The 57,671-nt window shown below is 63.8% G+C and carries 44 protein-coding genes, 1 tRNA gene and 2 pseudogenes (2 of these 47 only partly in view); 21 read left to right on the plus strand and 26 right to left on the minus strand.

From position 1 onward, the window contains the following. The 3 genes from SR858_RS20560 to SR858_RS20570 form a co-directional block, all read left to right on the plus strand. A protein-coding gene (locus tag SR858_RS20560; RefSeq protein WP_019921675.1) for an SDR family NAD(P)-dependent oxidoreductase crosses the window boundary here: on the plus strand, nucleotides 1-436 show its 3' portion. It extends 326 nt beyond the left edge of the window; the window shows 436 of its 762 coding nt (coding positions 327-762); the start codon falls outside the window, past its left edge; the stop codon is at nucleotides 434-436. 324 nt (nucleotides 437-760) lie between these two features. After that, the gene (locus SR858_RS20565; protein ID WP_019921674.1) at nucleotides 761-1,153 is read left to right on the plus strand and encodes a VanZ family protein; all 393 of its coding nucleotides are present in this window, start codon (nucleotides 761-763) and stop codon (nucleotides 1,151-1,153) included. Between the two features lie 340 nt (nucleotides 1,154-1,493). Continuing rightward, nucleotides 1,494-2,012 (plus strand): hypothetical protein, encoded by a 519-nt coding sequence (locus tag SR858_RS20570; RefSeq protein ID WP_019921672.1) that lies wholly within the window; start codon nucleotides 1,494-1,496, stop codon nucleotides 2,010-2,012. A 12-nt stretch (nucleotides 2,013-2,024) separates the two neighbouring features. Here SR858_RS20570 and SR858_RS20575 read toward each other — a convergent pair whose 3' ends face one another. After that, complete coding sequence (locus SR858_RS20575; protein ID WP_026637255.1) at nucleotides 2,025-2,936, minus strand: TraB/GumN family protein; 912 nt, start codon at nucleotides 2,934-2,936, stop codon at nucleotides 2,025-2,027. A gap of 269 nt (nucleotides 2,937-3,205) precedes the next feature. On the opposite strand from SR858_RS20575, the gene SR858_RS20580 reads away from it, so the two are divergent. Together SR858_RS20580 and SR858_RS20585 are read left to right on the plus strand one after the other, a co-directional pair. Then, nucleotides 3,206-4,216 (plus strand): LLM class flavin-dependent oxidoreductase, encoded by a 1,011-nt coding sequence (locus SR858_RS20580; protein WP_040377775.1) that lies wholly within the window; start codon nucleotides 3,206-3,208, stop codon nucleotides 4,214-4,216. A gap of 111 nt (nucleotides 4,217-4,327) precedes the next feature. After that, a complete protein-coding gene (locus tag SR858_RS20585) occupies nucleotides 4,328-5,476 on the plus strand; it encodes an MFS transporter (protein WP_019921669.1) in 1,149 nt (382 codons plus the stop codon). Between the two features lie 100 nt (nucleotides 5,477-5,576). Here the strand turns inward: SR858_RS20585 and SR858_RS20590 are convergent, their stop codons facing one another. Next, nucleotides 5,577-7,391 (minus strand): family 43 glycosylhydrolase, encoded by a 1,815-nt coding sequence (locus SR858_RS20590; RefSeq protein ID WP_019921668.1) that lies wholly within the window; start codon nucleotides 7,389-7,391, stop codon nucleotides 5,577-5,579. Between the two features lie 152 nt (nucleotides 7,392-7,543). Beyond that, on the minus strand, nucleotides 7,544-9,175 hold the full coding sequence (locus SR858_RS20595) for a M28 family peptidase (protein ID WP_019921667.1): 1,632 nt from the start codon (nucleotides 9,173-9,175) through the stop codon (nucleotides 7,544-7,546). Nucleotides 9,176-9,334: 159 nt separating this feature from the next. Here SR858_RS20595 and gluQRS point away from each other — a divergent pair, with 159 nt between their 5' ends. Both gluQRS and SR858_RS20605 read left to right on the plus strand, forming a co-directional pair. Next, entirely contained in the window at nucleotides 9,335-10,324 is a 990-nt protein-coding gene (gene gluQRS / locus SR858_RS20600; protein ID WP_019921666.1) for a tRNA glutamyl-Q(34) synthetase GluQRS, read from the plus strand. Between the two features lie 20 nt (nucleotides 10,325-10,344). Further along, entirely contained in the window at nucleotides 10,345-11,859 is a 1,515-nt protein-coding gene (locus SR858_RS20605) for a CYTH and CHAD domain-containing protein (RefSeq protein WP_019921665.1), read from the plus strand. A gap of 147 nt (nucleotides 11,860-12,006) precedes the next feature. Here the strand turns inward: SR858_RS20605 and SR858_RS20610 are convergent, their stop codons facing one another. The 3 genes from SR858_RS20610 to SR858_RS20620 form a co-directional block, all read right to left on the minus strand. Continuing rightward, nucleotides 12,007-12,393, minus strand: coding sequence for a hypothetical protein (locus SR858_RS20610; RefSeq protein WP_051120303.1), 387 nt, complete (start codon nucleotides 12,391-12,393; stop codon nucleotides 12,007-12,009). Nucleotides 12,394-12,453: 60 nt separating this feature from the next. Beyond that, the gene (locus tag SR858_RS20615) at nucleotides 12,454-13,053 is read right to left on the minus strand and encodes a LysE family translocator (RefSeq protein WP_019921663.1); all 600 of its coding nucleotides are present in this window, start codon (nucleotides 13,051-13,053) and stop codon (nucleotides 12,454-12,456) included. A gap of 116 nt (nucleotides 13,054-13,169) precedes the next feature. Then, the gene (locus tag SR858_RS20620) at nucleotides 13,170-14,120 is read right to left on the minus strand and encodes a LysR substrate-binding domain-containing protein (protein ID WP_019921662.1); all 951 of its coding nucleotides are present in this window, start codon (nucleotides 14,118-14,120) and stop codon (nucleotides 13,170-13,172) included. Between the two features lie 217 nt (nucleotides 14,121-14,337). Here SR858_RS20620 and SR858_RS20625 point away from each other — a divergent pair, with 217 nt between their 5' ends. The 3 genes from SR858_RS20625 (at nucleotide 14,338) to SR858_RS20635 (ending at nucleotide 17,216) form a co-directional block, all read left to right on the plus strand. Further along, on the plus strand, nucleotides 14,338-15,075 hold the full coding sequence (locus SR858_RS20625) for an HAD family hydrolase (RefSeq protein ID WP_019921661.1): 738 nt from the start codon (nucleotides 14,338-14,340) through the stop codon (nucleotides 15,073-15,075). Between the two features lie 103 nt (nucleotides 15,076-15,178). Beyond that, nucleotides 15,179-15,736 (plus strand): DinB family protein, encoded by a 558-nt coding sequence (locus tag SR858_RS20630; protein ID WP_040377744.1) that lies wholly within the window; start codon nucleotides 15,179-15,181, stop codon nucleotides 15,734-15,736. Between the two features lie 94 nt (nucleotides 15,737-15,830). After that, the gene (locus SR858_RS20635) at nucleotides 15,831-17,216 is read left to right on the plus strand and encodes a DUF3422 family protein (RefSeq protein WP_019921659.1); all 1,386 of its coding nucleotides are present in this window, start codon (nucleotides 15,831-15,833) and stop codon (nucleotides 17,214-17,216) included. A 5-nt stretch (nucleotides 17,217-17,221) separates the two neighbouring features. Here SR858_RS20635 and SR858_RS20640 read toward each other — a convergent pair whose 3' ends face one another. After that, nucleotides 17,222-18,073 (minus strand): alpha/beta hydrolase, encoded by an 852-nt coding sequence (locus SR858_RS20640; RefSeq protein WP_019921658.1) that lies wholly within the window; start codon nucleotides 18,071-18,073, stop codon nucleotides 17,222-17,224. A gap of 156 nt (nucleotides 18,074-18,229) precedes the next feature. Here SR858_RS20640 and SR858_RS20645 point away from each other — a divergent pair, with 156 nt between their 5' ends. Continuing rightward, nucleotides 18,230-18,985: an alpha/beta fold hydrolase gene (locus SR858_RS20645; protein ID WP_154819923.1), complete on the plus strand. Its 756-nt coding sequence runs from the start codon at nucleotides 18,230-18,232 to the stop codon at nucleotides 18,983-18,985. A gap of 219 nt (nucleotides 18,986-19,204) precedes the next feature. Here the strand turns inward: SR858_RS20645 and SR858_RS20650 are convergent. From SR858_RS20650 to SR858_RS20670, 5 genes and pseudogenes are all read right to left on the minus strand, one after another. Continuing rightward, nucleotides 19,205-19,511: pseudogene (locus SR858_RS20650) on the minus strand (methyl-accepting chemotaxis protein); the annotation flags it as partial. Between the two features lie 51 nt (nucleotides 19,512-19,562). Further along, a complete protein-coding gene (locus tag SR858_RS20655) occupies nucleotides 19,563-21,911 on the minus strand; it encodes a glycoside hydrolase family 95 protein (protein WP_019921655.1) in 2,349 nt (782 codons plus the stop codon). A gap of 15 nt (nucleotides 21,912-21,926) precedes the next feature. Beyond that, nucleotides 21,927-24,803, minus strand: coding sequence for a glycoside hydrolase family 31 protein (locus SR858_RS20660; protein ID WP_019921654.1), 2,877 nt, complete (start codon nucleotides 24,801-24,803; stop codon nucleotides 21,927-21,929). Between the two features lie 36 nt (nucleotides 24,804-24,839). Next, complete coding sequence (locus tag SR858_RS20665) at nucleotides 24,840-26,486, minus strand: DUF5597 domain-containing protein (RefSeq protein WP_019921653.1); 1,647 nt, start codon at nucleotides 26,484-26,486, stop codon at nucleotides 24,840-24,842. 12 nt (nucleotides 26,487-26,498) lie between these two features. Continuing rightward, nucleotides 26,499-29,477: a TonB-dependent receptor gene (locus SR858_RS20670; protein WP_019921652.1), complete on the minus strand. Its 2,979-nt coding sequence runs from the start codon at nucleotides 29,475-29,477 to the stop codon at nucleotides 26,499-26,501. A gap of 24 nt (nucleotides 29,478-29,501) precedes the next feature. Here SR858_RS20670 and SR858_RS20675 point away from each other — a divergent pair, with 24 nt between their 5' ends. Next, the gene (locus SR858_RS20675; protein WP_154819922.1) at nucleotides 29,502-29,894 is read left to right on the plus strand and encodes a hypothetical protein; all 393 of its coding nucleotides are present in this window, start codon (nucleotides 29,502-29,504) and stop codon (nucleotides 29,892-29,894) included. Nucleotide 29,895: 1 nt separating this feature from the next. On the opposite strand, the gene SR858_RS20680 is transcribed toward SR858_RS20675, so the two are convergent. The 9 genes and pseudogenes from SR858_RS20680 to SR858_RS20720 form a co-directional block, all read right to left on the minus strand. Further along, nucleotides 29,896-31,038, minus strand: coding sequence for a sugar ABC transporter permease (locus tag SR858_RS20680; protein WP_019921650.1), 1,143 nt, complete (start codon nucleotides 31,036-31,038; stop codon nucleotides 29,896-29,898). 20 nt (nucleotides 31,039-31,058) lie between these two features. Continuing rightward, nucleotides 31,059-32,579, minus strand: a complete 1,521-nt coding sequence (gene xylG, locus SR858_RS20685) for a D-xylose ABC transporter ATP-binding protein (RefSeq protein ID WP_026637253.1) — start codon at nucleotides 32,577-32,579, stop codon at nucleotides 31,059-31,061. An 82-nt stretch (nucleotides 32,580-32,661) separates the two neighbouring features. Further along, on the minus strand, nucleotides 32,662-33,666 hold the full coding sequence (gene xylF / locus SR858_RS20690; RefSeq protein ID WP_019921648.1) for a D-xylose ABC transporter substrate-binding protein: 1,005 nt from the start codon (nucleotides 33,664-33,666) through the stop codon (nucleotides 32,662-32,664). 57 nt (nucleotides 33,667-33,723) lie between these two features. Continuing rightward, nucleotides 33,724-35,514, minus strand: coding sequence for an IlvD/Edd family dehydratase (locus SR858_RS20695; protein WP_026637252.1), 1,791 nt, complete (start codon nucleotides 35,512-35,514; stop codon nucleotides 33,724-33,726). 49 nt (nucleotides 35,515-35,563) lie between these two features. Further along, nucleotides 35,564-36,388, minus strand: a complete 825-nt coding sequence (locus tag SR858_RS20700) for an SDR family NAD(P)-dependent oxidoreductase (RefSeq protein ID WP_456077560.1) — start codon at nucleotides 36,386-36,388, stop codon at nucleotides 35,564-35,566. Beyond that, a pseudogene (locus tag SR858_RS20705) lies at nucleotides 36,386-37,540 on the minus strand (fumarylacetoacetate hydrolase family protein); the annotation flags it as partial. The pseudogene SR858_RS20705 and the gene SR858_RS20700, both read right to left, overlap by 3 nt. A gap of 77 nt (nucleotides 37,541-37,617) precedes the next feature. Next, nucleotides 37,618-38,832 (minus strand): XylR family transcriptional regulator, encoded by a 1,215-nt coding sequence (locus SR858_RS20710; protein ID WP_019921645.1) that lies wholly within the window; start codon nucleotides 38,830-38,832, stop codon nucleotides 37,618-37,620. Nucleotides 38,833-38,975: 143 nt separating this feature from the next. Beyond that, the gene (locus SR858_RS20715) at nucleotides 38,976-42,593 is read right to left on the minus strand and encodes a GDSL-type esterase/lipase family protein (protein ID WP_019921644.1); all 3,618 of its coding nucleotides are present in this window, start codon (nucleotides 42,591-42,593) and stop codon (nucleotides 38,976-38,978) included. Nucleotides 42,594-42,723: 130 nt separating this feature from the next. Next, complete coding sequence (locus SR858_RS20720; protein WP_019921643.1) at nucleotides 42,724-43,161, minus strand: hypothetical protein; 438 nt, start codon at nucleotides 43,159-43,161, stop codon at nucleotides 42,724-42,726. Nucleotides 43,162-43,355: 194 nt separating this feature from the next. Here SR858_RS20720 and hmpA point away from each other — a divergent pair, with 194 nt between their 5' ends. The 6 genes from hmpA to soxR all read left to right on the plus strand — a co-directional run bounded on the left by hmpA (nucleotide 43,356) and on the right by soxR (nucleotide 49,619). After that, nucleotides 43,356-44,534 carry an NO-inducible flavohemoprotein gene (gene hmpA / locus SR858_RS20725; RefSeq protein ID WP_019921642.1) on the plus strand — a complete coding sequence of 393 codons (1,179 nt, stop codon included), beginning with the start codon at nucleotides 43,356-43,358 and terminating at the stop codon, nucleotides 44,532-44,534. A 113-nt stretch (nucleotides 44,535-44,647) separates the two neighbouring features. Then, a complete protein-coding gene (locus SR858_RS20730) occupies nucleotides 44,648-46,222 on the plus strand; it encodes a GH39 family glycosyl hydrolase (protein ID WP_019921641.1) in 1,575 nt (524 codons plus the stop codon). A gap of 226 nt (nucleotides 46,223-46,448) precedes the next feature. Then, nucleotides 46,449-48,164: a methyl-accepting chemotaxis protein gene (locus SR858_RS20735; RefSeq protein WP_019921640.1), complete on the plus strand. Its 1,716-nt coding sequence runs from the start codon at nucleotides 46,449-46,451 to the stop codon at nucleotides 48,162-48,164. Between the two features lie 124 nt (nucleotides 48,165-48,288). Further along, nucleotides 48,289-48,732, plus strand: coding sequence for a YeeE/YedE family protein (locus tag SR858_RS20740; protein ID WP_019921639.1), 444 nt, complete (start codon nucleotides 48,289-48,291; stop codon nucleotides 48,730-48,732). Nucleotides 48,733-48,741: 9 nt separating this feature from the next. Further along, a complete protein-coding gene (locus SR858_RS20745) occupies nucleotides 48,742-49,158 on the plus strand; it encodes a DUF6691 family protein (RefSeq protein WP_019921638.1) in 417 nt (138 codons plus the stop codon). Further along, the gene (gene soxR, locus SR858_RS20750; protein WP_019921637.1) at nucleotides 49,155-49,619 is read left to right on the plus strand and encodes a redox-sensitive transcriptional activator SoxR; all 465 of its coding nucleotides are present in this window, start codon (nucleotides 49,155-49,157) and stop codon (nucleotides 49,617-49,619) included. Before SR858_RS20745 ends, soxR begins: the two co-directional genes overlap by 4 nt. 11 nt (nucleotides 49,620-49,630) lie before the next feature. Here the strand turns inward: soxR and SR858_RS20755 are convergent, their stop codons facing one another. Next, complete coding sequence (locus tag SR858_RS20755) at nucleotides 49,631-50,437, minus strand: oxidoreductase (RefSeq protein WP_026637251.1); 807 nt, start codon at nucleotides 50,435-50,437, stop codon at nucleotides 49,631-49,633. A 167-nt stretch (nucleotides 50,438-50,604) separates the two neighbouring features. After that, nucleotides 50,605-52,530 carry a PAS domain-containing sensor histidine kinase gene (locus SR858_RS20760; RefSeq protein ID WP_019921635.1) on the minus strand — a complete coding sequence of 642 codons (1,926 nt, stop codon included), beginning with the start codon at nucleotides 52,528-52,530 and terminating at the stop codon, nucleotides 50,605-50,607. A 413-nt stretch (nucleotides 52,531-52,943) separates the two neighbouring features. On the opposite strand from SR858_RS20760, the gene SR858_RS20765 reads away from it, so the two are divergent. Next, on the plus strand, nucleotides 52,944-54,080 hold the full coding sequence (locus SR858_RS20765; protein ID WP_019921634.1) for a PQQ-dependent sugar dehydrogenase: 1,137 nt from the start codon (nucleotides 52,944-52,946) through the stop codon (nucleotides 54,078-54,080). Between the two features lie 141 nt (nucleotides 54,081-54,221). Beyond that, nucleotides 54,222-54,509 carry a hypothetical protein gene (locus SR858_RS20770; protein WP_019921633.1) on the plus strand — a complete coding sequence of 96 codons (288 nt, stop codon included), beginning with the start codon at nucleotides 54,222-54,224 and terminating at the stop codon, nucleotides 54,507-54,509. Nucleotides 54,510-54,606: 97 nt separating this feature from the next. Here the strand turns inward: SR858_RS20770 and SR858_RS20775 are convergent, their stop codons facing one another. The 3 genes from SR858_RS20775 to SR858_RS20785 all read right to left on the minus strand — a co-directional run bounded on the left by SR858_RS20775 (nucleotide 54,607) and on the right by SR858_RS20785 (nucleotide 55,795). Next, nucleotides 54,607-54,747: a hypothetical protein gene (locus SR858_RS20775; protein ID WP_157094829.1), complete on the minus strand. Its 141-nt coding sequence runs from the start codon at nucleotides 54,745-54,747 to the stop codon at nucleotides 54,607-54,609. Between the two features lie 44 nt (nucleotides 54,748-54,791). Then, entirely contained in the window at nucleotides 54,792-55,220 is a 429-nt protein-coding gene (locus tag SR858_RS20780) for a hypothetical protein (protein WP_154819921.1), read from the minus strand. 485 nt (nucleotides 55,221-55,705) lie between these two features. Continuing rightward, nucleotides 55,706-55,795 (minus strand) — tRNA-Ser (locus tag SR858_RS20785). Between the two features lie 304 nt (nucleotides 55,796-56,099). Here SR858_RS20785 and SR858_RS20790 point away from each other — a divergent pair. Then, nucleotides 56,100-57,671, plus strand: partial view of a hybrid sensor histidine kinase/response regulator gene (locus tag SR858_RS20790; protein WP_019921631.1) — the 5' portion only. 477 nt of this gene lie beyond the right edge of the window; the window shows 1,572 of its 2,049 coding nt (coding positions 1-1,572); its start codon is at nucleotides 56,100-56,102; the stop codon falls past the right edge of the window.

A 57,671-nucleotide genomic window follows, 5' to 3' on the forward strand; every position in this document is an offset into this window, starting at 1 on the left:
CCTGAAATCGATGTTCCTGTGCGGCCAGGCCGTGGCCCGCGAGATGGTCAAACAGCAAAGCGGCGTCATCATCAATATGTCGAGCGTGAACGCCGAGCTGGCGATTCCGAACCAGGTGCCGTACGTGGTGTCGAAAGGCGCGATCAACCAGCTGACCAAGGTGATGTCGCTCAACCTGATTCCGTACGGCATCCGCGTCAACGCCATTGGCCCCGGCACTATCCTGACCGAGCTGGCCAAGCAGGCAGTCATGTCCAGCCCGGAAGCACGCCACACGATTTTGTCGCGCACGCCGATGGGCCGCTGCGGCGAGCCGGAAGAAGTCGCATCGATCGCAGCGTTCCTGGCCAGCGACGATGCCAGCTACATGACGGGGCAAACCCTGTACGTTGACGGCGGCCGGATGGCCCTCAATTACACGGTGCCGGTGAAATAAATCCGACATAAAAAGAAGTTATGCGAAAACCTGATGTCTGGTATCTAAAACATCAATTAGACACATATCTAGCGGAAGCCCATAATTGCACCTGTCTCCACTATTCTCCTCCAAGAAAATAGTTTTAAGCCCGCTTTCACCAGCGGGCTTTTTTTTTGCACGCGATTTACCTTTCTTGTGGATTGTCATAACCGCGTCATATTGACGGCCTATACTCGATTCATCTTGAGTACATGCAACCGATAGGCATGACTGAAGAAAGGTGCACCGGCAGCCCCGGTGCACCACTCCCCAATTCCTGCTGTGCGTGGTAAGGTTTGCTTTATGATCAAGCAAATTTTTCTTTCTTCCTCGCACGCACGCCTGCGTTACTGGACTGCCATCCTCCTCTTCCTGATGATACTGGTGCTGGGTTCCCTGCCCGGCGCCCGGCAGGAAATCGGCCAGGTGGCCTCCGGTGTCCTGCTGCACTCTATCGCCTACGCCGGACTGACTTTCCTGTTGTTTACCGGTAGCACTGGTACGCTGGTGCAGCGCGCCGTCAAGTCCGTGTTGACGATTGCCGCCATGGGCGCCCTGGACGAATACGTGCAGAGTTTCTTCCCGTATCGCCACGGTGCCGTCTCCGACTGGCTGGTCGATTGCAGCGCTGCCGTGCTGGCCACCCTGGTCATGTGCGTCTTGTGGTCCCGGTATCGCATCCAGTCGTCAGACTGACCTCACTGCCGGGGCCGGGGCCGCTGGCCCGCGCCACGTCGTGCCGCATTTGAGCAAGCTGCTCGACCTGGGCCACGCGTACCAGGCTGTGCAATGCGTGCGTCATCAAGTGCTTGCAACGGGGATCTTGCTGCTCCCCGCAGGTTGAAACTATTAACTCTTCGATAATGGTATCTGTCACGCGTGTCAACATATCGATGTCCTTTAAAAGTGATACCGGACAATTATTGCCTGTGGGTAGCATGTTTCAATTGATGTACATCAAGCGACGAAGCGTGGGTGTGAACGAAATATGGAAGTTCGACTCTGACCTGTTTTGATTATTTCAATGGAGGCAGATATGAACCGTGCAACATTCGGCAAACAGGGCAAATGGGCAGCAATGCTGGGGGTGCTGGTCATCGTGGGGCTGGCGGGGTGCGCTTCGGATTCAATGGACAGCAACAGCGGCTATACCTCGAGCGGCGGCAGTGGTTCGGGAACCGCTGCCACGGGCACCGGACCCGGCGGCGGTGGCGGTGTGCCGGCGGCAGGCACTGCAGGGGCCGGTACTAGCAGCTCGGGCATGAACAGCACGGCGCAGGGGGCAGGCAGCATGGGTAGCACCTCGGCACAGGCATCCTATGGCGTGGTGCAAGCAATCGATCCAATGTCGCGCGATATGAACAACACCTCCGGCATTGGCGTAAGCGGTGCGGCGGCAGCTGGCGGCACCATGAGCGCCAGCGCCGAACCACCTTATCGCATCACCGTGCGCATGGACGACGGCACCAGCCAGAGCATCGTGGTCGATACCATGCCACCATACAAGATCGGCGACCGGGTGCGCTACATGAGCGGCGTACTGAGCGCTTACTAACGCGGCAAGCGCCTAATAAAGCTGCTCGACCTGGTAGCCGCGACGCTTGAGCAATTGCGGCAGGCCGTCATCACCGATCAGGTGCAGCAAGCCCACGCCCACGAACGCTACCTGGTCCTGCTGCATGATGCGCTCGATATTGGCCGCCATTTCCGGATTGCGCCTGCCCAATAAAACGCGCTGCATGAACTCGGCGCCTATCGAATTGCCGCTGGTGGCCGTGCGCCAGGCGGCCTGGATGCCCGGAATGTCGGCAGCGTTCCACGCCTCGATCAGCGCCAGCGATTTTTTCATGGCCGTACCGCTTTCCAGGTCGGCCAGGCTTTCGACCAGGTACTGCTCCTGCTGGCGCGCGTCCAGCGTGTCGAACAAGCCCAGCTGGTACTCGGCGCTTTCCAGCTGGCGCACGGCCTTGTCCTGCTCCTGGGCGGCTGCCAGCAGTGCGTATTCCACCGCCTGGGCGCGCTTGAAGCCGCGCGCATCGAGTTCCACGCCCACCAGCAGGTTGGCGATCAGCCACGGCTTGAATTGCTGCACCGATTGCAAGGACATGCCGGCCCTGGCCAGCGCTGGCGCCAGTTTCTGCAAGGTGTCCGGCTGCAAGTGGTTTTGCACCTTGTCGCCAGCCGGGTAGCGGCCGTGCAGCGCCATGGCTTTCTGGAACGAGGCGTTTTCACGGATATCGAGCTCGATCACCAGCGCCCGGGAATGTTGCAGCGCGCGCGACGCTTCCGCATCGAGCGGATAAAAGCCGTCCTTGCCCACGTGGATGGTGCCAAACAAATAGCTGGTCTTGCCATCCAAAGTGACTTTGTATAGCTGACCGCGACGCGGCACACTCGCTTCGCTGAGGCCAGCAGCCTGCGCCGCCTGCCCCAACAGAGAAGCAACAAATGCAAACAAGACAATCATTTTGACAGGCATGCGAATTCCCGACGATGACAGCGGATGCCATCGAAATAACATTAATTGGTGGAGTTTGGAGGATTGCGGCGGCCTGCCGTCCTGTTTCCCATAGTAAATCAGGAAAACGCCGCGGAAAAACTATTTGTGACTTTAAGCGAGCTAAGCGTCTGATTTAATACACTTTAATAACAGGGAGACAAGAGTATCGTCACTTTACGCTGCTGCAATAACCACACCGAGTGCGGGGGCTAAGTTGAAACTGTCGGTTACGGCCCGATATGCCTTTCATGATCCCATTTTCCATCCTCGACCTCTCGCCGATCGCCGAAGGCAGCAACGCTTCCGCATCGTTCCGCAATACCCTCGATCTCGCCCAGCACGGCGAGCGGTGGGGGTTCCAGCGCTACTGGCTGGCCGAACACCACGGCATGCCCGGCATCGCCAGCGCTGCCACGGCCGTCTTGCTGGCCCACGTGGCGGGCGGCACGTCCACCATCCGGGTGGGCGCCGGCGGCATCATGCTGCCCAACCATTCGCCGCTGGTCATCGCCGAACAGTTCGGCACGCTTGAAGCGCTGTACCCTGGCCGGATCGACCTGGGCCTGGGCCGTGCGCCCGGCTCCGACCAGGTCACGGCACGCGCCCTGCGCCGCAACCTCGAATCCGATTCGGATGCGTTCCCGCAAGACGTGCTGGAATTGCAGGATTACATGAGCGACACGCCGCGCCAGCGCGTGCTGGCCGTGCCCGGCAAGGGCGCCAAGGTGCCGATGTGGATACTCGGATCGAGCACCTTCGGCGCGCAACTGGCCGCCCACCTGGGCTTGCCGTTTGCGTTCGCGTCGCACTTCGCGCCATCGATGATGCAGCAAGCCATTGCTCTCTACCGTAGCAACTTCCAGCCATCGGCGCAGCTCGACAAGCCTTACGTGATGCTGGGCTTTAACGTGTTTGCAGCCGATACCGACGAGGAAGCGCACTTCCGCGCGACGTCGATGCAGCAGGCATTCGTCAACCTGCGCACCGGCAACCCCGGCAAGCTGCAACCACCCCGGGCTGGCTACCTGGAATCGCTGGGCGTATCCGAGCGCACCATGCTCGACTCGGTGCTGTCGTGCACGGCCATTGGCGCGCCGGACACTGTACGCCAGCGGCTGCAGGAATTCATCGCGCGCACCGGCGCCGACGAATTGATGATCACCTCGCAGATCTTCGACCACCAGCACCGGCTGCGGTCGTATGAAATCACGGCGGAAGTCCGCCAGTCGATACAGCGTTCAGAAGCCGGATTCTCTTAACGGCCTGCCCGCCAGCACCAAACACCGGCTCACTGTAGAATTGCCGCCTTTTCAAAAGAGGAGCAATCCCCCGTGAGCCAGTCCCACGCCCAGCAAGAGCTTACTCCCGGCATGGTCTGGTTGTTTGCCGTTGCGACCGGCTTAATCGTCGCCAACCTGTATTACGCCCAAACCCTCATCGGCCCCATCAGCCGCGCCACCGGCCTTGATCCCGGCGCTGCCGGCCTGATCGTCACCCTCACCCAGCTCGGCTATTGCCTCGGCCTGCTGTTCATCGTTCCTCTCGGCGACCTGGTGGAAAACCGCCGCCTGATTTTCATCTCGCTGGTGGTCTGCGCGCTGGCCCTGGTGGCTGCCGCGGTGGCCGCCAATCCGCTGGTGTTCCTGGCCGCCGCGCTGTGCATCGGCCTCGGTTCCGTTGCCGCGCAAATCATCGTGCCGTTTGCCGCCCACCTGGCGCGCCCCGAGGAACGGGGCCAGACCGTGGGCAAGGTCGTCAGTGGCCTCCTGATGGGCATTATGCTGGCGCGCCCGGTCGCCAGCCTGGTGGCCGACGCCTTGAATTGGCACGCGATCTTCGTGCTGTCGGCGGTCGTCACCATCGCCCTCGCCTTTTTGCTGCGCGCGCGTCTGCCGCAACGCCAGCCCGAAGGTGGCATGCATTATTTCCAGCTGCTGGGATCGATGTGGCACTTGCTCAAGACCACGCCGGTGCTGCGCCGCCGCGCCGCCTACCAGGCCTGCATGTTCGGCGCCTTCAGCCTGTTCTGGACTTGCGTGTCGCTGGAATTGACGGGGCCGAATTTCGGCATCAGCCAGACCGGCGTGGCGATCTTCGCGCTGGCCGGCGTGGCGGGCGCCATCGCCTCGCCGATTGCCGGCCGCCGCGCCGACCAGGGCAAGAGCCGCTCGACCACGCTGATCGCCCTGCTGCTGGGCGCGCTCGCCTTTACGGCGCCGCTGCTGGTCGATGCCGGCCGCCTCGCCAACCTGGCAATCCTCGTGTGCTGTTCGATCGTGCTCGATGCCGGCGTCTCGGCCAGCCTGGTCACCGGCCAGCGCGCGATCTTCTCGCTGCCAGCCGATGTGCGCAGCCGCCTGAACGGCCTGTACATGGCGCTGTTCTTCATGGGTGGCGCTATCGGCTCGTCGCTGGGCGGCTGGATGTTCGCCCACCACGGCTGGCACGGCGTGCTGCTGACCGGACTGGTGTTCCCGCTGGTCGGGCTGGCGGTATTCACCACCGAGCCGCGCAAGTAGCCAAGACCGTCGCCCGCGGCCTGCTGTCGTGGCAGCGTGCGCCGGCCCTGCCGCCGAGGCGCGCAAGCAGCGCCTCATTCCCTGCCGGGACAGGTTCTTGCTACGGCTTGAGGTTGATATATACGGGCGCATCGCGGTCGGTGGTCAACCAGCCATCGACCAGCTTCAATTCCGTCACCTGCATCGAACTGCGCTTGTTGTCCGGCACGCCCGGATGGACGAAATAGAACAGGTAGGCGCGGTCGTCGCTGATCACCACTTCCGGGTGATGGCCGCCGTTCTGGTCGTCGGCGCCCTTGCCCGGCTTGTCGAGCAAGCTGTGCGGCTGGCGGCTCCAGGTTTTCGCGTCGTCCGAGCGGTAGGCGCCCAGTCCTTCGTTGCCGAGCAAGTCGGTCAGCAGCCAGTACTTCCCTTTCCACAAGAACGGCAGCGGCGCCTCGCCCCGGTCGCGCGGCAGTTGCGCCGTGCCCTTGTCGGTCCAGCCATATAAATCCTTGCTGTCGGCGTAGTAAATCGACTTGCCGGTAGGCTCGTTGTTGTACCACATGCGCCAGGTGCCATCTTTCAGCCGCAGCACGCCGGCATCGATCACGCGGTCGCTCGAGAGCTTGAGCGTGCTTTCATATTTCCATTGCTTGAGATTGGCGCTGGTGAGGTGGACGATGGCGCGCGGATGCTTCCAGTCCTCGAACACACCGGGCACCACGGTCAGGTACATATGGTAGGTGTTCTCGTGCTTGAGCACGGCCGGCGCCCAGTAGGTGGCCGTGCCGCCAGTATTCGGAATCTCTTTCGGGAAATCGACGGTGCCGCGATAGGTCCAGGCGCGGCCGTCGAGCGACTCGGCCACGCCGATCGGCGTGCCATGCACCCAGCTCACGCTGGACAACCCCGGCACATTGGCGCGGCGGTTGGTATAAAACATTTTCCACTTTTTCTCGGCGTCGTCGTAGATGATGGACGGATCGGCCGCACCGTCAAACACGGGGTCGCGGAACAACGGTTTTGGCGCAGGAATCTGCATGCTGCCATCGGCGCCATAAGCGAGTTCCGTCATCAGGATCGAGCGCCGGTGATCACCGCCACCGGGCAGTACCTTGTCGTGGTAGAACAGCAGCGACTTGCCATCGCGCTCGAGTATCGCGTGATGGTTGGTGGAGATTTGCAGGAAATCGATCAGCACGCCGCGATACGTAAACGGCCCCAGCGGCGAAGCGCCGGTGGCATAGACGATTTGCCCGGGCCAGCCGGTCGAAAACGAGAAATAATACGTGCCGTTGTGCTGGTGCAGGAACGGCGCTTCGCCATAGCCGGTCTTGGCCGGGAAGTTGTTGACCGCGACGTTCTTGATGCCGCCCACGGTGGCCTTGAGGTCGGCCGACAATTGCACCACTTTCGGCACGCGGGTGCCGAAGTACAGGAACACGCGGCCATCGTTGTCGCGGAACACGGCCGGATCGATCGGCTCGTCGCCGGCGTTGGTATCGCGCGGCGTTTCCACCAGTGGTTTGCCGATCAGATCGGCGAACGGGCCGAGCGGGTTGTCGGCCACGGCGATGCCGATCTGCTTGCCGCCGACGGGCGCGAAGAAGTAATACTTGCCCTGGTGTTCGAACGCTTCCGGCGCCCAGGCCTTGGCGTCGGCGCTGGCCCATTTGAAGATATTGGCCGGCAAAATGGGGCCGTGATCTTTCCAGTTGGCGAGGTTGCTGGACGTGAGCACGCGCCACGACGTGGAATCCCAGTATTTGCCCGAGTTGTTCTGGTCGTCGGTGGCGTATACGACGTATTGGCCGGCGAAGTAATGGGGCGACGGGTCGGCGCTGAAGTTATTGGTCAACAGCGTCTGGGCGCTGGCAGGCGCTGCCACAGCAGCAGCCAGGGACAGCGCCAGGCCGGCGAATACGGCGTTCATAGGATCTCCATTGTGGTGTTATGGAGGCTATGGTAGGACTGACAGTTGGTACGGTGCTATGAATTTATTGGCGGCAGCTATATCAAAAAAGCACAAAAAAGCGCCCGGGGATGCCGGGCGCTCGGTTGTCATTCAGGTGATCAATCTATTGATTATTTTGCGTTGCGTGGCTTGGCAAATGCATCGCCCGCCTTCCACTCCGGCAGCTTCGGATTGTTGGCGATGATGCGGCCCAGGTTGAGCGTGTACTGCGCCGTCTGCACCATGCCCGACAGGTCCCAGCTGGCATCGTATTCGTCGCTGGCCTGGTGGTAGCGCTTGCCGTAAGCCTTGGCTTTTTCTTTCGAACCGGTCGGGTCCTTGATGTACTCGCTGCCCGACTCGATAGAGAACGCCGGTACGCCATTCTTGGCAAAGCTGAAGTGGTCGCTGCGGAAGTAGCCGCCGGCCAGGTCCGGTTCGGCCTTGGCGATATGCATGCCCATGGCTTTGGCGGCCGTCTCGGCCATCTTGCCCAGCTCGGTGCGCTCGCTGCCCTGGGTGCCGATGTCGCGCGTGGCGCCCACGAAATTCAGGCTGTCGAGGTTGAGGTTGGCGGCGGTTTTCGCCAGCGGCCACAACGGCGACGACGCGTAGGCAGCACTGCCCAGCAAGCCCTGCTCTTCGGCTGCCACCCACAGGAACATCTGGCTGCGCCTGGCTGGTGCACGCTTGGCTTCCTGCGCCATGGCCAGCAACGCTGCCGAGCCCGAGGCGTTGTCCACGGCGCCGTTGAAGATGGTGTCGCCGCTCTCGCCTTGCTTGCCCAGGTGGTCGTAGTGGGCGCTGTAGATCACCACTTCGTCCTTGAGCCTGGGGTCAGTACCAGGCACCACGGCGGCGATATTGAATTGTTCGACCTTGCGCACGGCTGCCTTCATTTCGCCGTTCACCTTGGCTGCCAGCGGCACCGGTTTGAAGTCGGCGCGCTCGGCGGCGGCACGCAGCGTGTCTAGGTCCTGGCCGGCGGCCTTGAACAGCGCGCGCGCGGTGTCGTCGGTCATCCAGCCCTGCAAGGCGGTGCCCAGCGTGCCGGCGGCCAGCTGGAAGCGTTCCACGCCCGACCAGCTGTTCTGGATCACGCTCCAGCCATACGAGGCGGTGGGCGTGGTGTGGATCAGGATCACGCCGGCCGCGCCCTGGCGCTGGGCTTCTTCGAATTTATAGGTCCAGCGGCCGTAGTAGGTCAGGCCCTTGCCGTTGAAGCGGTTCGGCTGCTCGGCGGTCGGTTGCGGATCGTTGACCATCGCTACCAGGATCTTGCCCTTCAGGTCCACGCCCTTGAAGTCATCCCATTTTTCATCGTCGGCCTTGATGCCGTAGCCCACAAACACCAGCTCCGCGTTCAACTGGTGCACGGCGATGGCGTCGCCGGGCGCAAACACCCAGTCCTTGCCGAAGGCGGCCGGCAGCGCCTGGCCGTTCGCTTCCAGTTTCAACGTGCTCTCGGCAGGCAGGGTCTTGATGCCGGCGATCTGCACCGACTGGCGGAAGCTGTTGCCGTTGCCAGGCGTGAGGCCCAGCGCCTGCGCCTGGGTTTCCAGGTACAGGGCAGCCAGGTCGGCGCCGCGCTGGCCGGTACCGCGGCCTTCGAGCAGGTCGTTGGACAGGAACGCGAGGTGGGCGCGCAGCGGCGCTTCCTGCACCAGCGGTGCGGTGGCGGTGCTGGCTGCGTGAGCCGGGAATGCGAGCGCCAGGCTTATGGCCAGGGCGGAGGCAACGAAGGAAGGGGTCATTTTGTGCATGATGTCCTGATGTGTTGGTCGCGGCCCGGTCAAAATTTGCCGCGCGCACATTGTATGACATTTGGTCACACCGCCTGGCGGCGCCGGGCGCGCTAAAATGATGGCATGACAGACCGCAACTCAGACCGTAATTCGGACGCCAAGCCAGGGGGAAACTCCTTGGACGACTTGGTGGGCAACTCTTCGGCCAACCTGGCGCGCCACGCGGCAGGCAACTCAGCAGGCATCTCGGCGGGCAACTCTGCGGCCAACTACGTCGGCCGCTTCGCGCCATCGCCCACCGGGCCGCTGCATATCGGCTCGCTGGTGGCTGCCATGGCCAGCTACCTCGATGCCAAGGTCCACCACGGCCAGTGGCTGGTACGCATCGAGGATGTCGATGGCGACCGCAACGTGGCCGGCGCCGACGCGCACATCCTCGCCTCGCTGCAACGCTGCGGCATGGCCTGGGATGGCGACGTCACCTGGCAAAGCCGCCGCACCGGCCTGTACGACGCCGCGCTGCGCCAGCTTGGCGACCTGGTCTACCCGTGCGGCTGCTCGCGGCGCGAGATCGCCGATTCGCAACTGAGCCTCACCGGCCGCCAGGCCCAGGCGCTGATTTATCCCGGCACCTGCCGCCATGGCCTCGCACCCGGCAAGACCGCGCGCGCACTGCGCCTGAAAGTGCCGCAGTCGCCGCCGTGCGTGATCGCTTTCGAGGACCGCTGGGCCGGCCACATCAGCCAGGACCTGACCGACGAGGTGGGCGACTTCGTGATCAAGCGCGCGGACGGCTTCTGGGCCTACCAGCTGGCGGTGGTGGTGGACGATGGCGCGCAAGGCATCACCGACATCGTGCGCGGCGCCGACCTGCTCGACTCCACGCCGCGCCAGCTCTACCTGCAGCAGGTGCTGGGCTTGCCCCAGCCGACCTACCTGCATGTGCCGGTGGTGGTGAACAGCGTGGGCGAAAAACTGTCGAAGCAGACCGGCGCCCAGGCTTTCGATACGGGCGCCGCACCGGCCGACCTGTTGCAGCAGGCGCTGCTGCCGGCCGCGCGCTTTCTCGGCATGGCGTTGACCGCCGGTTCGCTCGACGATTTCTGGCGCCAGGCGGTACCGGCCTGGGAAAATGTCCTGAAAGACACGTGCGCCAGCTGGCGATAAATCTGGCCTACACTGTAACGATGGAAATCGAACTCAAACTGCTGCTCGCCGAAGAGCACAACACCACCCTGATGGCGCTGCCCATGCTGGCCGACCACGCCGACGGCGCCCCGCGCCGCCAGCACCTGTCCGCGCATTATTTCGATACCCCCGACCTGCACCTGCTGCGCCACGGCGCCGGCCTGCGCGTGCGCAAGGAAGACGGTCTCTGGATCCAGACCATGAAAGCGGGCGGCAGCGTCCAGAGCGGGCTGCACAGCCGTAACGAGTGGGAGTGCCCGGTGGCGCGGCCCTGGCCGCAATTGGGCAAGTTGCGCAAGCTGATAGCCAAACACGATGACGCCGAACCATGGCTCGACATGCTGGCAGCCCCCGAACTCAAGCAACGGCTGGAAGCGCTGTTCGTGGTCGAAGTGGAACGCCATACCTGGGATCTCGATATCGAAGGCAGCCGCATCGAACTGGTGCTCGACCATGGCCATATCGAACGCCACGGCCGCCAGGTGGCCGTCAACGAAATCGAACTCGAACTCAAGGACGGCGACCCGTCCGCGCTGTTCTCGTTTGCGCTGGAATTACACGAACATATTCCGCTGCGGATCAGCAATATCAACAAGGCCCAGCGCGGCTACCGGCTGTGCCGAGAAACCGGCACCGAGCCATACCGCGCCAAAGCGCTCACGCTTGATGCCGATGCCACCGTGGCGCAGGCGCTGCAAGCCATCCTCGGCAACTGCCTGCAACATATCCAGAACAACGAGCAAGCCATCATCGACGGCGACGACCCGGAAACGCTGCACCAGATGCGCGTGGGCCTGCGCCGCATGCGTTCGGCTCTGAAATTGTTCGACGACGTGGCGCCGTGCCCGCCCGCGCTGGCCGACGACATCGCCTGGCTCGGCGGCGAACTGGGCGCCGCGCGCGATGCCGACGTGCTGCTCACCGACACCCTGCCCCGGGTGCAAGCCAATCCGGGCGGCAAGAATGGCCTGATGGCGCTGCAACAACTGGCGCTGGACGCGTCGCAAAGCCGCCGCCGCACGGCGGCGCAAGCGCTGCTGTCGCCGCGCTACACGCAGTTATTGTTGAGCATGGGCGTGTGGATGCAACACCTGTCCACCGACGTCCCCGATGCACCGCTGGCCGACTTTGCCCAGGCCATTTTGCAGCGCCTGCACAAGCGTTTATTGAAACGCGCCACCCGCATGGACGACGCCGACCCGGCATCCATCCACAGCACCCGCATCGCGGCCAAGCGCGGCCGGTATGCACTGGAATTTTTCCACGCCCTGTACCGTGAAAAATCGGCGCGCCAGTATCTGAAAGCGCTGGCGGCGATCCAGTCGGCGCTGGGCCAGCATAACGACCTGGTGGTGGCCGAAGCGCTGCTGCTGGAGATGGCCGAACAGCATCCGGAGGCGCTGGACACGATCAGCTTCGCGCGCGGCTATCTGCAGGGGCTGCAGAGCCGCGAGGCGATCGACCTCGACGCCATCCGCGCCACTTTGCAGGCCTTGCGCCTGCCGCGCAACTAAAACCTGCCCCGCCTGCTTGCGCGCCTCGACAGCGTAGAGAGGAAGCAGCGGATTGCGATGCCTCGTGAGCGGGGGCAAGGCGAGATGACGAGCAACGCCGGCCCCGCTGCCGAGGCGCGCACGCAGCGCCCTGACCGGGATAGTTTCTTAGCGTGGGACGGGCTTGGCTACGACAGCCCAGTTCACCGACGTCTTGCAGCCGGCCTGCTGCACGGCAGCGAGCGCATCGTCCGCTTCGGTCGTCGCTTGCGTGTATTCCTTGCTGCCCTCGATTTTGAAGTGCAGTTGCGGCCGGGTGGAGCTCGCCATTTTCGACAGCACTGGCGCAAAGCCCCGGTCGGCCAGCACCTGGCGGCACGGCGTGATCGCTTTCAGGTCATCCGATTCGAGCCGGATGGTCAGGGTCCAGCGTTCGACGATGCCGTGGGTGGCCAGGTCGGGATCGGGCAACATCAAGTTGGACGGCAAGGTGGCGGCGCTGGCATTCGCCAGCGTGAGGGCCAACAGCGCGGCCAGGGACAATCGACGGTACATCGGCATTCCTAATAATGAAATCAAGCTGCCATGGTAGCAGCGTTCGACCGTTTCCAACCACTAGCTGCGCAGCATCGGATACAGCGACGCCAGCAGCAGCAACGCCATGCTGACATTAAAGATGCGCACCGAGCGCGGATCTTGCAGAAAGCCGCGCAGCACCACGCCGAACAGCGCCCACGCTCCCACGCAGACAAAGCCGATCAGCAGGAACACCAGCGCCAGCAAGAACACGTCGGCCAGCTGCGCATGCGGTGGCAGGTATGTGCTCATGGCGCTGAGGATCATCACCCACGCCTTGGGATTGATCCACTGGAAGGCGGCAGCGCCCCAGAAACCGAGCGGTTTCGACAGCTGCGCCTGCTCGGCACTCATCGGCGCCGCGTTCGCCAGCTTCCACGCCAGCCACAGCAGGTAGATCGCACCCAGGTACTTGAGGATCAGCTGCAACATCGGCACTGCCTCGAACACGGCCTGCAAGCCGAAACCCACCGCAACCACCATGAACGAAAAGCCGCCGCAAATGCCGAACAGATGCGGCAGCGAACGCTTGAAGCCATAGTTCAGGCCGGAGGCCAGGATCATGGTGTTGTTGGGGCCGGGCGTGATGGAACTGACGACGGCAAAGGTACACAGCGGCAGCAGCAGATCGGGGGACATGGCGTTTCCTGAAAGAGTTTCAGCCATTGTACGCGCGGGTGTACTGGCGTGTACCAGTACAATCCTGCAATTACCCCACCGTTCTGTACTGGCGACATTGCCATCACACCCGGCCATCACACCTTTTTGCGCCGCCCCAGCAGTTTATAGACGCTCTCCAGCTCGCGCGCCACCAGGTCTTGCCCGTGCTCGATCACGAAGTCCTGAAACGATGCCGCCACCTTGGGGATCGGCTGGTCGGTCAGGTGCATGATTTGCCAGTCCGCTTCGACCGGGTTGCCGGCCATCGGCAAAATCGCCAGCAGGCCCGCCTCGAATTCCAGCCCGCACGCGTGCACCGACAAAAAGCCCAGCCCCAGGCCGGCCGACACCATGCGCTTGATCGCCTCGTTGCTCGACACCTCGGAGCCGAATTCGAGCGGATGACCGGCGTCGCGCAGCAGCCGTTCGACGGCGGTGCGGGTGCCCGAGCCGCGTTCGCGCACCATCAGGTTGGCGCCCTTGATGTCGGCCAGCGTGAGGCGCTTCTTCTTCATCAAAGGGTGGGCCGGGCTGGCCACGAAAGCCATCGGGTGGCGCGCGAAGCGGGCCGCGTTGGTGCGCAGCTCGCGCGGCGGCGTGCCCATGATGGCCAGGTCGATCTCGTGGCGCGCCAGCATGCTGATGATCTCCGCGCGGTTGCCCACCTGGAGTTTCAAGTGGACGTCGGGGCGCTTCAACGTAAACGGCACCAACAGCGGCGGCAGCAAATGCTCGGCGGTGGTGACCGCGCCGATGCGCAGCGTGCCGCTGGTGACGCCTTGCAGCGCCGCCAGTTCTTCCTCCGCCTGCTGCCACAGCCGCAGCATGCGTTCGGAAAAATCGAGCATCACCTCGCCCGCAGCGGTGAGCTGGATATTGCGGCCCACCTTGCGCGTGAGGGCGATGCCGGCAATTTCTTCCAGCGTGCGCAGTTGCAGCGAAATCGCCGGCTGCGTGACGTGCATCGCATCCGCCGCCCGCGACACGCTCTCGTGCCGCGCCACCAGGACCAGCGATTGCAACTGGCGGAAACTCGGATATTGCATAAGCCTGTCCTTATCAATAACTAAAAATCTTTAATTTTTCTTTTGATTATATTACCTTTATATTGTTGGCTTGAGGGGGCTTCGAAAACCGTAGCGAGCGGCTTGTTATTGTCTTGAGTAGCGGAAGCGTACGGAAGTACGCTGAGCAACGGAGAGGCGATAACAGGACGCGCAGTAGGTTTGCGAAGCTCCCGGACACTGTTTAGCGAGATTAAATATGAGCATAGACGTGATCTTCCTCGGCCTGGACGGCGTACTGTTCGACACCGAAACCCCGCACCTGGCGGCCTGCAACACGGCCTTCGCCACCGCCGGTCTGTCGCTGCGCTGGGACGCGCGCGCCTTGCGCCACGCCGTCGCCACCCACGGCTACGCCCGCGCCATCGAGGGCGCCCTGCCGCCGTCGCTGCCTGCACGCGACCGCAAGCGCGCCGCCGAAATGGCACAGGACAAGCACCGCGAATTCCACCACGCGATCGTCACCGCGCCACCGAAAGCGCTGCCGGCAGCGCTGGCCCTGATCGACGACGCCATCGCCGACGGCTGCAAGATCTGCATCCTGACCGACCTGCCGGCGGCCACCGCCTCCGCGCTGCTGTCGAACGCCTTCGGCACCGACGTCAACAGCCTGTTCACGGTGGTCACGGGCGGCGCCAACTTCGACGGCCCCACTGGCACCGGCCCGTACGCCCGCGCACTGCACGCCATCGGCGTGCAGGCGTCGGATGGCATCGCCATCGATGCCGGTGCGCCGGCCCTGCGCGCAGCGGAATGCGCCGGCCTCTGGACCGTCAGCATCGCCCCGGCCAGACAAGGCGCCGACGTGGTGCGCCCGCGCCAGTTCATCACCTACGATGCGCTGCGCGAACTGCACGGCGGACCTTACAGCCACCAGGCGCCGCAAGTGCCGCCGGTGTCGAAGCAAGCCGCCGCAGCGCGCCAATTGGCCGCCTGAGCGCCCGGTCGTGGTTCGGCGCAGGGACGGGCTTATAATAGTTTCATGAATACGATCAATCCCCTGAGCCGGACCGGCGTCACCGCCACGACCACTGCATACCATGACCGGGCCTGAGTATCTCGTGGTGCTGGCGGCGTACAACGCCGACATGAACCGCCAGGTGTACGACGCCGCCGCGCGCCTGCCGCCCGGCGCGTTCACCGCCGAACGCGGGGCCTTTTTCGGCTCGCTGGCCGGCACCCTGAACCACCTGCTGGCCGGCGACACCATCTGGCTCGGACGCTTCGCCGGCTTCCGCCCCGCCTGGACCGCGCTGGCCGGCGTGCGCGACCTGCCGCAACCCGGCGGCCTGGCGCACCATTTCGGCGACGACCTGGCCGCGCTGCGCGCCCAGCGCGAACTGCTCGACGCCATCATCTCGGCGTGGGCGCCGCAGGTAACAGCCGGCGATATGGCCGCTACCTTCGAATACCGCAGCAAGAAGGGCGACACCTATCGCAAGAATTTCGGCCTGGTGGTGACGCATTTTTTCAACCACCAGACCCACCATCGCGGCCAGGCCAGCACCCTGCTCACGCAGGCCGGCGTCGATATCGGCGCCACCGACCTGATCGGCTGGGCGCCCGACATTGGCGCGGAACCCGCGTCACAAAGCTGAGCATTTGATTTCCATCGCGTAAGGAAGGTTGTGCCGCTCCTTCCCGCGTCATATACTGCACTGCAACATATTCACTTTACTCCCAAGGAAGGTCATGTCCCTCGCATACCGCGCCACCGCCGATTTCGCCAAGCTCAATCACCCGATGCGGGTACCGCTGTCGGCCGAAATCCATTCCCGCCCGTTCCTGCAACTGCAGGCGCCGGAAAGCCTGACCCATTTCGCGCTGTACGTGCAGCAGGACCATCCTTCGCAAAAGCTCCACCGCAGCACCCAGCACGAAATTTTGCAGCAGCTGTGCGCCCACTACGGCGTGGCTGCGCCAGGCGCGCAGGCGCGCTACTTCTTCCACGACTTCGGCCGCTTTCGCCTCAAGTGGGAGTGCCACACCGAGTTCGCGACGTTCACGTTTGTCGAGCGGGCGGACACCGATCCCGATTTCCGCCAGTCGTTCCAGAAGGTGCCGCTGCAGCACGTGCCGCAAGAGTGGCTCGCCGGCTTGCACGGCAAGATCATCGTTGCCGCCCACGTGCTGCTGTGTGCAGGCGTGGAGGGCAGCGACAAGACCGAGGCGATTGCCGCCCTGTTCCAGGGCAAGTCGCTGGTGGGCAGCAACGTGGCCGGCGCCGCCGAGGTGTGGACCGATTTCCTAATCCAGCCCGATGGCTTTTCCCGCTTCGTGGTACGCGACATGGGCCTGCGCGAGTTCCAGTCCGGCCGCCTGGTGGGCCGCCTGCTGGAAATCGAAACCTACCGCATGATGGCGCTGCTGGGGCTACCGAACGCGGAAGCGTCACAGCCGCTGTTGAACGGCATCGAGAACGAACTGGCCGACCTCACCGCTACCCTGGTGCAGGCCGACCAGCCAGCGCAGGACGCGCGCATCGACGCGCGCGAAGAAGGCCACCTGCTGCACCACATCACCAGCCTGGCGGCGCGGCTCGAGAAAATCTCGGTCAACAACAGTTATCGGTTCGCCGCCTCGCAGGCGTATTTCAGCTTGGTGCAGGCGCGCATCCACGAGCTGCGCGAGGTGCGCATCGCCGGCATCCAGACCCTGGCCGAATTCATGGGCCGCCGCCTGGCGCCGGCCATGCACACGTGTACGTCGGTGGCGCTGCGCCAGGAAGCGCTGGCCAAGCGTATCGGACGCAGCAACGACCTGCTGCGCACCCGCGTGGGCATCGAGCAGGAAGGCCAGAACCGCAAGATCCTGCAATCGCTCGACGCGCGCGCAGCCCAGCAACTGCGGCTGCAACAGGCGGTGGAGGGTTTGTCGGCCGTGGCGATTTCGTACTACACGCTGGGACTGATCGGCTACGCCGGCAAGGCCATGAAGGCAGGTGGCCTGGCCGTCAACCCGGACATCCTGCAAGGGGTGGCGGTGCCGGTGGTGATCGCGGCCGTGTGGCTGGGACTGCGCCGCGTGCACCACCATATCGCCGAGCGCAGCCAGGCTGGCGCGCGCCAGCTGGCCTGAGACACCTACACTGGCAGGACCGGCTGCGGATAGAAGCGGTCGGTGAGGAAGTAGGCGATGCGCTCCTGCGTCTCCGGCAGGTAGGGGATGTTGATGTGGTTCGAACCGGGCACGATCTCGTCGGCCTGCAAGGTACCCAGTTTTTGTACCAGCAGGTCGGTGTGCGAATGCGGCACGATGTCGTCATGCTCGGAGCGCAGCACGTACACGGGGGCGTTGATCTTCTCGGCGTACTTCACCGACTCGAACTTGTGGCGCAGGACGTACTCCACCGGCAGCGTGCGGAACTTGCGCTTGGCGATCGCCAGGATCGAATCGTAAGGCGTGATCAGCACCACGGAACACGGCTCGCGGTCGATGGCCACCTGCACCGCCACACCGGAACCGAGGCTGCGCCCCACCACCGCCATGCGTTGGGGATCGACGTCGCGGCGGTTGGCCAGCCAGTCGTACAGCATGCGGCCGTCTTCGACGAAATGGATTTCGGCCGGATCGCCGTGCGAATCGCCGTAGCCACGGTAGTTCACGGCCAGCACGGTCATGCCGGGGAACAACTGGCCGGCGTCGCGCGCCACCCACGACACTTCCTCCGAGCGGCCGCCGAAATACACCACACCGGGGTGCGGGCCGGCCAGGCGCGGCGTCATCAGCCAGCCGGACAGGCGCGTGCCGTCTTTGGCGCGGATCACGACCGCGCGGGTGCGATGCCCGGCGCTGTAGGGCTTGAGCACTTCGCGCCGGCTGCCCAGCGGGTTGAATAACAGGCGGTTCTGGCTCGCTGCCACCGCCGCCGTCAATCCGATCCACAACACGCTCAGAATGCCGGCCACGCCGGCGACTTTTTTTGTATGCTTCATACCGATACTGTACACTTTTTGGCCCGATGATCTGTTCACAAACGAACAAAACGATTTGCCAGTGGTAAAGAACGTACATGGGGCCGGGTTGCCTCTTGCACAAGGGAGAGGCACGACTCGGTATAATCGTCGCTTCCTCGTTATCGCGTGCGCACCATGAAACCGGCCATCGTCCTGCTCCACAGTTCCATGAGTTCCAAGGCCCAGTGGGCCGCCCTGTCCACGCAGCTGGCAGACAAGTACCGCTGTATCCCGCTCGACCTGCTCGGCTACGGCGCCGCGCCCTTCCCCGCCGGCGCCGGCCCAGATTACGTCCACACGCTGGCGCACGAGGCAGAGGCGATCAACGCCGCGCTGGCCACCGAGCTGGCGCCCGGCGAACCGTTCCACCTGGTGGGCCACTCGTACGGCGGCGCTTCGGCACTGCATCTGGCGCGCCAGGCGCCCGACCGCGTGCTGTCGCTGGCGCTGCACGAGCCGGTGGCGTTCCACCTGCTGCCGGCGCACGACGCATCCAAGCTGGAAATCACCGGCGTGGTCGATACCATCCTCGCCGCCCCGTCGGATCGCGACGCCACCCGCATCTTCATCGATTACTGGAACCGCCCCGGCTCGTTCGACGCCGCGCCGCCGGCCGCGCAGGACAAGATGATCGCCATGATCGCCAAGGTGAAGCTGGACTTCCAGGCGCTGCTGGGCGAGCCGGTGGCGTTTGCCGACCTGGCGGACCTGAAGGTACGCACGCTGGTGATGGCGGGCCAGCACAGCCCCATCTCCACGCGCGGCCTGGCGCCGCAGCTGGCGGCTGCGCTGCCCAATGCCACGGTGCTGGAGACGCGCGGCGCCCACATGGGACCGATCACGCATGGCGAGGCCATCAACCCGGTGATCGCCGCGTTTATCGGCGCTTGATGGGCGGGTAACCGGCGCCGGACTGGCGCTGGGCGGGCGCGCGACGAGCGCGGCGCCGCCCGGTCAGATCAGGTCACGTCAACCGCAGCGGCGCCGCGCGTGCAACGCCCACGCTACGCCGGCCACCCTGCCCTCCCTGGCTGCTTTCGGTCACCGTGAACTGTCCCACCTGCGCCAGCAACGCCTGCGCCTGTTCGCGCATGCTGGCCGCAGCGGCCGCCGCCTGCTCGACCAGCTTGCCGCCCTCGTCCACCTTGCCCATCGAGTCGTCGATCAGCGTCTTGATTTCGCGCGCCGCCGATGCCGAACGCTGGGCGAGGTTGCGCACTTCGGTGGCCGCCACCGCAAAGCCGCGTCCCTGCTCGCCAGCGCGCGCCGCTTCCACCGCCGCGTTCAACGCCAGGATATTGGTCTGGAAGGCGATCCCGTCGATCACGCCGATGATGTCGGCCATCTTGCCGAAACTGGCCTTGATCGAGCCCATGGTCGCCACCACCTGTCCCACCACGGCGCCGCCGCGCGCGGCGTCGCTTGGCGACCTTTCAGTGACTACCTGCTACTTTATTCCGACTTTCACTTACAAACCAGCATCGAGGCGGCGGCTCGCACCGGCGGTCAGCTGCAGTGGCCTCACCCGGTCGCCATAACGCACGCGGACCTCGCCCTTGCCGGCAATGCGGCGAATAGTGGCGGCGGTGAGCCGGCCATTGCGCCAGGCGATATCGACCTCGTACCCGCCGCGCGCCCGCAAGCCCTTTACCGAGCCACTGCGCCATGCGGAAGGCAACGCCGGCAGCAAATGCAGTTCACCATTCTGCGACTGCAGCAGCATCTCGCTAATCGCTGCGGTAGCACCGAAATTGCCGTCGATCTGGAATGGCGGATGGGCGTCGAACAGGTTGGCGTAGGTGCCGCCGGCGTTGTTTACTTCCGTGCCCTGCCCTGTTTGCAGCGCCGCGCGCGCGCCGGGCTTGGCCAACTGGCCGCGCAGCATGGTGTACGCGTGGTCGCCGTCGAGCAGCCGCGCCCAGTAGGCGATTTTCCACGCCATCGACCAGCCGGTGCCGGCGTCGCCCCGGCTTTGCAACGACACCCGGGCGGCGGCGGCCAATGCAGGCGTGGTGGTCGGCGAAATCTGCCGGCCCGGGAACAGGCCGAATAAATGCGAGACGTGGCGATGGGTGTCGCCCGGCTGGTCGAGCACCGGGTCGCCCTTCTTCTCGTCCATCCACTCCAGCAGCTGACCCCAGCTACCCACGCGCGGCGTGACCAGGCGGTCGCGCAGCGCCGCCACTTCAGCACCGAATACGGTGTCGCCCAGCACCCCGGCTGCTTCCACCGTGTTGTTGAACAGGTCCCAGATGATGGCCTGGTCGTAGGTCACGCCGTCTTCGATCGGGCCGTGCTCGGGCGACCAGCCCAGCGGCGCCACCAGGCGCCCGTCCGGCAGCGCTTTGAGCGTGTCCTGCCAGAAGTGTACGGCTTCCTTCATCATCGGATACGCCACGTCGCGCAGGTAGGCGCGGTCCTGGGTGAACGCGTAGTGTTCCCAGAAGTGCTGGGCGTACCAGGCGTTGCCGGTCTTGTTCCAGATGTAGCCCATGGCGCCAAACGGATTCGACTCGGTGCGCAGGGTCCAGCCGCGCACCGGCTTGCCGGCGGCGGTGACGAACGTCTCTTCACGCTGCACGGCCGCGCCGCTCAGGTCCGGAGCGGCCATGACCACCGACTCCGGATGGGCAATCGACTTGGCCGCCGTGTCGGCAATCAGCTTGCGATACACGGGCGCCACGCCCTGCACGAAGTTCAAAAATGGCAGCGCATGTTCGGACAGGTTACTTGGCTCGGCCGGCCAGTAATTCATCTGGATATTGATATTGGTGTGGTAATCCGAATTCCACGGCGGCGACAGGCTGTTGTTCCACAGTCCCTGCAGGTTGGCCGGCAGCGAACCGCGCGAGCTCGAGATCAGCAGGTAGCGGCCATACTGGTAGAACAGCGCTTCGAGTTCCGGGTCGTCGCCTTGCGCCGTATAAGTTTCGAGGCGCTGGTCGGTGGGCAGCGCGCGGCGTGCGGCAGACGCACTGCCGAAGTCCACGCTGACGCGATCGAATTGCGCGCGGTAGTCCTGCTGGTGCGCGGCCAGCAGCGCCGGCCACGCGGGTGCTGCGGTGACTTGTTCGATGACGCGCTTCAACGGTGGCGCCCCCTGGAACTTCTTGTCGGCGTCGAGCACGTAGCTGGTGCCGGCGCCCAGAACCACGGTCACCGCATCGCAATCTTTAAAGGTGATCCGGTTGCCGTCGATGGCGATGCGGCCGCCCTCGTGGCGCACCTGCACCTGGCTGGCATAGTCCATCGCGTTGGACGATGGCGCCGGGCCCTTGCCGCGCAGCGAACCAACAGCAGTAATGCGGTCGCCGCTGGCCTCGATGCGCGCCTGGTGCATGTCCGCCAGTTCGATCGATCCGGTGTACTGGCCACGGCGGTCAGCGGACAGGCGCACGGCAATTACCTGCGCCGGATAGCTGGCCAGGGCTTCGCGCTGGAATGTGACGCCGTGGTGGGTGTAGGTGACGCGGTGCAGGCTGCGGCCGATGTCGAGCTGGCGCGTATAGCCAATGGCCTGGTCGTGGCCTGGCAGGTTGATATACACGTCGCCGAACGGCTGATACGCGCCCATCACCTTGTCGTCGCCAGTCCACAGCGTGATGTCGTTGAACTGGACCCGTTCGCGCGCCAGCTGGCCGAACAGCATGGCGCCGATGCGGCCATTGCCGATCGGGAGCGCTTCACGCTCCCAGCCGGCGTCGGTGTCGGGCGCCGGCTGCTGGTAGCGCAAGGTGAGATCTGCGGCAGACGCCGTCCCGGCAAGTACAAAGGACAGCGCCAGCCACGGCGCCGCCTTGATCAAGAGTTTGAACAAAGCGGCTCCGGTTACTTAACGCTTGATGGTGACGGCTTTGCCTTCGTAGGCGACCACCTTGTCGGACGCATCGAAATTGTCCGAGCTCGACATGCCAGGCTTGATGAAGCGCACGCGGAACTCGCGCTTGGCCACCATCCCCTTGTACGAACCGGCGCGCGCACCGATGGTCACGGTACCGGTCTTGTCGTTGTAGGTCACCGGGATGCGGCTGAACTCCTTGCGCAGGTAGCCGTTCGACACGCCGTCATCCTCGTACAGGCTGAAGGTGCCGTCGGCGCCCACATACACGTTGAAGGTGATCGGCGCATCGGGCTTCTCGTCCACGTACTGCGTGACCGGGCCCACCGGCACGATGGCGCCCGCCTTGACCAGCAACGGCATGCGCGTTTCCGGCGCCTTGATCGCCACGCGGGTGCCGCCTTTATGCAGCTCGCCCGTATAGAAATCGTACCAGTTTGCGCCCTTGGGCATGTACACGCTGCGTTCGCGCGCGCCGTATTCGTATACCGGCGCGACCAGGAAGCTGTGGCCGAACAGGTACTGGTCGGCGATGTTCTTCACAGCGTCGTCCTCGGGGAAGTCCATTACCAGGCCGCGCATGATGGTGCCCGACTCGTGGTGGGTGGTGGCGGCGGTCGAGTAAATGTACGGCATCAGGCGGTAGCGCAGCTTGTCGTACCAGACCATCGACTCGCGCATCGGCGAGCCTTCCGGCGAGATGATGTGGATCTCGCGCTTGACCACTTCGCCGTGCGAGCGGAACAGTGGCGAGAACGCGCCGAACTGCCACCAGCGCAGGTTCAGCTCACGCCATTCCTTGAGATCTTCCGGCGTGCCCTGGTTGGCAGCGACCACGCGGTTTTCCTGGGCCGAACCCACGTCGCCGGTCTGGAAGCGCACTTCCTGCGCATAGCCGCCGATGTCATGGGTCCAGTTCGGAATGCCCGACATCGAAATCTGCACACCGGCCGAGATCTGGTCGTACAGGTTGTTCCAGCGGCCCACGGTGTCGCCGCTCCACAGCGCGGTACCGTTGCGCTGGATGCCGGCAAAGCCCGAACGCGACAGGATGAACTGGCGCTTCTGCGGCTGGTCCTTGATCAGGTGGTTGTAGAAGCCCTCCGTGTGCACCAAACTGTAGGGGTTGAACGTGACTTCGCCGGCGCCATACACGGTTGGTCCGATCAGCTTTTTGAAGTCTTCCAGGCGGGTGTTGGACAGCACGTCCGGCTCGGTATTGTCCATCCACCAGGCGTCGAAGCCCAGGTCCACCAGCTTCGGCTTCATCTGGCGGAAGTACATGTCCTGCGCGCCCTTGGTGTACGGGTCGTAGTGGCTGTTCTTGTAGCCCGGTCCTACCCAGTCAAGGTCGCCGTTTTCGACGTTCTTGGTCCACATGTAGCCGGCCTTGTTCAGTTCCTGGTAGTTCCTGGTGTTCTCGTAGAACTTGCCCCAGATCGAGATCATCACGCGCGCATTATTCTTGTGGACTTCGTCCACCATGCCTTTCGGATTCGGGAAGCGCGCCTTGTCGAAGTCGTGCGAACCCCAGCCGTCCTGCGGCCAGTAGAACCAGTCCTGCACCATGTTATCGATCGGCCAGCCCTGCTTGCGGTATTCCTTCAGCACGCCCAGCAACTGCTCCTGGGTCTCGTAGCGCTGGCGCGACTGCCACAGGCCGTACGACCACTTCGGCATCATCGGCGCTTCGCCGGTCAGGTGGCGATAGCCGGCGATCACCTTGTCGATGCTGGTCTCGCCGTTGATGACGTAGTAGTTGATGCTCTGCGCGACTTCCGACGAGAAGGTCAGCGAGTGGCGTTCCGGCGCCGGCAGCGGATCGTTGTGGGTCATGGCGATCATGCCGCCCGACGGTTTCCATTCGAGGTGCAGCTTGACCGGCTTGTTGGCTTCGAATGTCAGTTCGAAGTTGTGGTACCACGGGTTCCAACCCTGGCGCCACACGTCCATGATCTGCTTGCCGTCGATATCGAGCTTGGCGTAGTCCGACGAATACAGCTGCATCTTGTGCACGCCCGGCTTGTCGGACGTCAGCGTACCGTCCCACACCACTTTTACGCCGACCGCTTTTTTCGGGTCGCCCAGTTCCTTCGGCCAGTTTTCGGCCACGTCCTTGAGGTACTGGTAATCGATGTCCTTTTCCTGGCGCGTGAGCACCAGCTTGTCGTCCACGTAGTAGCGCGCGGTCAGGCCGCCGGCCTTGCCGTCGGCGTCCGCCAGTTTTAGGTCGCGCGACAGGAAGCCATACGGCTTCGGATCGCCGAAGCGCGAGATCGAATTGTTGTCCCACAAAACGCCGTAGTTCTTGTCGGAGACCACGAACGGCACGGCAATGACCATATTGTGCTGCATGAGCAGCACGTCTTCGCCGTTGAGGTTCATCTGGCCGTTCTGGTGCTGGCCCAGGCCATAATAAGCGTCCTTGGTGCCGTGGTTGAAGCCCTGGGTGACCGCCATGAACGGCTTGCCGCCCACTTCCACCGGCGTCATGTTCTCGGCCGCCTGCGTCAGGAACGCCTTGCCGGCGGCATTGAAGAACTGCACCTGGCCGGTCGCCAGCGAGACCGCCACCGAAATTTTCTTGGCCTTCAGCGTGACCTTGTCCTTGCCCTGCGCGGTGACTTGGAAGTTACCGCTAACAGGCGCGGCCACGGTCATCAGCGACGGCGTGAGTTCTTTGCCCGCCTGGTCGGTCTTGACGACGTGGATGATGTTGTCGTTCATGACTTCGAGGCGCACTTCCTTGGCGCCGGTGTCGGGCTTGACGACGACGCCGGTGGCGGTCTTCTCGAAGCTGCCGGCCATCGCGTGGCCGGAGATCAGCACCGCCAGGCAGGACGCCGCGGGTACGATTGCTTTGAATTGCATGTGTTCTCCTGAGTTTTTATAGAAGCAGGGTGACCTTTAATAGGTTCCTACCTTCACTTTCAGCACGACCGGATTGCCGGTCAGGTTGAGACCATAGTCGGTCTGGTCGCCATTCCAGTTGCGTTCCATGATCCACTTGCCGGCGGCATCATACCGCCCCTCTTCCACGCGCGCCCACATGGTCGGCTTGCCGTCCGCGCTGTCGATCTTCACGCGCGCATGCTGGCCGACGATAATGAACTCGTTGTCGGCGATCTGCGCGATCGCCACGCCGCCGTTGGGCTTGTCGGTATTGGCCGGCAGGTCTTTCACGTCCTTGAAATACTGCGCCTCGCCGAACTGCCATTCGCGGAACGAGATGGTCGCGTTCCAGCCCTTGAGCGCGAGCTTTTGCGGCTGGCGGTCGTCGCCTTCGGCCACGCCATAAGTGCGGCCCTCGAACGCCCACTTCGACCACTGGCGCTCCATCGGCCGGAACGCGCCGAAGATTTTGCCGTAGGGCGCCGTCATGGTCTTGTCAGTGGCCTTGTGGCCCAGCGGGAAGTTGCTGTAGTCGGCGTAGTCGATGCCGAACGGCGCGAAGTTGATGGCGCCGCGGCCGATCACCAGGTAAGCGTAGCGCACGTAGTCGGCGCCGTTGCTCATCTCCGGCACGGCCAGTGCGTTGTCGGGTCGCTGGAACTTGTCGAGCGTGGCGACGAACTTGCGCCATTCCGGGTTGTAGATGTCGGGCGCGGCAAAGTCGATCGCCGGCGCGGCCGCCTTGTAGATGTCGATCACGTCGAACGTCGGACCGCCGCTGGCGAAATTCTTGTTCCAGGGCTTGACCGGCTCTTCGAGCGAATCGCGGATCGAATTGTTGACGTACATGGGGAGGTTGTACACGTCGCGGCCCGCCTTGGCGATCTCGCCGATATACTTGGCCACCGAGTACGCGTGGAAGTACTCGTCGGCGTAGTCGCCGTACACCTCCTTCCAGGTGCCGGTAGCCGCCAGCGCCACCGGCGACTTTTTACGTTTTAAAACTTCGGCCGGCACCGGACCGTTGAACTGCGCTTCGGCCTTCGGGCCGTAGTCGCGCGCATAGCCGTAGGTGCCTACCTCGTTCTGCACCTGCATCATGATCACGGTGCGCTGCACATCGTCGATCTTCTTGATGTGGGCCATCAGGGCGACAAAAGCCTTCTTGTCGGCCTTGAGGGTTTCCTCGCCTTGCGGCGACAGGCAGTAAATCGGCTTGCCCTGCTGATCGACCATGCGCGGGAAGCGGGCATTGTTGAACTTGACCCACTCCGGCGTGTAGCTGGCGCTGGTGTTTTTCCAGGTGCCAAACCACAGCAGCACCAGGCGCACCTTGTTCTTGCGCGCCTGCGCCACCAGGGTATCGACGTAGCTGAAATCGAACTTGCCTTCGACCGGCTCGATCTGCTCCCACGCCACCGGGATTTCCAGCGTGTTGGCGTTGGCGTCACGGATGGCCGCCCACACCTTGTCGAGCGCCAGCGGATAGTTGCTGGAGTTCTGGGCCTGGCCGCCGAACATGACGAACGGCGCGCCGTCCACCATCAGCGCATGGCGGCCATCTTTTTGCACCAGTTCCGGTATCGGCGCGGCCGCCGCGCCAGCTGCGACCCATATTGTCAAACCAAGCGATACGACCAGCTGGCGGGCGGTTGTTTTCATGCGATGCGTTCCTTATTCGAAGTTGTAGGTCAGACGGGCGGTGTAGCGGCGGCCCGACGAGAACCAGGAGCGGCCCATCATACCGGTACTCTGCTGCATCAGGATCTTGTACTTGGAATCAGTCAGATTCTGCGCTTCGAGGCCGATCTGGATGCGGTCATTGATCTTGTACGACACCGACGCATCGGCCTGGCCGTAGTCGTCCGCCCAGGTAGGCAGGCCCCACGCCACGTTGTGCTGACCGACGGTCGGGCTGGCCGGATTGGTGTCGGTGCCATCGGTGCCGTTGGTGCCGCTCACGTTGACCGCCTGCAGGCTCTTCGAACGCCAGTTGTAGGCCATGCGCGCCGACCATGGTCCCTTGTCGTACATCAGGGCCACGTTGTACGACTGGCGCGACAGGTTTTCCAGCGGCAGGTTGCCGAAGGTGGTGCCGTTGGTATCGCAGCCGTTCAGGTTCAGGTTCAGGTTGGCCGCGCCAGCGGTGCTGGTGCAGTACTGCGAGTACACGCCGTTGTACAGGGTGCGTTCGCTGTCGACGAAGGTGAAGTTACCCTGGATGCCCAGGCCCGACCAGGCACCCGGCAGCTTGTCGAAGTACTGCTGGTACGCCAGCTCGAAGCCGCGGGCGCGCCCCTTGGCGCCGTTGACCGGCGACGTGGTGGTGAAGTCGTGCATCACGCCAGCGGTGTCGGGCAGCTGGTTGATGGTGGTCTGCTTGACGATGACGTCCTTGAGGCGCTTGTTGAACACGGCCAGCGTTATCGAGCCCACAGGCGAGAAGTACCACTCGGCGGTCAGGTCGACCTGCTTGGCGGTGATCGGCCGCAGGTTCGGGTTGCCATCGGCTTCGCCGGTGTAGCTGACAACTTGCGAGTTGTTGTCCACGCTTTGGGTGAGCTTGGTGTACGCCTGCAGCTGCGAAGGATCGGGACGCGACAGCGCCGAGGCAAAGGCGAAGCGGAACTGCAGCGTGTCGGTCGCTTTCAAGCGCAGGTTCAGGCTGGGCAGCCAGTTGCGGTACGAGTTGTCGAAGTTCTCGGGACGGGCAAACGGGACGATGACCGGGATGCCGGGGCCTGGCGTGGCCGAAGAACTGAACAGCGTGTAGCCGTTGGCGTGCGAATCGGTCTTCACCATGCGCAAGCCGACGTTACCGTCGATCGGGTATTTCAGGTCGTCGAAGCCGAAGCGCGTTTGCACGTACAGGGCCTTGGTCTTTTCCGACTGCTGGTTGATACCGCGCGGATCGCCGCCGAACGTGGCCTGGTTCCACGGGTCGCAGGTGGTGCCGTTTTCCGCGCACAGGATGCCACGGTACGAGTGCAGCTTGGCATAGCTGTCCGGGTAGCCCTGGGCCAGCGAAACATCGGGGAAGGCCACGGCCGGCACGTCGATTTTGCCGTTGAAGAAATTGTTGAACGAGTGGACGTTGGTCGAGCCGGAGAAGCGCGGATCGCCCAGGTAAGCGAGCTTGCCCTGCAGGCCGCCCATCCAGTCCTGGGTAATGCCTTGCCAGTTATAGCTCGGGTTCGAATTCTCGGTCGTCGAATCGCGGTCGGTCAGGCGCGCGCCGAAGCGGACGTCGCGCAGGATCGGACTGTCGAAGTCGTACTTGAGGTCGATCTTGCCTGCCTTGGACTCGGCTTTCGCGCGGTCCAGGTGCTCCATCGTGAACGCCCAATAGTAGTTGTTCGGGTTGGCCAGGTAGGCGCGGTCGGCCGCATCGAACGTGATCGACGGCACGCTGCCGGTCAGGTCCAGCTGCTCCTTCGGCATTTTCAGGCCGGTGGCGACGGTCGAATCCACACTGCGGGTGTTGGCGCGGATCTTCTGCAGGTCGGTGACGATGGTCCAGCGGTCGTTCGGACGCCAGCGCGCGTTCCACGAAATGTCGGTGGTGTCGGACTTGCGCCAGGCGGTGCGGGTGTCGTTGTTGAAATTGATGCCCTTGGTCGGGTCGGTATTGGTCAGTGTGCCCTTGAGCAGCGCGCCGTTGTCGCCATACTCGCCGTCGATGACCTTGATCGCATACGGGTCGGCAGAACCGAAGATGGCCTGCTCGTCCCACTGCATCTTGTACTTCGACTTGAAGAAGGTCAGGCCGGTGGTCAGGGTGCTGTTCGGCTTCCACTGCAGCGCGCCGTACGCGCCTTCGCGGGTGCGGTCGAAGTTGAGCGAGCGCCATTGCGCGCCCTTCGGCACCCACACGGTACGGCCGTTGTCCTGGATCTGGTAGTACGGCTCGACCTGGACGGCGTCGGTGCGGGTGGCCGATTCCGAATACGCCAGGTCGACCAGCGCGCCGATTTCGCCGAACGGCGTCTTCCAGCGATTGGAAACCATGCCCGAGTACGACGGCGAGGCTTTGCCCTTGCGCAGTTCCGAGTGGGTCGCGGAACCGGAAAGGGCGGCCTTGAAGCCCTTGTAATCGAACGGCATGGCGGTGCGCAGGTTGATCAGGCCACCGATGGCGCCCTCCACCTGTTCCGCCGACGGGTTCTTATAGATGTCCACGCCGGCCATCAGCTCTGGCGGCACGTCTTCGAAGTTGAGCGAGCGGCCGCCGTTGGCCGAGAACGAATCGCGGCCATTGAGTTCGGAGCGCACATAGCTCAGGCCACGCACGGACACACCGGAGCCCTCGACCGAAAAGTGATCGGGATCGCTGCGCGCCATGGCGCGGTCGATGGTCACGCCCGAGACGCGCTGCAGCACTTCGGTCACCGAGCGGTCGGGCAGCTTGCCGATGTCGTCGGCGGCGATCGAGTCGACCACCTCGTCGGCGTTCTGCTTGATTTTCTGTGCCGACTGCAGCGCCGCGCGCTGGCCGGTCACGATCACGGCCACCGGCGCGCCAGCCGTGTTGACGGTCGCCTCGTTGCCGGCAGTTTGGGCCTGCTCCTGGGCCTGGGCCTGGGCGGCGCCCAGCATCAGCGCCATCTGGGCCAGGCCCATGGCAATGGCAGTCTTTTTAAAATTACGGTTCATCTGTGCTCTCCAAGGTTATACGGTGTGATCAAGGCTCTGCGGCCTGTTTGCTGCGGCTCTGGTACTGCTCTGGTGCTGGTCTACGACTGGTGGCTGGCAGCATTGCTGCGCTTGAAATCGTTTGCAAAGCAGTGCGCAGGGGCGCGGGCGCTCGATGGCGCGGCAGGCTTGATCGTCATTGGGTGGGTCTCGCTCGTCGTTATTTTTTATCGTCTGGTGACTCGGGCCGGGGATGCCGCGGACCTGACGAATCTATACGAAGATTTTGCAAGTTACCCAATCGTGCGGCAATTGCGAAAATCACCAAGCGGACGAATGATAATGAGCAAGCGTCGCATAGTTCCGACAACAACAATGCAAACGGCCCGCTGTTGCGGGCCGTCTACTAAACACGCGGCTTATTTACGCGACAAATGAACTATCTGCGTGCTGAACGTGTGGCCACGTCCACCCACACCGCCAGCGTCAGGATCGCGCCCTTGACGATCATCTGCCAGTAGCTGTCCACGTCCAGCATCGACATGCCGTTATCGAGGCTGGCCATCACCAGCGCGCCGATCAGGGCGCCGTACACGGTACCGGAGCCGCCGCGCATCGAGGTGCCGCCGATGAAGCACGCGGCAATCGCATCGAGCTCGCCCGAGGTGCCGGCCGACGGCGAGCCGGCCGCCAGGCGCGCAGTGTTGATCAGGCCCGCCAGCGCGCACATTACGCCCATCAGGCCGAAGATCCACAGCTTGACGGCCTGCACGTTCACGCCCGACAGGCGGGTGGCCTCCATGTTGCTGCCCACCGCGTAGATGCGGCGGCCGAACACGGTCTGGGTGGCCACGTAGCTGAAGATGCCCAGCAGCGCGAGCAGCAGCAGCACCGGCAGCGGGATGCCCTCGTAGCTGTTCAGGGTGCGCACGAACGCGAACAGCACGGCGCCAATGGCGGCCAGGCGCAGCCCGTCCTGCCACTGCGGGGGCACTGGCAGGCCGTGGCGCGCCAGGCTGGCGCGCTGGCGCACCGTCAGCACGGCAGCAAGCACGAACAGGGCCACGCCCAGCACCACGCCCGTCTGCGGCGACAGGTAGCCCTGCCCCAGGTGCACCAGCGGATCGGACACCGGCGCCACGGTGGAGCCGCCGGTCACGCCCAGCACGATGCCGCGGTAGGCCAGCATGCCGCCCAGGCCGACGATGAATGACGGTATGCCCTTGTAGGCAGTGAGGTAGCCGTTGAACAGGCCCAGCACCAGGCCGCACGCCAGCACCACCGCGACGGTGGCCGGCAGCGGCATGCCGTGCGTGACGTCGAGCACCGCCGCGATGCCGCCCAGCAGGCCGAGCAGCGAGCCGACCGACAGGTCGATCTCGCCGGCGATGATCACGAACGCCATGCCGCAGGCGACGATGCCGGTGACCGCCATCTGCCGCATCAGGTTCGACAGGTTGCGCGGCGAGGTGAAGCCGCCTTCGGTCTTCCAGCTGAAGAAGGCCCAGATGATGGCGATCGCGATCAGGAGCGCGAGGATTTTGTACTGCGTGAACAGTTGTTTGAGATTGGTCGTTTGCATGGGTTCTATGTACTCTGTGTTCAGTGCGTGAGGGCAGCGGCCAGCACGGTTTCCTGGCTCAGGTTGTCGTTGACGAAGTCGCCGCGCAGCCGGCCTTCTCCCATCACCAGTACGCGGTCGGACACGCCCAGCACTTCGGCCAGTTCCGACGACACCATGATGATGGACATGCCCTGCGCTGCCAGTTCCAGCATCAGTTTATAAATCTCGAACTTGGCGCCCACGTCCACGCCGCGCGTCGGTTCATCGAGGATCAGCACCTTCGGCCGGGTCAGCAGCATCTTGGACAGCACCGCCTTTTGCTGGTTGCCGCCCGAGAGCGACGTGATCGACAAAAACGGGCTGGCCGTCTTCAAGCCGAGGCGGGCGATTTCCTCGCTCACCACCGCCAGTTCGGCCTCGCGGTCGATGCGCGTGAAGCGCGCAAAGCGCCCCAGCACCGACAAGGTGATGTTCTGGCCCACGTCCATGTCGCGCACGATGCCGTGGTGCTTGCGGTCTTCCGGCACCAGCGCCAGTCCGCAGCGGATCGCCTTGAGCGGCGTGCGGCTGTCGATGCGCTGGCCCTCGAGCCACACCTCGGCTTCGCAGCGGCCCGGGTAGGCGCCGAACAGCGCGGTGACCAGTTCGGTGCGGCCCGCGCCCACCAGGCCGGCGATGCCGAGGATCTCGCCGCGGCGCAGCGCGAACGAGACGTTGTCGACCTTCTTGCGCTCGGGCCGGTCGACGTCCCAGCAGGTGACGTTGCGCGCCTCGAACACCACTTCGCCCGGCGTGCGCTCGAGCGACGGGTACATCTGGCTCATCTCGCGGCCCACCATCTGGGCAATGATCTGGTTGACGTCCATCTTGTCCATCGGCGTGGTGGCGATGTGCTTGCCGTCGCGGATCACCACGATGGTGTCGCAGATCGCTTCCACTTCGTCGAGCTTGTGCGAGATGTACACGCACGCCACGCCCTTGGCTTTCAGGCCGCGCACGATGTCGAGCAATACCGCGATTTCGTTGGCGGTGAGCGACGACGACGGCTCGTCGAGGATCAGCACGCGGGCGTTCTTGTTGAGCGCCTTGGCGATCTCGATCAGCTGCTGGTGGCCGCCGCCGTAGGTCGATACCGGCAGCACCACGTTGACGTCGTGCAGATTGAGTTCCTTGAGCAGCGCTTCGGCGCGCTGGTTCATGGCCGGATAATCCATGCGCCCGCCGGGCAGCGTGATCTCGTTGCCGAGGAAGAGATTTTCAGTGACCGACAACTCGGGCACCAGCATCAGTTCCTGGTGAATGATGACGATGCCTGCCGCCTCGCTCTCGCGGATCGAGTGCGCTTCGAGCGGTTTGCCGTCCATCAGGATCTGGCCGTCCCAGGTGCCGTGCGGGTACACGGCGGACAGCACTTTCATCAGCGTCGATTTGCCGGCGCCATTCTCGCCGCACAAGCCGATGCACTCGCCCGGCATCAGGGTCAGGTCGATGCCGTCGAGCGCGGGGACACCGCCAAATTTTTTGGCGATGCCCTTCATTTCTAGCAAATAGCCGGACATACACAGTTCTCGCAGAGGTGGTGATGGGAGGGCATGCGGCGCATGCCCTCCGGGCGCAGGCAGCGCCCTGTCTTGATATGGCTTACTTGGCGGCCAGCTGGGCCTTGGTGTAGAAGCCGTCGGTGACGACGGTATCGACGTTGGCCTTGGTCAGCAAGGTCGGTTCCAGCAGGCGCGTATCGACCTGTTTGAAGCCGTTGTTGATCTTGGCGTTGAAGGCCGGCTTCTCGCCGCGTACCAGCTGGATCGACAGATTGGCCGCCTCGGTGGCGATCAGCCTCAATGGCTTGTACACCGTCATGGTCTGGGTGCCGGCGATCACGCGGCGCACGCCGGCCAGATCGGCATCCTGGCCCGACACGGCCACCTTGCCGTCGAGTTTTTGCGAGGCCAGCGCCTGCACTGCACCGCCGGCGGTGGCGTCGTTGGACGCGACCACCGCATCGAGCTTGTTGCCGTTGGCGGTCAGCGCGTTTTCGATGATCGACATGGCCTCGGACGGGCTCCAGTCTTTCACCCACTGCTTGCCGATGACCTTGATGTCGCCCTTGTCGATCAGCGGTTGCAGCACTGCCAGCTGGCCTTCGCGCAGCATCTTGGCGTTGTTGTCGGTAGGGGCGCCGCCCAGCAGGTAGTAATTGCCCTTCGGTTTGACGGCCAGCACGCCCTTCGCCTGCAGCTCGCCGACCTTCTTGTTATCGAACGAGATGTAGGCATCGACATCGGCATTGAGGATCAGGCGGTCGTACGACACCACCTTGATCTTGGCCTTTTTCGCCTCGCGGATGGCGTTGTTGAGCACCGTGGCGTTGTACGGCACGATGACCAGCACGTCGACGCCGCGCGAGATCAGGTTTTCGATCTGGGCGATCTGGCGCTGCTCGCTGGCGTCGGCCGATTGCACGAATACCTTGGCGCCCTGCTTCTCGGCCGCGGCGACAAAATAATCGCGGTCGCGCGCCCAGCGCTCGAGGCGCAGGTCGTCGATCGAGAAGCCGATTTTCGGATTCTTGGCGTCCGCCATGGCGTTGCCGCCTGCGCACACCAGCATGACCGCGACGGCGGCGGAAGTGAGTAATTTTTTCATTTGCTTTGTCTCCTGTGAGTATTCGGTAAACGCCGGGTCTGCGCCCGGCTGTGGTTCTTAGTGGTTGTGGCGCGGCAGGGTGTCGGCCACTGCGCGGTATGGTACTGCCAGTTCCATCACCGCACCATGTTCCATCTGGCCTACCGTGCTGCGGTAGATTTCCTGCCACGGCGTCTGGCTGGCGGGGTACGCAGGAATCTCGCCTTTCTTGCGTTCTTCCCATTCCGCTGCCGGCACCAGCGCATCGCACTGGCCGGCGTTGAGATCGACGCGGATACGGTCGCCGGTGCGCAGCCACGCCAGGCCGCCGCCCACGGCGCTCTCGGGCGAGGCGTTCAGGATCGACGGGCTGTCCGAGGTGCCGGACTGGCGGCCGTCGCCCAGCGTCGGCAGCCAGTTGATGCCGCGTTTGACCAGCGCATCGGGCGGCTGCATGTTGACCACCTCGGCCGAACCGGGCCAACCCACCGGGCCGGCGCCACGAATGACAAGGATGCAGTCTTCGTCGATTTCCAAAGCCGGATCGTTGATGCGGGCGTGGTAGTCGCCGGAGCCGTCGAACACGATGGCGCGGCATTCGAAAACGTTTTCTCGACCAGGCTCGCTCAGATACCGCGCGCGGAATGCCTCCGAAATCACCGACGTTTTCATGATGGCGAAATCGAACAGGTTGCCCTTCAAAACGAAGAAGCCGGCGTCGGTTTTCAGCGGTGCCGCAAACGGATAGATCACTTCGCGATCGACGGTTTCGCGCCCGGCCAGGTTTTCGCGCATGGTGCGGCCGGTAACGGTGGCGCGGTCCGAGCGCAGCATGCCCTGCTGCTCCAGTTCCCACATCACGGCCGGCACACCGCCGGCGCGGTGGAAACGCTCGCCGAGGAATTTACCGGCCGGCTGCATATTGAGCAGCAGCGGCACGGCATGGCCGTATTCCATCCAGTCGCTCGATTTGAGCTCCACACCGGCGTGGCGCGCCATGGCCACGATGTGCTGCTGGGCGTTGGTGGAGCCGCCAATCGCTGCGTTGGTGACGATGGCATCGAGGAAGGCGTCGCGCGTGAGGATGCTCGATGGCTTGATGTCGCGTTTTGCCATCTCCACGATGCGGCGGCCGGTTTCGTAGGCCATCTGGCCCCGCTCGCGGTACGGCGCAGGAATCGCCGAGCAGCCGGTAAGCGACATGCCCAGCGCTTCGGCAATCGCGTTCATGGTCGATGCCGTGCCCATGGTGTTGCAGTGCCCTGCCGACGGCGCCGACGCGGCCGCGATCTGCAGGAATTTCTCGTTGTCGATGGTGCCGGCAGCCAGCTGGCGGCGGCCCTTCCAGATCGCCGCGCCGGAGCCGGCCAGTTCGCCCTCGAACCAGCCGTCGAGCATCGGGCCGCCGGACAGCACGATGGCGGGAATATCGACGGTGGACGCGGCCATCACTTGCGCCGGCGTAGTCTTGTCGCAGCCGGTGGTCAGTACCACGGCGTCGATCGGATAGCCGTGCAAAATCTCGACCAGGCCGAGATAGGCCAGGTTGCGGTCGATGGCGGCGGTGGGACGGCGGCAGTTCTCGAAAATCGGGTGCAGCGGGAACTCCATGGCGATGCCGCCCGCGTCGCGGATGCCGTCGCGCACGCGCTTGGCCAGCTCCAGGTGGATGCGGTTGCACGGGCTGATGTCGCTGCCGCTCTGGGCGATGCCGATGATCGGGCGGCCCGAGCGCAGCTCTTCCGGCGTGATCCCGTAGTTCATGAAGCGCTCGAGGTACAGCGCGGTCATGTCGATGTGGTCGGGATTGTCGAACCAGTCCTGCGAGCGGTAGCGGCGCGGCGCTTCGCCGACCACGCGCTGGCTCATGTCGTTCACCTCGCTGAGGTCATTGCTCATTTTGTCGTGGCTCATGGCGTTACGCTCCGTACCAGCCGGCATCGACATAGTAATCGCGGCCGCTGCAACGGCGCGCGCTGTCGGATGCGAGGAACAGCGCCAGCGCCGCCACGTCATCGACTTCCACGCGTGCTTTGAGGCATTGGCCGGCCAGGATACGCGCTTCCTCGTCCGGCGTGTGCCACAGCGCTTCCTGGCGCGGCGTGCGCACGCCACCGGGCACGATGCAGTTGACGCGCACATTGTGCGGTCCCAGGTCGCGGGCCAGGCCGCGCGTCATGCCTTCGATGGCCGCCTTGGCAGTCATGTACAGGGTCAGGTCGGGCAGCGCCAGGTGCCAGGAGATCGAACCGAAGTTCAGGATCACGCCATCGCCTTGCGCCTGCATGGCGGGCGCCACGGCCTGGGCGCAGAAGTACTGGTGGCGCAGGTTGACGGCCATGCGGTTTTCCCAGTACTGCGGGGTGACCTCGGCCAGCGCGTGGCGGTCGTCGTTGGCGGCGTTATTGATCAGGACATCGACCTGGCCGATGGCGGCAAACACTTTTGCCACCGTCTCCAGGTTGGTCAGGTCGCACGGCAGGTACACCGGCGGCACGGCCAGGCCGGCCAAGTTGGCTTCCAGTGCGCGCGAATCGGCATCGGCGATGTCGAGGAAGTGCACGCGGGCGCCCTGGCGGGCAAACGCTTCCACCATGCCGGCGCCGATGCCGCTGCCGCCGCCGGTGACCACCACGCGCTTGCCGGCCAGGCTAGGGTAAATCGGCTGTTCGAACGCGGTGCCCGATTTCGGTTGCGCGGCGCGGGGCGCAGCGACGGTTGCACTGCGGGCGCGGTTGAGCAGGGCGCGGGTGCCGTAGGTCCACGGCGCGATCTGGTCGCTGCGCTGCACGGTGTTGACCAGCGCACCCAGCGATGGCGTGGCGATGGTCACGCGGTCGCCCAGGTGGTGGGTGAAACCGCCGCCGGCCGCGTCGCGGTCCTTGATCGGCGAGAACATCGTCCCCAGGAACAGCATGAAGCCGTCCGGGTACTGGTGGTGCGGGCCGCAGGTCTGGGCGACCAGGTCAAGCGGATCGCGGCTGATTTCGCGCATGCGGCTGCTGCCCTCTAAGCGGAAGTCGTCGTCCTGGCCTTCGATCAGCATGCGCACTTCGGCGTTGCGCACGGTGTCGATGGTGAAGTGTTCGTCGAACAGGCGGATGAACGGGCCGATCGCGCACGAGCCGTTGTTGTCCTTGGCCTTGCCCAGCAACAGCGCGCTGCGGCCCTCGATATCGCGCAGGTTGACGTCGTTGCCCAGCGTGGCGCCGCGCACTTGGGCGCGGCTGTTGACGGCCAAAACGATTTCCGGTTCCGGGTTGTTCCACTTCGAGTCCGGGTGCAGTCCGACGTCGGCGCCGCTGGCAACGGACGCCATCGGCTGCGACTTGGAAAAGACTTCGGCGTCCTTGCCGATGCCCACTTCCATGTACTGCGACCAGATGCCGCGCGCGATCAGGCTTTCCTTGAGCTTTTGCGCTTCGTCCGAACCGGGGCGGATGGCCGACAGGTCGGAGCCGATGATGGTCTGGATCTCGGCGCGCAGTTCGGCGGCGCGGGCGGGAACGCCCTTGGCCTGCTCTTCGATCACGCGCTCGAGCAGGCTGACGGCAAACGTCACGCCGCAGGCTTTCACGGCCTGCAGGTCGCAGGGCGCCAGCAGTTGCGGGCCGTTGTTACCGGCGTTGCGGTCGATTGCACGAGCGAGCAGTTGCTGCACCGGGCCGAGCGACGGGCCGGGAGCGCTGCGCGCGATGTCGAGGGCGTCGTCGCGCTCGAGCAGGTCCGACATGGCATGGGCATGGCCGGAGATGTCGAACACCTCGCCATTGCGTACCGCGACCACGCAGGGGCCATCATGACACCAGACACGGCCTACCATCACTGCGCGGCTCAAGTCGTCCGGCAGCATTGCATTGATATTATTTTCCAAGGTCTCTCTCTCTCCAGGCATGCAGGCAAACTGCGAGAGGATTTTGACCCGATTCCCCGGGGGCGGCAATTATGAAACTCACCAAGCGCGGTCATGATTTACGCGCAGGCCTGCTCCTGGCCCGCCTTGGCCCGATCCCTGGCCTGATCCTTGGCTTGATCCTGGTATGCGCGCGGCGTGCACCCGAGTTCGCGCTTGAACACCGCGTGCATATACTGCACCGACGTGAAGCCGCAGCTGAGCGCCACGTCCGAGATCGACCGGTCGCCCTGGGCCAGCATCTCGGTGGCCGCATCGAGCTTGAAGCGCAGGATCACGTCGTGCACGCTGCAATCGAGCTCCTGGCGGAAGTACGATTCCAGCGACGAGCGCGAAATGCCCACGTACTCGGCCACCTGGTGGGTCTTGATGCCCTGGCACGCGTACTGGCGGATGAAGTGCCGCGCACGCATCACGTGCGGGTGCTTGGGCGCTTCGTGGCGGGTGGACGTCTGGATATTGATGCCGATCGGCGGCACCAGCACGCGCGTGCCCTGCAGGCGCGCGCCGTGCAGCATCTGGTCGAGCAGCTGGGCCGCGGTGCGGCCCATCTCCTGCGCGCCCTGGATCACGGAACTCAGGGGTATGCGGGTGAGCATGCGCGCCAGCGGGTCGTTGTCGATGCCGATCAGCGCCACCTGCTCCGGCACTTCGATGCCGGCGATGATACAGGCCTGCATCAGCTGGCGCGCGCGGGCGTCGGTCACGGCGATGATGCCCACTGGCTTGGGCAGGCTGTGCAGCCACTGGATCTGCTGCTCCACCGCCTCGTCCCAGGCGGCGGCGCTGGTGCCCAGGCCGCGATAGACCTGTGCTTCCATCTTGTCTTCGGCCATCAGCGTGCGGAACGCCTTTTCGCGCTCCTGGGCCCAGCGGTTTTCCTGCGCCTCCGGCAGGCTGAACATGGCGAAATTGCGCAACCCGGCCTCGATCAGGTGGTCGCGCGCCAGTTTGATCAGTTTGAAGTTATCGGTCGCGACGTAGGGCACACGGCTGTCGGGGTAGCTGCCGTCGTCGGCGTACGAGCCGCCCACGGCCACGACCGGGATGCGGCTGCGCGACAGGGCCGCCGCCACGGCGGGGTCGTCGAAGTCGGCGATGATGCCGTCCCCGTGCCAGCTTTCGAGTCCGGACAGGCGCAAGCGAAAATCTTCTTCCAGGAACAAATCCCAGGCGGCACGGGTGCTGCCCAGGTATGCGGCCACGCCGGCGATGATCTCGCGGTCAAAAATCTTGTTTGCGTTAAATAACAGTGCGATACGATGAGACTTCATCTGCATCTTCAACCACCTCTATCGGGACGACACAATCCAGCACGCCAGATTTTTGGCGCGACGGGTATTGTGACATGGTTCCGTCACGAACTGAGGAATTCAGGCGAAATCTTGTTACTTTATACAAACGCCTGTTGCAGGATTTAGTTGACTGGCGATTTTTCTCCCTTGCTGTCGGCAGGCCGGCCAAAAACGATGCCGCGGCCGGCGGTGCTCATGTACACCACGCCGAAGGTGTTGGCGTCGCCCACGACGAACTGGGCGTCGCCCGGGCCACCGTATTGGTGCTGGTCGTCGTTGATGCGCAGCCATGTCGCGGCGGTATCACTCGCGCCGGCATCGGTGGAGCGGAACACGCCGCGCACGCCGCCTACCGTGCCCCAGATGTACACGGCGGGATAGCTGGCGCCCGGCGCCGCCTTGCCGAAACCGACCGCAGCGGCGTAGGTCACGCCCGGCAGGCTGGCGAACGTGGCGCCGGCATCGACCGAGCGCGCCAGGCCGCCGTCGTACAGCGGCACCCACACGTCGCCCGACCGTCCCGGCGCCGCGCGCACGACCGCGCGCGGCGGTGCCGCCGACGCCAGCGTGGCGGCCGGCGCAAACGAGGCGCCGCCGTCGCGGCTGACCAGGAAGCTCGTGCCCTGCACCGCATAAAAACGCTTGGCATCGACGGGGTCGGCCACCGGCCGCGCACCGTTCAATCCTGCCACCTGCAACCAGCTGTCGCCGCCATCGCGGCTGTAGTAGCTGGTCGCGGATTTTTCCGGGCTGTGGACGATGGTGGCGCCATCGGCGCTCAGCGCCAGTTGCCCCTTCCCGCCATGCAGTTTGGCGGTCTTGTTCCAGGTCACGCCCATGTCGCGAGAGACGTACATGGCGCTGCCCACGCGCGCCACCACGTTCGGATTTTGCGCGGCAAAGTCCAGCCCCCACGTGGTGCCCATGCTGGGCGTGTGGATCGGCGAGTACTGGGTGACGTCGCTGTGGCGGAAACCGTCGTAGTCGCCGATGGCCGAAATCACCGGCCCACCAGGGATGCTGACCAGGTTGAGCGGTACGGATTCCTCGATACCGTCGTCATCGAACTTCCAGACCGCCGGTTTGGCGTGAATATCGGTGGACTTGAACAGGCCATTGCCCGAGACGACCATCACCGAGCGCGGATCGAACGGATCGAACTCGATGCTGGCGGCCCAGTGCATGAAGCTGCCGCCGATCCAGCTGACGCCGTTCGGATCTATTTTCACGCCCTGGTCCACGATGCTGCTCCAGCTTTTGCCGCCGTCGATCGTCTCGAAGAACTGGTCGCCCATGCGGCCCTTGGAGTAGCGGTAGTAATTGATGGTGGAGACGATCATGCGCTGCGGGTTGGCCGGATCGACGGTGATGCCGGCGTAGGCGCGGTTGAGCGGCGGCGAAATGTCGCGCCAGGTGCCGGCCGCGATATCGTAGCGCCACACGCCGCCCTCCTCCAGGCCTTCGCCGTTGGCCACGTCGCCCCACGGGCCGGCGCCTTTGGCAAACGTGACCACCAGGGCGCCGTCCGCCAGCACCGCGCGGTGCGGCATCAGGTGCGCCGGGCCGCCCGCCATCGGCGTGAAGGTGCGGCCGGCGTCGTTGGACACGTACATGTTCGGGCCGTTCTTGCCGAAGCGCGAGACGCCGGCAAACAGGCGCTGCGTGGCCCCATCTTTTTTGCTGGACGGATCGAGCACCACGAAGCTCACGCCATTCTTGTTGGGCGGCGTGGTCGTGACGTCCAGGCCCGCCAGGTGATGCCACGTCAGGCCTTCATCGACGCTCTTGAACATCCCATTGGCGCGGGTGCCGATATAAAGAATGTTGCCGTTGACCGGATCGACTTGCAGCTTCTCGCCGTTACCGCGCCCCATGCCGTTGCCGTGGATTTTGAACTGGCTGGTGACGTCGATTTTTGTGAAAGTGTCTCCGTAATCGTCGGACTTGAGGATGGCGTTGGCGCCGACGTTCAGATACTCGATGCCGGTGGACAGATAGAGCTTGTTCGGTGACGTCGGATCGGTGGCGATCGACTCCACGCCCAGGATGCCGGTCTCCTTGTCGGACACCCAGTCCATCAACGCGACCCAGCGCCCGTTGGCGGCATTGCGGCGGTAGGCGCCGCCGACGTCGGTGCGCAGGTAGATCAGGTCTTTTTGTGTCTTGCTGGGGATGATGCCGGAGATGAAGCCGCTGCCGCCGATGGCGACCGGGCGCCAGGCGTAGCCGGAGTCGGCGCCGGGATGAGAACTGGCGCTGGCATTGCCGATGGTACTGGTATTGGCGCCCGTACGCGCGCTGGCGCTGGCTCCGGCGTTCATGCTGGCGCTGCCGATAGCGCTGCCGCTGACAGCGCCAACGCCCTGCCGGTCCAGCAGCTTGCCCAGCGTGGGCGCCATCTCCCGGGCCCAGATCTCGTAGCCTTTCTGGTTAGGGTGCAGCAGATCCGGCATGATGTCCTTCGACAGCGCGCCGTCCGGCGCCAGGAACGATGTGCCGATATCGAGGTAGTACACGTGACGGTTGTCCGCGTACCCGGCAATGATGGCGTTGACCTGGTCATTGAGGCGCCGCTCCGCATCGTCGGCCGTGGCGCCGCGCGGGAAGATCGCCAGCAGCAGGATTTTCGTGTCCGGCAGGCGCTGGCGCAGTTCGTCGATATTGCGCTTGATGCCGGCCGCCGTGGTCACCGGATTTTCCTTGCGGTGGCCGGTGTTGTTGGTGCCGAACATGAGCACTGCCACCTTCGGTGCGAGGCCATCGACCTCGCCGTGCTGCAAGCGCCACAGGACGTTCTCGGTGCGGTCGCCGCCGAAGCCCAGCGCCAGCGCATCGAGCGGCTTGTAATACTGCCGGAAGACCGGCGCACCGCTTTTTTCCCAGCCCTCGGTGATCGAGTCGCCGATGAATACCACCTGCGCCTTTTTGCCCAGCGCAGCAGCTTCCTTGAGCTTTTGTTCGTGGCGGCCGGTCCACCAGCCGATGGACCACGATTCATTGAGCTTATCGGGCGTGACCGACGCGGTGCGGTAGTCGGGACATGCCATGGTCGGCCTGGCCTGCCGGATGAAACGCACATTGGCGATGGACGCCTTGCCAGCGCCGGTGGCCTCGAGCGCGAACGGCAGCTTGACGGCGGAAAAATCGGCGCCATCGCGCACGAAACAGCTCATCGCATACGACAGTTTTTGCCAGCCCTTGCCCTGCGCCGCGCGCGCCGGCACCACGTACGAGACGGCGCGATGGCATTGATCGCCGCAGCCGACCTTGAAGGCCAGGCCGCCATTGGCCAGTTCATCGACCTTGACATCCAGCGCCAGCACGCCGCGTTCCACGTATGGCCGCAAGTCGAGCGGCTGGCCGCCATCGACGCGCAGTGCGGCGTACCAGGCCTCCTTCCACTGCAGGGCGATTTCCTTGCCGGTGCGGGTGGCGATGACCTGGCGCGTGGGCGTGCCGGGCGGCGGCGTGACCGAGGCGGTGGCGCCGGCCAGCACGGTGCTCGATTCGGAATCGGCGACGGTGATCTGGAAGCCGGCAGGCGGTGCGCCGTTATAGATCGTCAGTTGCCTGGGAGCGGCTGGCAGCGCTGCGGACTGAGTCGCGGCCAGCGCAGTGCTGAAGCCGGTGCCGGATCCGGCGCAGACGAAAGCACATGCCAATGCAGTCGCAAACACAGCGCGCGCGCTGGCATGCGCGTTCGCAAACAAGGCGCGCGCGCGGCGGGGGAAATACGTCATCGAATGTCTCGCTTGGGTTTTATTTTGCGTTCATTCTGCAAGCAGCAACTGGCTGCCGCAATTGCGAAATTCACCAAGCGGACGAATGATATTGGCCGCACCGCCCATAACGCGAAGCGGCCAGGAGGATTCAGGGATTAATGGAAGCGATGACCAGCACGTCGGACGGATCGTTCCGGCCGTTGGTGGCCAGGGTGAACGCGGCCACGCCGGCCGGACCTTCGCCGTTGCTGCCGGAGAGCAGGTTGAAGTCGCCGGCGCCGCCTTGCGCATCGGGCGTGCCGTAAGCGAGGCCGCCACTGCCGCCAGTCTGGCCGATCAGCGGCTGCGAGAAGTCGAGCGGGAAGCCGGCGTAGAACTGCACGGCATTGAAATCGTCCTTGCCGAAGGTGCCGTTGCCGGCGCGTGCGCCCTGCACGGTCACGGTCAGGTCCTGGACCTGGGCGATGGGGATGGAGCCGCCCGGCGTGGTGGTCACCAGGTCGGTATCGAGCGTGATGACGGCGGTGGCGCTGCCAAGGCTGCCGGGGGCAGCGGTCCAGGTGGCGGTGAGCGTGCGGATGGCCATGGTATTCCTCTCTTGAGACGCGCCGGGCTGGCGAAGACTTATGAATATAGTATTTCCACCCGGCCTTGTAAATGACAATTCAACCGGACACGCCCGACACATTCGCCCATCTTTAAAGATGTATTTAATTTGCATGTTTAAAGATTTCTCGCTACACTGCTCACATTGCTTAACGACATGAAAAGGCCCGCACCATGCTTAGCCCATCCCAGACCGCCCTGATCACCGCCACCGTGCCGCTGCTCGAAGCCCATGGCGAAACGCTCACGCGCCACTTCTACCAGACCCTTTTTGCCGATTTCCCGCAGGTGCTGCCGCTGTTTAACCAGTCCAACCAGAGCGGCGGCAACCAGCAGCGCGCGCTGGCGTCGGCAGTGCTGTGCTACGCGCGCCATATCGAATCGCTCGACAAACTGGGACCGCTGGTGGCCACCATCGTCAACAAGCACGTCTCGCTGCAAATCCTGCCCGAGCACTACCCGCTGGTGGGCGCCTCGCTGCTCAAGGCGATCCGCGAAGTGCTGGGCGCCGAGACCGCGACCGACGCCGTGATCGAGGCCTGGGGCGCCGCCTACGGCCAGCTGGCCGATATCCTGATCGGCGCCGAACGCAGCGCCTACGCCGCCCAAGAGCAGGCGCCCGGCGGCTGGCGCGGCACCCGCGCATTCCAGGTTGCGCGCAAGGCGGTGGAAAGCGCGGAGATCACCAGCTTCGTGCTGCGGCCCGTGGATGGCCTGCCGGTGATGGACTTCGCCCCCGGCCAGTACATCGGCGTGCGGCTCGACATCGACGGCAAGGAGCACAAGCGCCAGTACTCGCTGTCGGCGGCCAGCAACCTGGAGACGTACCGCATCAGCGTCAAGCGCGAGGCTGGTGGCATCGTCTCGAACCACCTGCACGACGCCATCGACACCGGCGCCGTCATCGACCTGTACGCACCATCGGGCGCCTTTACCTTGCAGCCGGGCGAGCGGCCGGTGGTCCTGATCAGCGGCGGCGTGGGCATCACGCCCACGCTGGCCATGCTGACCGCTGCGCTGCGCGCCAACCGCACCGTGCACTTCATCCATGCCGCCCGCAACGGCCAGGTGCATGCGTTCCGCGAGCATATCGAAACGCTGGCCGGCCAGTACCCGCAACTGCACCATCATTTCTGCTATGCGGCGCACGACGGCACGGGTGCGGCGCCGCACGCCACCGGCTACCTGGACCAGGCGCTGCTGGCGCAATGGCTGCCATCCACCGATGTCGATGCGTACTTCCTCGGCCCCACTGCCTTCATGCGCAGCGTGAAAGCCAGCCTGCGCGCGCTGGGCGTACCGGATGCGCAGGCGCGGTACGAATTCTTCGGTCCCGCCGAGGCGATGCTGTAACCGTTTGGCGAATTTCGTAACCGCGAAAACGCATTTTCAGTGTTGCGGCGACCAGGCGTCTCTTTCAGAATGGTGCACCCCATGGACATGGTGCTACCAATGGAGAGAGACAAATGCCAACCAAAAAAATCGCGCAACTGACATTACTCGCCGCCGCCGTCCTGGCGCCGGCATACACCTTCGCGCAAGACCGCGTCATCGACGTCAACGTCAAACAGGTAGCCGGCCCGCTGCCGGCCACCTTCAATTTTGCCGTGGGCGCCGGCCGTGCCAACGAAGGCCTGCGCGCCGACTGGCAGCAGCAGCTTGCCGAGATCAAGCGCGATGCCGGTTTCAAGTACATCCGCATGCACGGCCTGCTCACCGACGACATGGGCGTGTACCGCGTCGATGCGCAGGGCAAGGAACACTACAACTTCCAGTACATCGACGCGCTGTACGACTACCTGCTGAGCATCAAGGTCAAACCGTTCGTGGAACTGGGTTTCATGCCGTCGCAAATGGCCAGCGGCGACAAGACCATTTTCTGGTGGCGCGGTAACGTCACGCCGCCCAAGAATTACGAGGCGTGGGAGCGGCTGGTAAAAGCGCTCACCGCGCACTGGACCGAGCGCTATGGCGCCGACGAAGTGGCCAGCTGGTATTTCGAGGTGTGGAATGAGCCGAACCTGGACGGCTTCTGGGCCGGCACCCAGGACGAGTACTTCAAACTGTATGCGCACGCCGCGCGCGCCATCAAGAGCGTCGATGCGCGCTACCGCGTGGGCGGTCCCGCCACCGCCGGCGCCGCGTGGATCCCCGAGACCATCGCCTACGCCGACAGGAACCGTGTGCCGCTCGATTTCGTCAGCACCCACACCTACGGCGTGGGCCAGGGCTTCCTCGACGAATACGGCACCACCGGCACGGTTCTGCTCAAGGACGATGGGGCGATCAGCAACGACGTGCTGCGCAACCGCAAGGAGATCGCAGCCTCCGCCATGCCCAGGCTGGAGCTGCACTACACCGAGTGGAGCTCGTCGTACACGCCGTCCGATCCTTCGCACGACAGCTATCACCAGGCCGCCTACATCCTGCAAAAGCTCAAACAGGTAGGCACGGCCGCGCAGTCGATGTCTTACTGGGTATTCACCGATATTTTCGAGGAAGCGGGACCGCGCATCGAAGCGTTCCACGGCGGCTTCGGCCTGATGAACACGCAGGGCATCAAGAAGCCCGCCTATTTCGCTTACCAGTTCCTCAACCGGCTGGCGCCAAACGAGTTGAAAAACACCGACGCCCGCTCGTACGCCACCACCGACGGGCAAGGCAATGCGCAGGTGCTGCTGTGGGATTACACCCATACCTTGCCGGAGAAGATCAACAACCAGCAGTACTTCGTGCAGGACTTGCCAGCCAGGGACAAGGGCAAGGTGGCTGTCAATGTCGGCGGCCTGAAACCGGGCGCGTACACGCTCACCGTTTCGCAGGTGGGCTACAAACAGAACGACGCCTACACCGGTTTTATCGCCATGGGTTCGCCCAGGCAGCTGACCAGGCCGCAGGTGACAGCGCTCAAGGCCCTGGCCACGGGCAAGCCGTCGGCGCAGCAGACGGTGCGAGTGGGAGCGGACGGGCGTTTTTCCACCAGCCTGCCGCTGCGCGAAAACGATGTCTACCTGCTCGATTTGCAGCAGGCCAGGCGCTAGGCAAAATCGGCAAGTTTGCCGAAAAACCAGCGAACTCGCGAAATAACAACGCCTTCGGAACAGGCTGCACACACCACTTGCCTCAAGGAAAATAATTAACTAAACTGCCTCGACAATGCTAACTTCCGGTTCCAGTCGCCGCGCCCCGCACTGGTTCCCCTGCCCTGTACCCCCCTCCCCTCGCCCCCGGGATCTCGATCGCAGCATCCCTACTCACGGCGAAAACATGAATATCTCGAATCTCAAAATCGGCACCCGGCTCGCTGCCGGGTTCGCCATCGTACTGGTATTGCTGGTGATGGTGGCAACGGTGGCCATCACCCGCATTCAAAGCATTAACGAGGCCGCCGCCACCATGCTGGACGACCGCTACGTCAAGGTCATGCTGACCAAATCGATCCAGGACGAAGTGAACTTCCAGGCCAGGTTCATCCGCAACGCGACCATCGGCGCGCACGACCCTGCTGAAGTGACAACCTCGCTGGCCAAGCTCGAAGAATCGGTGCAAAAGAACACCAAGATGCTCGAGCAACTGAAGGGCATGATCAACAGCGAGGCCGGCCAGCGCGCCTTCGACGCCATGGTGACCACCCGAGGCGCCTATGGCAAGGCGCGCGACACGGCCGTCAAGCTGCTGCGCGAGGGTAAGGCCGATGAGGCCGGCACCTACGTGCTGAAGGAATTGCGCCCGCCCCAGAACGCTTTTTTTGATGCGCTCAAGGCGATGGTGGACGCCCAGGAAAAGCTGATGCGCGAGTCCGGCGAGCAGGTGCGTACCGATGGCCAGATCGCCATCATGTCCACGCTGGTCCTCTCGAGCATTGCGGCGCTGGCGGCAATCGTGATCGGCGTGGTCATCACGCGTTCGATTACCACACCCGTCAACCGGGCCGTGGAAGTGGCGCGCACCGTGGCGGCCGGCGACCTGACCAGCCGCATCACGGTCACGTCGAAGGACGAGATCGGCATGCTGCTGACCTCGCTTTCGGCAATGAACGACAACCTCAAGCACATCGTCGGCGAAGTACGCAGCGGCATCGAGGAAATCGCCACCGCCACCACCGAAGTCGCCAACGGCAATATGGACCTGTCCTCGCGCACCGAAGAGCAGGCCAGCGCGCTGGAAGAAACCGCCTCGTCGATGGAAGAACTGACGTCCACCGTCAAGCAGAACAGCGAGAACGCCCGTCAGGCCAACCAGCTGGCGCAGTCTGCGGCAGCGGTTGCAATGCGCGGCGGCGACGTGGTGTCGCAGGTCGTGGAGACGATGGACTCCATCAACACGTCGTCAAGCAAGATCGTCGACATCATCTCGGTAATCGACGGCATCGCCTTCCAGACCAACATCCTGGCGCTGAATGCAGCGGTGGAAGCGGCGCGCGCCGGCGAACAGGGCCGCGGCTTCGCGGTTGTGGCGTCGGAAGTGCGCAACCTGGCGCAACGCTCGGCCAGCGCCGCCAAGGAAATCAAGGTGCTGATCGGCGACTCGGTGGACAAGGTCGAAGCTGGTAACAAGCTGGTGAGCACCGCCGGCACCACCATGGACGAAGTAGTGGCCAGCGTGCACAAGCTCACCAGCATCGTCGGTGAAATCACGACCGCCAGCCGCGAACAGGAAATGGGCATCGAACAGATCAATGAAGCGATCACGTCGATGGACACCGTGACCCAGCAGAACGCCGCGCTGGTGGAAGAAGCAGCAGCGGCCACGTCCGCCCTGCAGGAACAAGCCGGCAAGCTGGCGCAGGCAGTGAGCGTTTTCAAACTGGACGAGATGGCCTCACCAGCCACGGCGGCGCCGATGCGCAAGATGACGCGGCCGGTGGCTGCGCTCAAACCGGCTGTCAAAACGCCGGTGCGGCAACTGGCCAGCGCACCGAAACCCGCCCCGGCAACCAAAGTCTCCAGCCAGGTCAAGGAAACCGAGTGGGAAGAGTTTTGAGGTAATTGTTCGCGCTGATCTTCGCTTTCGGAAATGCCGCACGGTGCCAGCCGTCGCGGCATTTTTCTTGCCCGGTGCACCTTGCTGGAACCGGCTACAATTTGATCCCTTCGAAAGGTTTCTCATGACGATAGACTGGATCAACTTCGCACCGTGGAGCGCGCTTGCCGGCGGCCTGCTGATCGGCGCCGCCTGCGCCGCACTGATTTTATTCAACGGCAAAATCGCCGGCATCAGCGGCGTGCTGGGCGGCTTGCTCGGAGGCCTCGTCAAGCCGGCGCGCGGCAACATCGGCTGGCGCGCGGCCTTTATTGGCGGCCTGGTCGTCGCACCCGTAATCCATGCACTGGCGGCGCCCTTCCCGGCCGTCACGATAGCTGCGGACAACGCTGTGCTGATCGCAGCCGGCCTGCTGGTGGGCCTGGGCACGCGCTACGGCGCCGGCTGCACCAGCGGCCACGGTGTGTGCGGCGTCTCGCGCCGCTCGCCGCGTTCGATGGTGGCCACCGCCACCTTCATGCTGGCCGGCTTCGCCACCGTGTACCTCGTGCGCCACGTGCTGGCCTAGGAGCGGACCATGCAAATATTGATCGCCTTGCTGGTGGGCCTGGTATTCGGACTGGGCCTGATCGTCTCCGGCATGACCGACCCGGCGCGGGTACTCGGTTTTCTCGACCTGGCCGGATTGTGGAACCCGTCGCTGGCGTTCGTGATGGGCGGCGCCATCGCGGTCGCGCTGCCGGCGTTCGTGGTGGCGGCCAGGCGCCAGCGCACCTTGACCGGCGCGCCACTGCAACTGCCCACCGCCACCCGCATCGACCGCCGCCTGGTACTGGGCGCGCTGGCCTTCGGCGCCGGCTGGGGACTGGCCGGCCTGTGCCCCGGCCCCGCGCTGGCGCTGATTGCCACTGGCAATGGCAAGGTGCTGGTGTTTGTGGCCAGCATGCTGGTGGGGATGGGGATGTTCGAGGTGGTGGAGCGGTGGCGCCGATGAACAGGATCGATCCGGAGAAAACCCAACTGACCGTGGGCGACGTGGCCAGCCGCAGCGGCGTGGCGGTATCCACCGTGCACTTTTACGAAGCCAAGGGGCTGATCAAGGGCTGGCGCACCGAGGGCAACCAGCGCAGGTATGGCCGCGGCGTGCTGCGGCAGATCGCCGTGATCAAGGTGGCGCAGCGCACCGGCATCCCGCTCGAGACCATCAGCGCGTACCTGAAAAAGCTGCCGCAAGACCGCCTCATCAGCGCCAGGGAGTGGCGCAAGCTGGGCGAGAATTTTCGCGCCGAGCTCGACGAGCGCATCGCGCGCCTGACGCGGCTGCGCGACGAGCTCGATGGCTGCATCGGGTGCGGCTGCCTGTCCACCACCGAGTGCCCGCTGCGCAACGGCGACGATGCACTGGGCGCGACCGGGACGGGGGCGGTGCTGCTCGATCGACCGTTCGCGCCATGACCGCGCGGCGCCTAGCCTAGCCCGAACTGTTTCCTCAAGCTCGCATCCACCGGGCCTGCCGGCATAAACCGGCGTAACTTGCTCAACAGCGATGCCGAACCTGGCGGCGTTTTGCGCATCTGCCATTTACCCAGGGCAGCCTCGACGATGGTCGCCGCCACGCTGTCGGGCGCAGGCGCGTTGTTGATTTCCCGCGCCACCGCAGCAGCAGACGCAGTGCGCTCGCGATCGTAGGCTGCAATGGTGGATTTGGCGGTCGGCGAATTGGCCTCCAGGCTGGTCTTGGCATACGCCGGCTCGACCAGCGTGACGCGAATGCCGAACTGGCGCACTTCGTGATCGAGCGACTCCGACAATCCCTCGACCGCGTGTTTCGACGCCGAGTATAAGCCCATGTACGGCGCCGGCAGAAACCCCAGCACCGAGCTGATATTGACGATCCGCCCCGCGCGCTGTGCGCGCATCTGCGGCAGCACGGCCTGGATGGTGCGCATGGCGCCGAACACATTGGTCTCGAACATCACGTGCGCTTCGGCGATGCTGGTCTCCTCCACGGCGCCGGTCATGTTCACGCCGGCGTTGTTGACCAACACATCGATGCGGCCGGCGCGGCCGATGATGTCGGCAACGGCGCCTTGGACCGAGTCGGTATCGCGCACGTCCATCGCCACCAGCGTTACGCCTGGCAATGGCGCTGCCGTGGCCAGGTTGCGCACGGTACCGAACACCTGGCAGCCGCGCCGGGCAAACTGTTCGGCGGCCGTGCGGCCGATGCCGGACGAAACGCCGGTCACCAGTACTACCTTGGGGGTGGTCATGATATTTCCTTCCAAATCGAATGAAGTGAGGTCTGCATAAAATATGACGATCATCATATTCCTGCGCAAAAAAAGTAGGGGTGTTGCCGCCCCCCCCCCTTTGTATGACGACCATCATATATCAGTTTTTATTTCCGTGTATACCTAAATCTGGTGCCCCTGCCGCGTCAGGCGTTGGCGCCCCCAGCAACTTTCAAGGTCAGCGTAAATGTACTGCCCTGGCCTGCGCCAGCGCTGTGTGCGGCTACCTGGCCGCCGTGCAACGCGACGACTTCCCGCACCAGCGCCAGGCCGATACCGAGTCCGCCCTCGGACCGGTCCGTCGAGCGCTCGGCCTGGACGAACAGGTCGAAGACCCGGGGCAGCAGGTGGGCGTCGATGCCGATGCCATTGTCGCGCACCGCGATCGAGACGACCTGCCCGTGCCGCGCGATGTTGACGTCGATGCGGCCGCCGGGCGGCGTATATTTCGCAGCGTTGTTGAGCAAATTGACCAGCACCTGCGTCAGCCGTACCGGGTCGCCGACGATGGCCGCGCCACCGGCGTGACCGCTCGTCGTCAAGACGTGCTGGTGGGCCGCAACCAGCGGTTGCGACTGTTCCATGGCAGCAGCAACTATCCCCATCGGGTCGATCACTGCCGTTTCGAGCTCGATCAGTCCGTGAGTGACGCGCGAGACGTCGAGCAGGCTGTCCACCAGCGCGGTCAGGTGGCGCACCTGCCGGCCGATCATCTGGCCCGACCTGCGCACCAGCGCTTCATCGGACGGCTTCAATTGCAGCAGGTGCGCTGCGGACGTGATCGGCGCCAGCGGGTTGCGCAGCTCGTGGGCCAGCATGGCGAGGAATTCGTCCTTGCGACGATCCTGCTCCTGCAATGAACAATAGAGCCTGGCGTTTTCGAACCCGGTGGCAGCGATCGACGCCAGCTGCATCAGAATGGCTTCGTCCTCGACCGTGAAATCGCCATCGATCTTGTCCACCGCTTCGATCAGGCCGAGATGTTTGCCGGCACGGTCGATCAGGGGCACCGCCAGCCGGCCCGATGCAGGCACAGGCGCGGCGGATGCGTAGTGCTCCGACTGCGATACGGCATTGACCGTCACCACGCCGGTGTCGGCATCGGCCAGCGAGACGATGGCCTGGTGCGCCCCCAGGGTTGCGCGCACTTCCGCCACCAGCGTCTTTGCGATCTCATCGGACGAAAGTATCTTGTGCAAGGTGCGCGCCGCCTGCGCAACCTTGCCGAGCAGCGCGCTGGTGTGCTGCTCGCGATCGAGCCGCTGTGCCAGCGCCAGTTCGGCCATGACCATGTCGTGGATATCGGTGTTGGCCCCGATCCATTCGCGTACCGAACCGTCGGCCGCCAGGATGGGCACGCCCTTGACGGCGGTCCAGCGGTAGCTGCCGTCCGTGCGCCGTATCCGGTAACTGGTTTCAAACACGGAGCGCGCCGCCACGCAGGTGTGCCACAGCGCCTCGGTGGGCGCGCGGTCATCGGGATGCAGGGCGTCGAGCCAGCCGAATTCCTTCCACTGCTCGTAGGTCTGCCCGGTGAATGCGCGCCACGACGGCGAATCTTCGAGCACGCGGCCATCGGCCGTGTTGGTCCACACGATTTGCGAGGTAGCCATCACGAGCGAGCGGAACCGTTCTTCGCGCAGGCGCAGCGCATTCTCGCTCTCCACCCGCTCGGTGATGTCTTCATGCATCAGCATCACTTCGACGATATTGCCCTCGCCATCCTTGATCGGATGCGCGCGCGCGGTCACCCAGCGCGCCGGCCCTTCGCCGCCGAGCGCACTGACGTCATAGCGGGCCGCCGGGATCTTCACCGACTCCCCCTCGACAGCACGGCGAAGCAGCACCGCGATACCGCTCTCGACCAGTTGCGGATCGGTCAGCACGTTGTAATCGGCGCTGAAAACGAAGTCGCGCAAGGCCGTGCCCTCGTGAATTTGCCACAGGTTTTCCCAGGCCTTGTTTACCCGGATCGTGCGCCCGTCCGGTGCCAGGATCTGGATGCTGACCGGCGCCTGTTCGAAGAGCTCCTGGTAACGGCGCAGGGAGAATTGGGGCGTTGCGGTCGGCATGGGGGGGAACTTTCAGGGAGGGGGATGCATGATGGCACAGATTGGCCGAGTCGGCGTGCGGCCTCCGCCAAATAAGCCTCGCTATCGGGCACCATCGTGCCCAGCGTCTTTTGTAAAATTTTACGCGGGCCTGGGCGCCGTTGGTATCGATTTTCTGCCAGAGCGCATCGCCCTTTGCTGCATCCACCGGCCGCAACCAGTGGCGCGTCTGCAATGGGAGTTTTGCTCTACACTTCCCGAAGTTTCTATGGACCAGCAGGGCCGCAAAGCTCATGCCCGGCGCGTGGCCGATCCGAACGTTCGGTGAAGCCAATATCACCGTTCTGGCATAGCCGCACCTGAACGGACGCGAAGCGGCATACGTTTCGTCCCAACAAGCTGGTATCAATTCCACCGATGGAGATCTGGAAAACATGAATTTGAACAAGCTCGGCGTCGCCACCACTTTCTCGCTCACCCTGCTCACGCTCGTTGCTGTCCCGATGGTCGCGAACGCGCAGGCCGGTGCATCCGCGACCGGCGGCCTGCCTTTCGAGGTCAAGCCGGTCGGCACCTTCAAGAATCCCTGGGCGCTGGCTTTCCTGCCCAACGGCAATGTACTGGTGACGCAAAAAGAGGGAACGCTAGTCCTGTTCGATCCCGCAACCGGCACCAAGCGCACAGTGTCGGGCACACCCGCCGTCAGCAGCAAGGGCCAGGGCGCGCTCATGGACATCGTGCCGGCGCCCGATTTCGCAACCAGCAAGCTGGTCTACTTCAGCTACTCCGAGGCGAGTACCGGTGCCAACAGCCGGGTCGTGCTCGCCACCGCGACACTGGATCTGGCCGGCGGCGCGCTCAAGGATACCAAGGCCATTTTCCGCGGCCAGGAAGCGTCGACTGGCGGACACTATTCGGGCCGCATCGGCTTCTCGCCGGATGGCAAGTATCTATTCTTCACCAGCGGCGACCGCCAGCTGTTCGAGCCGGCGCAGGACCCCAAGTCGACGCTCGGCAAGGTGCTGCGCCTGAACCTCGACGGCACGCCGGCCGCCGGCAACCCGCTCGCGGCCAAGGGCTTCGATGCAGCCATCTGGTCCTATGGCCACCGCAACCTGCTCGGCATCGCCTTCGACAAGCAGGGGCGCTTGTGGGAAATGGAGATGGGGCCGCGCCATGGCGACGAGATCAACCTGATCAAGCCAGGCCTCAACTATGGCTGGCCGAAGGTGTCGAATGGCAACCACTACGACGGCCGGGACATCCCCGACCATGCGCCCGGCGACGGCTTCGAGGCCCCGAAAGTGTCCTGGAATCCGGCCATTTCACCGGGCGGCCTCGCCTACTACGATGCGGACCTGTTCCCGAAGTGGAAAAATTCCCTCTTTATCACCGGTCTCTCGGGCAAGTCGCTGGACCGCATCGCCCTTGACGGCGAGAAAGCGACCAAGCAAGAGCATTGGGACATGGGCGAACGCATCCGCGCCGTGCGCACCGGACCCGATGGCGCGCTGTGGCTGCTGGAAGACGGTGCGAGCGGCCGGCTGCTGATGCTCACACCGAAGAAGTAAGACAACGAGAAAACCCAGGCTCAACGACGTGCTGCGCCTGGGTCGCCCGTCTTTGGTGTCCCGCGACGTTGCCAGACCGAGACAGCCGTTGCGCATGCTTGTGCCACCATGTAATTACGTTGTAACCATAGGAGCAGCAGCATGAACGAAGCAACGTTTACCTTCCGGGTCGATGAAAGCCTGAAAGAGCAATTCACGACAGCCGCCAAAAGCCGCGACAGTAATGATGCCCAGCTGCTGCGCGACTTCATGCGTGACTTTGTTCTGCAGCAGCAGGAAGGGTCAGAACATGATGCCTGGTTCCGTCGCCAGGTGCAAAGTGGACTGGACTCGGCCAATGCCGGCAATCTGATCCCGGCCGCTGAGGTTGAAGCCAAGTTCGCCGCCAAACGCACCGCCACACGTCGTCGACTGGACGCCGCCGAATGATGAAGCTGTTTTGGATCCAGAAGCGGTTCAAGATCGCGACGACATCTCAAACCGTTGAGCTTGAAGGATCGCCTTTTTGTTTGCAAATCGGCCCTATTCAGATTTGGGCGATGATCACAGCTATCAGTGTCAGGACAACACCAACCACGCCGCCGAACACAGCAATATTCGATAGCGTTGTACGCGCTTTCTCAGGGGTTTCAAGGCGGTCGCCTATCCAAGCTTTCAAGGTTGTCATTTTAGCTCTCTTCCCGTGATCAATTTGGGATACGAAGGCTAGATTTATAACGTTCGGACTCCAACAGTACCATAATGAACAAGCCCGAACAACACTGCGCTAGCAGTCGTCAAGCCAACAGACTTAATGAGAATCTGATAATGTATTCGCCACATAGCACCAGTTGGCATTGGGTAGGCGACCGGCAGCATGGTTCCTTCTGCCGCAATTACACTTGAGGCTGCCAAGAAAACGATCGCCGCGCCGATGGCATACCCGGCGCCCGCCTCCATCGACATCGCTTTGCCTGTGCCGGGCTCAAAAATCTCATCAAGCGTTGAGCATGCAAAACCAGCACCGACCCAACCAAGCTGACCATCTTTAATCAGTTGAATAACTTTCGGCGCACTGGGAAAAGCAAAACCTTTCAGTACCCAATAAAACAAGAAGGGAGAGAATATGGGCAGAAAAAGCGAAATAATTATCCAGCCCAAGATATCCTCTCAAAAATAAGTTGTCTGAACTAAGAAAAAATCCTGCTTTTCTTCGCCACTTACCCCACCTTGAACCTATGTAAGCCTGCAAGGAGTCCAGGTCTCACGCGGTTGGGGCATGGCAGGATTGAGTTCCGTTCTTCATTGTATGACCACCTGGCAGCACTAAGTTCTGTCAAATTTACAGTAAAGTGCAGACCACGGCCGTCAAACAACTTGCATGGCCGGTCCCCGGTCAGACCATGCGACGTCTGGCTGAGCTTAAGTGCATTTTCCGCGCCAAACTGAACAGCCATTCCACGGCAGGCTGGACCGAAATACCCACGCGTGGGGTAAAAGCTGATCTATATCAGGCCCACAAAAAAACCCCGGATGCCTTGGTACAGCCCAGCACGCCACAAAACAAAAAAGCCGCTCTAGCAAGGGCTAAAGCGGCTTTTTGAGAGACTTCCCGGGACTTGCCGGGGTCGCCTGATATGTATCCTTGGCGGAGAGAGGGGGATTCGAACCCCCGATAGGTTTGACCCTATACACGCTTTCCAGGCGTGCGACTTCAACCGCTCATCCACCTCTCCTGCAACGTTTCCCCTTTCGGAGAAGCCGCGAATTATAGCAAGGAATCCACACACCACCAACTTTATTTGGCAACTTCTTCAGTGATAGCGAATTCATAAGCTACAATAAACCCGTCTCTGCCCGATGCCGCTTTGCGGCCCACACCCGCGCGGCTGCGACCCCGACCTCTGCCTGGTCCCTGATCCCGCCCTGGCTACCGCTTGTCCGCGTGCGAACGCCCAGGCGCGCTGCACCCAATATTCCTAACAACGTTACCGCACGCCATCTCGGGCGGCGGAGAACATCGGGTTTTACTGATCAGTCATGACGAGTTCGCTTTCCTTCCTCGATAACGGCGGCCACATGGGCGCCTTGATGCGCGCCCATGACTGGACCGCCACGGCACTGGGCGATCCTCATGCCTGGCCGCAGTCACTGCGCTCGTCCCTGTCGGCCTGCCTCAACTCGCCAATTCTGGGCACCATCCTGTGGGGGCCCGAGCTGCGCATGTTTTATAACGATGCCTATGCCGAATCGCTGGTCGATCGCCATCCCGCTGCGCTGGGCCAGCCGGTTGCCAGCGTGTGGGGCAGCACGTGGGATGCCGTGGCGCCCGATTTTCACCGCGCCATGGCCACCGGCCTGGGGTTCTCGCACAATTATGTCGAGCTGATGGTCAAGCGCCATGGGCGGCTCGATAAAACCTTCTGGAATATCTCTGCCGCACCCATCGTTGGCGAGGATGGTTCGGTTGTCGGCCTGTTCAACCAGGGGCAGGAAATTACCGAGCAGGTGCGCAAGGACCGCGAGGTCCAAACGGCCCAGGCCACGCTGGTGCGCACGGTCGATGAGCGCACGCGCGACCGCAACCGGCTGTGGGAGCTGTCGGCGGACATCATGCTGCGCTGCGGCTTCGATGGTCTGATCAATACCGTCAACCCGGCGTGGCACGATGTGCTGGGGCTCGACGAAAACGAGCTGGTGGGCGCTAACCTGCTCGATCATATCCACCCCGACGATGTCGAACGCACCGCCAACGCCGCACGCATGCTGGCCGAGGGCGGCTCGCTCACGCGCTTCGACAACCGCTACCGCCACAAGAATGGCAGCTACCGCTGGATCTCGTGGTCGATCCGGCCCGATGCCGAAAGCATCTACGCCGTCGGCCGCGACGTCACTGCCGAAAAGGAACAGGCCGAGGCGCTGCTTTCGGCCGAGGACGCGCTGCGCCAGGCGCAAAAGATGGAGGCGGTGGGCCAGCTGACCGGCGGGCTGGCGCATGATTTCAACAACCTGCTGGCCGGCATCCAGGGCAGCCTCGACATGATCGCCCAGCGCATCGGCCAGGGCCGCTACGGCGACATCAAGCGCTACGTCGATGTCGGCAGCGACGCGGCCAAGCGCGCGGCCTCGCTTACCCACCGGCTGCTGGCCTTCTCGCGCCAGCAAACGCTCGATCCCAAGCCCACCGATGTCAACCGCCTGGTGCGCGGCATGGAAGACCTGGTGCGGCGCACCGTGGGGCCCGCCGTGCAGGTGGAGGCGCATGGTCCCGACGATCTGTGGACCGCGCTGGTCGATCCGTCACAGCTGGAAAATTCGCTGCTCAACCTGTGCATCAACGCGCGCGACGCCATGCCCGAAGGCGGCCATATCCGCATTGCCACCGCCAACCACTGGCTCGACGGCGAAGCGGCCGAGGCCGACGATTTGCCGGCCGGCGAATACCTGTCGCTCAGCGTGCAGGATACCGGCACCGGCATCGCGCCGGAGGTGATCGCGCGCGTGTTCGAGCCGTTCTTCACCACCAAGCAGGTCGGCGAAGGAACCGGGCTCGGCTTGTCGATGGTGTATGGCTTTGCCAAGCAGTCGGGCGGCCACGTGCGCATTTACTCG

Source organism: Duganella zoogloeoides (genome assembly GCF_034479515.1).
Lineage (GTDB): Bacteria > Pseudomonadota > Gammaproteobacteria > Burkholderiales > Burkholderiaceae_D > Rugamonas > Rugamonas zoogloeoides.

Bases quoted from the DNA above. Each gene is read 5' to 3' on its own strand.
- SR858_RS20565 (WP_019921674.1), top strand. From the start codon at position 761: ATGATCAAGCAAATTTTTCTTTCTTCCTCGCACGCACGCCTGCGTTAC.
- SR858_RS20570 (WP_019921672.1), top strand. From the start codon at position 1,494: ATGAACCGTGCAACATTCGGCAAACAGGGCAAATGGGCAGCAATGCTG.
- SR858_RS20575 (WP_026637255.1), bottom strand. From the start codon at position 2,936: ATGCCTGTCAAAATGATTGTCTTGTTTGCATTTGTTGCTTCTCTGTTG.
- SR858_RS20580 (WP_040377775.1), top strand. From the start codon at position 3,206: ATGATCCCATTTTCCATCCTCGACCTCTCGCCGATCGCCGAAGGCAGC.
- SR858_RS20585 (WP_019921669.1), top strand. From the start codon at position 4,328: ATGGTCTGGTTGTTTGCCGTTGCGACCGGCTTAATCGTCGCCAACCTG.
- SR858_RS20590 (WP_019921668.1), bottom strand. From the start codon at position 7,391: ATGAACGCCGTATTCGCCGGCCTGGCGCTGTCCCTGGCTGCTGCTGTG.
- SR858_RS20595 (WP_019921667.1), bottom strand. From the start codon at position 9,175: ATGCACAAAATGACCCCTTCCTTCGTTGCCTCCGCCCTGGCCATAAGC.
- SR858_RS20605 (WP_019921665.1), top strand. From the start codon at position 10,345: ATGGAAATCGAACTCAAACTGCTGCTCGCCGAAGAGCACAACACCACC.
- SR858_RS20610 (WP_051120303.1), bottom strand. From the start codon at position 12,393: ATGTACCGTCGATTGTCCCTGGCCGCGCTGTTGGCCCTCACGCTGGCG.
- SR858_RS20615 (WP_019921663.1), bottom strand. From the start codon at position 13,053: ATGTCCCCCGATCTGCTGCTGCCGCTGTGTACCTTTGCCGTCGTCAGT.
- SR858_RS20620 (WP_019921662.1), bottom strand. From the start codon at position 14,120: ATGCAATATCCGAGTTTCCGCCAGTTGCAATCGCTGGTCCTGGTGGCG.
- SR858_RS20625 (WP_019921661.1), top strand. From the start codon at position 14,338: ATGAGCATAGACGTGATCTTCCTCGGCCTGGACGGCGTACTGTTCGAC.
- SR858_RS20630 (WP_040377744.1), top strand. From the start codon at position 15,179: ATGACCGGGCCTGAGTATCTCGTGGTGCTGGCGGCGTACAACGCCGAC.
- SR858_RS20635 (WP_019921659.1), top strand. From the start codon at position 15,831: ATGTCCCTCGCATACCGCGCCACCGCCGATTTCGCCAAGCTCAATCAC.
- SR858_RS20640 (WP_019921658.1), bottom strand. From the start codon at position 18,073: ATGAAGCATACAAAAAAAGTCGCCGGCGTGGCCGGCATTCTGAGCGTG.
- SR858_RS20645 (WP_154819923.1), top strand. From the start codon at position 18,230: ATGAAACCGGCCATCGTCCTGCTCCACAGTTCCATGAGTTCCAAGGCC.
- SR858_RS20660 (WP_019921654.1), bottom strand. From the start codon at position 24,803: ATGCAATTCAAAGCAATCGTACCCGCGGCGTCCTGCCTGGCGGTGCTG.
- SR858_RS20665 (WP_019921653.1), bottom strand. From the start codon at position 26,486: ATGAAAACAACCGCCCGCCAGCTGGTCGTATCGCTTGGTTTGACAATA.
- SR858_RS20670 (WP_019921652.1), bottom strand. From the start codon at position 29,477: ATGAACCGTAATTTTAAAAAGACTGCCATTGCCATGGGCCTGGCCCAG.
- SR858_RS20680 (WP_019921650.1), bottom strand. From the start codon at position 31,038: ATGCAAACGACCAATCTCAAACAACTGTTCACGCAGTACAAAATCCTC.
- xylG (WP_026637253.1), bottom strand. From the start codon at position 32,579: ATGTCCGGCTATTTGCTAGAAATGAAGGGCATCGCCAAAAAATTTGGC.
- xylF (WP_019921648.1), bottom strand. From the start codon at position 33,666: ATGAAAAAATTACTCACTTCCGCCGCCGTCGCGGTCATGCTGGTGTGC.
- SR858_RS20695 (WP_026637252.1), bottom strand. From the start codon at position 35,514: ATGAGCCAGCGCGTGGTCGGCGAAGCGCCGCGCCGCTACCGCTCGCAG.
- SR858_RS20710 (WP_019921645.1), bottom strand. From the start codon at position 38,832: ATGAAGTCTCATCGTATCGCACTGTTATTTAACGCAAACAAGATTTTT.
- SR858_RS20715 (WP_019921644.1), bottom strand. From the start codon at position 42,593: ATGACGTATTTCCCCCGCCGCGCGCGCGCCTTGTTTGCGAACGCGCAT.
- SR858_RS20720 (WP_019921643.1), bottom strand. From the start codon at position 43,161: ATGGCCATCCGCACGCTCACCGCCACCTGGACCGCTGCCCCCGGCAGC.
- hmpA (WP_019921642.1), top strand. From the start codon at position 43,356: ATGCTTAGCCCATCCCAGACCGCCCTGATCACCGCCACCGTGCCGCTG.
- SR858_RS20730 (WP_019921641.1), top strand. From the start codon at position 44,648: ATGCCAACCAAAAAAATCGCGCAACTGACATTACTCGCCGCCGCCGTC.
- SR858_RS20735 (WP_019921640.1), top strand. From the start codon at position 46,449: ATGAATATCTCGAATCTCAAAATCGGCACCCGGCTCGCTGCCGGGTTC.
- SR858_RS20740 (WP_019921639.1), top strand. From the start codon at position 48,289: ATGACGATAGACTGGATCAACTTCGCACCGTGGAGCGCGCTTGCCGGC.
- SR858_RS20745 (WP_019921638.1), top strand. From the start codon at position 48,742: ATGCAAATATTGATCGCCTTGCTGGTGGGCCTGGTATTCGGACTGGGC.
- soxR (WP_019921637.1), top strand. From the start codon at position 49,155: ATGAACAGGATCGATCCGGAGAAAACCCAACTGACCGTGGGCGACGTG.
- SR858_RS20755 (WP_026637251.1), bottom strand. From the start codon at position 50,437: ATGACCACCCCCAAGGTAGTACTGGTGACCGGCGTTTCGTCCGGCATC.
- SR858_RS20760 (WP_019921635.1), bottom strand. From the start codon at position 52,530: ATGCCGACCGCAACGCCCCAATTCTCCCTGCGCCGTTACCAGGAGCTC.
- SR858_RS20765 (WP_019921634.1), top strand. From the start codon at position 52,944: ATGAATTTGAACAAGCTCGGCGTCGCCACCACTTTCTCGCTCACCCTG.
- SR858_RS20770 (WP_019921633.1), top strand. From the start codon at position 54,222: ATGAACGAAGCAACGTTTACCTTCCGGGTCGATGAAAGCCTGAAAGAG.
- SR858_RS20775 (WP_157094829.1), bottom strand. From the start codon at position 54,747: ATGACAACCTTGAAAGCTTGGATAGGCGACCGCCTTGAAACCCCTGAG.